Origin of the sequence: Wohlfahrtiimonas chitiniclastica (genome assembly GCF_002252325.1) — a bacterium.
GTDB lineage: Bacteria > Pseudomonadota > Gammaproteobacteria > Cardiobacteriales > Wohlfahrtiimonadaceae > Wohlfahrtiimonas > Wohlfahrtiimonas chitiniclastica.
In genome coordinates this window covers 519043-576713 of sequence record NZ_NEFL01000001.1, presented here as the reverse complement: position 1 = coordinate 576713, position 57671 = coordinate 519043, and the positions used below count along the sequence as shown (strand labels likewise).

The 57671-nt window shown below is 44.8% G+C and carries 51 protein-coding genes (2 of these 51 only partly in view); 36 read left to right on the top strand and 15 right to left on the bottom strand.

Going from position 1 to position 57671, the window contains the following annotated elements; genetic code table 11:
• Together B9T10_RS02730 and B9T10_RS02725 are read left to right on the top strand one after the other, a co-directional pair.
• Positions 1–91, top strand: the final stretch of a protein-coding gene (locus B9T10_RS02730; RefSeq protein WP_008314874.1) for an adenine phosphoribosyltransferase. 422 nt of this gene lie to the left of the window's left edge; 91 of the gene's 513 nt are visible here — the last part of the coding sequence; the start codon falls outside the window, past its left edge; the stop codon is at positions 89–91.
• A 43-nt stretch (positions 92–134) separates the two neighbouring features.
• Positions 135–2579 carry an LPS-assembly protein LptD gene (locus B9T10_RS02725; protein WP_246782141.1) on the top strand — a complete coding sequence of 815 codons (2445 nt, stop codon included), beginning with the start codon at positions 135–137 and terminating at the stop codon, positions 2577–2579.
• A 47-nt stretch (positions 2580–2626) separates the two neighbouring features.
• Here B9T10_RS02725 and hslU read toward each other — a convergent pair whose 3' ends face one another.
• The 3 genes from hslU to B9T10_RS02710 form a co-directional block, all read right to left on the bottom strand.
• Positions 2627–3970 carry an ATP-dependent protease ATPase subunit HslU gene (gene hslU, locus B9T10_RS02720; RefSeq protein ID WP_063454996.1) on the bottom strand — a complete coding sequence of 448 codons (1344 nt, stop codon included), beginning with the start codon at positions 3968–3970 and terminating at the stop codon, positions 2627–2629.
• Positions 3971–3979: 9 nt separating this feature from the next.
• A complete protein-coding gene (gene hslV / locus B9T10_RS02715; protein WP_063454995.1) occupies positions 3980–4519 on the bottom strand; it encodes an ATP-dependent protease subunit HslV in 540 nt (179 codons plus the stop codon).
• Positions 4520–4604: 85 nt separating this feature from the next.
• Positions 4605–5321, bottom strand: coding sequence for an ion channel (locus B9T10_RS02710; protein ID WP_008314870.1), 717 nt, complete (start codon positions 5319–5321; stop codon positions 4605–4607).
• A 114-nt stretch (positions 5322–5435) separates the two neighbouring features.
• Here B9T10_RS02710 and modA point away from each other — a divergent pair, with 114 nt between their 5' ends.
• The 6 genes from modA to B9T10_RS02680 all read left to right on the top strand — a co-directional run bounded on the left by modA (position 5436) and on the right by B9T10_RS02680 (position 13222).
• Positions 5436–6185 carry a molybdate ABC transporter substrate-binding protein gene (gene modA / locus B9T10_RS02705; RefSeq protein WP_094537734.1) on the top strand — a complete coding sequence of 250 codons (750 nt, stop codon included), beginning with the start codon at positions 5436–5438 and terminating at the stop codon, positions 6183–6185.
• Complete coding sequence (locus B9T10_RS02700) at positions 6182–6958, top strand: ABC transporter permease (RefSeq protein WP_094537733.1); 777 nt, start codon at positions 6182–6184, stop codon at positions 6956–6958. Before modA ends, B9T10_RS02700 begins: the two co-directional genes overlap by 4 nt.
• Complete coding sequence (locus tag B9T10_RS02695) at positions 6942–7640, top strand: ABC transporter ATP-binding protein (protein ID WP_094537732.1); 699 nt, start codon at positions 6942–6944, stop codon at positions 7638–7640. Before B9T10_RS02700 ends, B9T10_RS02695 begins: the two co-directional genes overlap by 17 nt.
• Positions 7641–7650: 10 nt before the next feature.
• Positions 7651–8493, top strand: coding sequence for a ModD protein (gene modD / locus B9T10_RS02690; RefSeq protein ID WP_246782140.1), 843 nt, complete (start codon positions 7651–7653; stop codon positions 8491–8493).
• Positions 8494–8602: 109 nt separating this feature from the next.
• On the top strand, positions 8603–10231 hold the full coding sequence (locus B9T10_RS02685; protein ID WP_094537731.1) for a Na/Pi cotransporter family protein: 1629 nt from the start codon (positions 8603–8605) through the stop codon (positions 10229–10231).
• Positions 10232–10300: 69 nt separating this feature from the next.
• Positions 10301–13222, top strand: coding sequence for a xanthine dehydrogenase family protein molybdopterin-binding subunit (locus B9T10_RS02680; protein WP_094537730.1), 2922 nt, complete (start codon positions 10301–10303; stop codon positions 13220–13222).
• On the opposite strand, the gene B9T10_RS02675 is transcribed toward B9T10_RS02680, so the two are convergent.
• The gene (locus B9T10_RS02675) at positions 13208–13825 is read right to left on the bottom strand and encodes a nucleotidyltransferase family protein (protein WP_094537729.1); all 618 of its coding nucleotides are present in this window, start codon (positions 13823–13825) and stop codon (positions 13208–13210) included. The two genes, B9T10_RS02680 and B9T10_RS02675, sit on opposite strands and share 15 nt — an antisense overlap.
• A gap of 348 nt (positions 13826–14173) precedes the next feature.
• Here B9T10_RS02675 and B9T10_RS02670 point away from each other — a divergent pair, with 348 nt between their 5' ends.
• Both B9T10_RS02670 and yddG read left to right on the top strand, forming a co-directional pair.
• Entirely contained in the window at positions 14174–15565 is a 1392-nt protein-coding gene (locus B9T10_RS02670) for an NAD-dependent succinate-semialdehyde dehydrogenase (RefSeq protein WP_094488504.1), read from the top strand.
• A 94-nt stretch (positions 15566–15659) separates the two neighbouring features.
• On the top strand, positions 15660–16541 hold the full coding sequence (gene yddG, locus B9T10_RS02665; RefSeq protein WP_008314857.1) for an aromatic amino acid DMT transporter YddG: 882 nt from the start codon (positions 15660–15662) through the stop codon (positions 16539–16541).
• Between the two features lie 44 nt (positions 16542–16585).
• Here the strand turns inward: yddG and B9T10_RS02660 are convergent, their stop codons facing one another.
• Positions 16586–17602: a cytochrome d ubiquinol oxidase subunit II gene (locus B9T10_RS02660; RefSeq protein WP_008314855.1), complete on the bottom strand. Its 1017-nt coding sequence runs from the start codon at positions 17600–17602 to the stop codon at positions 16586–16588.
• Between the two features lie 2 nt (positions 17603–17604).
• Complete coding sequence (locus B9T10_RS02655; protein WP_008314852.1) at positions 17605–18927, bottom strand: cytochrome ubiquinol oxidase subunit I; 1323 nt, start codon at positions 18925–18927, stop codon at positions 17605–17607.
• 183 nt (positions 18928–19110) lie between these two features.
• Here B9T10_RS02655 and B9T10_RS02650 point away from each other — a divergent pair, with 183 nt between their 5' ends.
• Together B9T10_RS02650 and B9T10_RS02645 are read left to right on the top strand one after the other, a co-directional pair.
• Positions 19111–19368: a YMGG-like glycine zipper-containing protein gene (locus B9T10_RS02650; RefSeq protein ID WP_008314849.1), complete on the top strand. Its 258-nt coding sequence runs from the start codon at positions 19111–19113 to the stop codon at positions 19366–19368.
• A 30-nt stretch (positions 19369–19398) separates the two neighbouring features.
• The gene (locus B9T10_RS02645) at positions 19399–20049 is read left to right on the top strand and encodes a YiaD family glycine zipper/OmpA-like lipoprotein (RefSeq protein WP_008314848.1); all 651 of its coding nucleotides are present in this window, start codon (positions 19399–19401) and stop codon (positions 20047–20049) included.
• Between the two features lie 62 nt (positions 20050–20111).
• Here B9T10_RS02645 and B9T10_RS02640 read toward each other — a convergent pair whose 3' ends face one another.
• A complete protein-coding gene (locus tag B9T10_RS02640) occupies positions 20112–21584 on the bottom strand; it encodes a PucR family transcriptional regulator (RefSeq protein ID WP_094537728.1) in 1473 nt (490 codons plus the stop codon).
• A 276-nt stretch (positions 21585–21860) separates the two neighbouring features.
• Between B9T10_RS02640 and B9T10_RS02635 the strand changes: the two genes are divergently transcribed.
• From B9T10_RS02635 to B9T10_RS02625, 3 genes are read left to right on the top strand one after another with little or no spacing between them, the layout of a single operon-like run.
• Complete coding sequence (locus tag B9T10_RS02635) at positions 21861–23171, top strand: aromatic amino acid transport family protein (protein ID WP_094537727.1); 1311 nt, start codon at positions 21861–21863, stop codon at positions 23169–23171.
• A 57-nt stretch (positions 23172–23228) separates the two neighbouring features.
• Complete coding sequence (gabT, locus tag B9T10_RS02630; RefSeq protein WP_094493485.1) at positions 23229–24521, top strand: 4-aminobutyrate--2-oxoglutarate transaminase; 1293 nt, start codon at positions 23229–23231, stop codon at positions 24519–24521.
• A gap of 15 nt (positions 24522–24536) precedes the next feature.
• Positions 24537–25925, top strand: a complete 1389-nt coding sequence (locus tag B9T10_RS02625) for an NAD-dependent succinate-semialdehyde dehydrogenase (protein WP_094537726.1) — start codon at positions 24537–24539, stop codon at positions 25923–25925.
• A gap of 110 nt (positions 25926–26035) precedes the next feature.
• Here B9T10_RS02625 and B9T10_RS02620 read toward each other — a convergent pair whose 3' ends face one another.
• Positions 26036–27133, bottom strand: coding sequence for a LysM peptidoglycan-binding domain-containing protein (locus tag B9T10_RS02620; protein WP_094537725.1), 1098 nt, complete (start codon positions 27131–27133; stop codon positions 26036–26038).
• Positions 27134–27292: 159 nt separating this feature from the next.
• Between B9T10_RS02620 and def the strand changes: the two genes are divergently transcribed.
• The 6 genes from def to argH are packed head-to-tail and all read left to right on the top strand — an operon-like array spanning position 27293 to position 34375.
• Positions 27293–27811, top strand: coding sequence for a peptide deformylase (gene def / locus B9T10_RS02615; protein WP_008314837.1), 519 nt, complete (start codon positions 27293–27295; stop codon positions 27809–27811).
• On the top strand, positions 27811–28752 hold the full coding sequence (gene fmt, locus B9T10_RS02610; protein WP_094537724.1) for a methionyl-tRNA formyltransferase: 942 nt from the start codon (positions 27811–27813) through the stop codon (positions 28750–28752). The genes def and fmt overlap by 1 nt, the downstream gene beginning before the upstream one ends.
• Complete coding sequence (gene rsmB, locus B9T10_RS02605) at positions 28753–30282, top strand: 16S rRNA (cytosine(967)-C(5))-methyltransferase RsmB (RefSeq protein WP_094491229.1); 1530 nt, start codon at positions 28753–28755, stop codon at positions 30280–30282. It begins immediately after the preceding gene.
• Positions 30275–30835, top strand: a complete 561-nt coding sequence (locus B9T10_RS02600; protein WP_018122007.1) for a DUF4390 domain-containing protein — start codon at positions 30275–30277, stop codon at positions 30833–30835. The genes rsmB and B9T10_RS02600 overlap by 8 nt, the downstream gene beginning before the upstream one ends.
• On the top strand, positions 30829–32973 hold the full coding sequence (locus B9T10_RS02595; protein ID WP_094493482.1) for a sensor histidine kinase: 2145 nt from the start codon (positions 30829–30831) through the stop codon (positions 32971–32973). The genes B9T10_RS02600 and B9T10_RS02595 overlap by 7 nt, the downstream gene beginning before the upstream one ends.
• Before the next feature lie 16 nt (positions 32974–32989).
• Positions 32990–34375, top strand: a complete 1386-nt coding sequence (argH, locus tag B9T10_RS02590) for an argininosuccinate lyase (protein WP_063503554.1) — start codon at positions 32990–32992, stop codon at positions 34373–34375.
• Here the strand turns inward: argH and B9T10_RS02585 are convergent.
• The 3 genes from B9T10_RS02585 to B9T10_RS02575 all read right to left on the bottom strand — a co-directional run bounded on the left by B9T10_RS02585 (position 34359) and on the right by B9T10_RS02575 (position 37986).
• Complete coding sequence (locus B9T10_RS02585; RefSeq protein ID WP_094537723.1) at positions 34359–36515, bottom strand: DNA internalization-related competence protein ComEC/Rec2; 2157 nt, start codon at positions 36513–36515, stop codon at positions 34359–34361. The genes argH and B9T10_RS02585 overlap by 17 nt on opposite strands.
• A gap of 16 nt (positions 36516–36531) precedes the next feature.
• Positions 36532–37125, bottom strand: coding sequence for a hypothetical protein (locus B9T10_RS02580; protein WP_008314823.1), 594 nt, complete (start codon positions 37123–37125; stop codon positions 36532–36534).
• Positions 37126–37197: 72 nt separating this feature from the next.
• Positions 37198–37986: an alpha/beta fold hydrolase gene (locus tag B9T10_RS02575; RefSeq protein WP_094537722.1), complete on the bottom strand. Its 789-nt coding sequence runs from the start codon at positions 37984–37986 to the stop codon at positions 37198–37200.
• Between the two features lie 101 nt (positions 37987–38087).
• Here B9T10_RS02575 and B9T10_RS02570 point away from each other — a divergent pair, with 101 nt between their 5' ends.
• The 13 genes from B9T10_RS02570 (at position 38088) to purD (ending at position 52236) form a co-directional block, all read left to right on the top strand.
• Complete coding sequence (locus tag B9T10_RS02570; protein ID WP_094537721.1) at positions 38088–39251, top strand: aminotransferase class I/II-fold pyridoxal phosphate-dependent enzyme; 1164 nt, start codon at positions 38088–38090, stop codon at positions 39249–39251.
• Positions 39235–40002 (top strand): malonyl-ACP O-methyltransferase BioC, encoded by a 768-nt coding sequence (gene bioC, locus B9T10_RS02565; RefSeq protein WP_094537720.1) that lies wholly within the window; start codon positions 39235–39237, stop codon positions 40000–40002. The genes B9T10_RS02570 and bioC overlap by 17 nt, the downstream gene beginning before the upstream one ends.
• 167 nt (positions 40003–40169) lie before the next feature.
• A complete protein-coding gene (purE, locus tag B9T10_RS02560; protein ID WP_063503549.1) occupies positions 40170–40664 on the top strand; it encodes a 5-(carboxyamino)imidazole ribonucleotide mutase in 495 nt (164 codons plus the stop codon).
• A complete protein-coding gene (purK, locus tag B9T10_RS02555) occupies positions 40665–41792 on the top strand; it encodes a 5-(carboxyamino)imidazole ribonucleotide synthase (RefSeq protein ID WP_063454978.1) in 1128 nt (375 codons plus the stop codon).
• Positions 41792–42505: a phosphoribosylaminoimidazolesuccinocarboxamide synthase gene (gene purC, locus B9T10_RS02550; RefSeq protein ID WP_008314810.1), complete on the top strand. Its 714-nt coding sequence runs from the start codon at positions 41792–41794 to the stop codon at positions 42503–42505. Before purK ends, purC begins: the two co-directional genes overlap by 1 nt.
• On the top strand, positions 42502–43902 hold the full coding sequence (purF, locus tag B9T10_RS02545) for an amidophosphoribosyltransferase (RefSeq protein WP_063454976.1): 1401 nt from the start codon (positions 42502–42504) through the stop codon (positions 43900–43902). The genes purC and purF overlap by 4 nt, the downstream gene beginning before the upstream one ends.
• Positions 43903–44913: a phosphoribosylformylglycinamidine cyclo-ligase gene (gene purM / locus B9T10_RS02540; protein WP_094537719.1), complete on the top strand. Its 1011-nt coding sequence runs from the start codon at positions 43903–43905 to the stop codon at positions 44911–44913.
• 53 nt (positions 44914–44966) lie between these two features.
• Positions 44967–45551, top strand: a complete 585-nt coding sequence (purN, locus tag B9T10_RS02535) for a phosphoribosylglycinamide formyltransferase (RefSeq protein ID WP_008314803.1) — start codon at positions 44967–44969, stop codon at positions 45549–45551.
• A complete protein-coding gene (gene purH / locus B9T10_RS02530; protein WP_008314801.1) occupies positions 45542–47083 on the top strand; it encodes a bifunctional phosphoribosylaminoimidazolecarboxamide formyltransferase/IMP cyclohydrolase in 1542 nt (513 codons plus the stop codon). Before purN ends, purH begins: the two co-directional genes overlap by 10 nt.
• 785 nt (positions 47084–47868) lie before the next feature.
• Positions 47869–49449 (top strand): flavin monoamine oxidase family protein, encoded by a 1581-nt coding sequence (locus B9T10_RS02525; RefSeq protein ID WP_008314797.1) that lies wholly within the window; start codon positions 47869–47871, stop codon positions 49447–49449.
• Between the two features lie 15 nt (positions 49450–49464).
• A complete protein-coding gene (locus B9T10_RS02520) occupies positions 49465–49878 on the top strand; it encodes a c-type cytochrome (protein WP_008314795.1) in 414 nt (137 codons plus the stop codon).
• Between the two features lie 192 nt (positions 49879–50070).
• The gene (locus B9T10_RS02515) at positions 50071–50970 is read left to right on the top strand and encodes a restriction endonuclease (RefSeq protein ID WP_094537718.1); all 900 of its coding nucleotides are present in this window, start codon (positions 50071–50073) and stop codon (positions 50968–50970) included.
• A 3-nt stretch (positions 50971–50973) separates the two neighbouring features.
• Positions 50974–52236, top strand: a complete 1263-nt coding sequence (gene purD / locus B9T10_RS02510) for a phosphoribosylamine--glycine ligase (protein WP_094537717.1) — start codon at positions 50974–50976, stop codon at positions 52234–52236.
• Positions 52237–52284: 48 nt separating this feature from the next.
• Here the strand turns inward: purD and B9T10_RS02505 are convergent, their stop codons facing one another.
• On the bottom strand, positions 52285–53685 hold the full coding sequence (locus B9T10_RS02505) for an O-antigen ligase family protein (protein ID WP_094537716.1): 1401 nt from the start codon (positions 53683–53685) through the stop codon (positions 52285–52287).
• Positions 53686–53759: 74 nt separating this feature from the next.
• Positions 53760–54800: a selenide, water dikinase SelD gene (selD, locus tag B9T10_RS02500; protein ID WP_094537715.1), complete on the bottom strand. Its 1041-nt coding sequence runs from the start codon at positions 54798–54800 to the stop codon at positions 53760–53762.
• Positions 54801–54866: 66 nt separating this feature from the next.
• Between selD and B9T10_RS02495 the strand changes: the two genes are divergently transcribed.
• Entirely contained in the window at positions 54867–55739 is an 873-nt protein-coding gene (locus tag B9T10_RS02495; RefSeq protein ID WP_063454969.1) for an NAD(+)/NADH kinase, read from the top strand.
• A gap of 2 nt (positions 55740–55741) precedes the next feature.
• The gene (locus B9T10_RS02490; protein ID WP_094488523.1) at positions 55742–56179 is read left to right on the top strand and encodes a DUF2262 domain-containing protein; all 438 of its coding nucleotides are present in this window, start codon (positions 55742–55744) and stop codon (positions 56177–56179) included.
• 39 nt (positions 56180–56218) lie between these two features.
• On the opposite strand, the gene B9T10_RS02485 is transcribed toward B9T10_RS02490, so the two are convergent.
• Together B9T10_RS02485 and B9T10_RS02480 are read right to left on the bottom strand one after the other, a co-directional pair.
• The gene (locus B9T10_RS02485) at positions 56219–56815 is read right to left on the bottom strand and encodes an NlpC/P60 family protein (RefSeq protein ID WP_094537714.1); all 597 of its coding nucleotides are present in this window, start codon (positions 56813–56815) and stop codon (positions 56219–56221) included.
• Between the two features lie 93 nt (positions 56816–56908).
• On the bottom strand, positions 56909–57671 hold the 3' portion of the coding sequence (locus B9T10_RS02480) for a homoserine O-succinyltransferase (RefSeq protein WP_008314778.1). Its footprint extends 155 nt past the window's final position; 763 of the gene's 918 nt are visible here — the last part of the coding sequence; the start codon falls outside the window, past its right edge — the gene reads right to left on this strand; its stop codon occupies positions 56909–56911.

Genomic DNA, 57671 nt, shown 5'->3' with positions numbered 1-57671 from the left:
GGTGGGTTGTGCATTTTTAGTGGAACTGACAGAGCTCAATGGTCGCGAGAAGATCAAGCAGTATGATACGTTGACTTTGATGGAATTTTAGTCAGATTTTGGCCAATGGATTGAAGAAGATTTAGGTTACGCCCTTGAAAACAATACGTCAGCGAAATAAATTATACATTGCCCTTGTGATTGGGTTAATGCAAGCGCCTTTGATGGCTCAAACACCGCAAACGGGTGCTTTAGGCGTTTGCCGCATCAGCCCGTTGAAGCAATATTTACAGCCGACTGATCAAGTGATTGAGGATGGCACGGTTTATCTCTCAGGGAATGCTGCTGACAGTGATGAGCGTTATGCCAATGTCGAAGGCGATATTGTGGCGTATTATGGCAACAGCCGTGTTGATGCCAGTCGCATCACGCTAGATCGTACCACCAATGTCTTATCTGGCCGTGATCAAAACATTCGTTATGCCTCTGATTCTGTGGTGCTTGAGTCTAAAAGCTTCACCTCGCGCCTTAATGATAAAGAGTACGAAGGCGATGATGTCACCTATTATTTACACCAAGCCGAAGCGCAAGGGCGCGCGAAATATGCCATCAGCCGTCAGATTGAAAAAACAGCAGATTTCCAAGGGGTAACCTATTCAACGTGCCCAACAGATGAAGAGGTGTGGCAGTTGTCCGCAGCCGATCTTCATTTAGATGAAAACACAGGGCGCGGCACTGCCAAACATGCCAAATTTTCACTCTTTGGCGTCCCGATTTTATACACGCCATATTTTTCATTCCCCATTGATGATCGTCGACAAACGGGCTTTTTATTCCCCACAATCTCTTATGATCGTGATGGTGGTTTAGCCGTCCGTGTACCTTACTATTTAAATTTAGCGCCGAATTATGACGTGACGTTAAATCCCGGATTTTATACGCGCCGCGGTTTGATTTTAGGGGCAGAAGCTCGTTATTTAAACACATGGCAAAATTCAGTGTTCCGTTTTGATTTTTTGCCGGATGATCGCCGGTTTAAAAATCAAGAGCGTGCCCGCATTGCTGCCAATGATCCGAAAGATCCCTATAGCAAAAAACTGCATTCAACACGTTGGTCAGTGTTTTTCAATCAGCAGTTGAATTTGATGCCTAAATTGCGTGGGCGCATCTTATTTCAACAAGTGTCTGATCATCGCTATGTGGAAGACATTCAAGATGCCGTCGGCTTATTGACAGAAACAAACTTAGAGCGCGTGGCAGAACTCACCTATTCAGATCGCAATTGGCAGAGCACATTGCGTGTGCAGCACTATCAAGTGCTTGATAAGGTGATCATTCCTGATGCGCCTTATGCGCGCATGCCACAATGGTTATTAAGTGGCGAATGGGAACAAAATGGCATCATTTATGGTGCGAATGTGGAGGCTGTACAATTTAGAACCCACATTAAGCCAAATGATCGTAATAAAGCGCGCCCAAAATCTGCGACGCGCATTGATTTATTGCCTTATGTGGGCTTTCGTTTAGAAAATTCCTGGGGCTTTTTTGAGCCAAAATTGGCCTATCGCTACACTCATTATGATTTAGATTATCAAGACATCAATGGCGTTGCACCGAATAAACCCCATAATTTGCACCGCGGCACCTCTATTTTCAGTATTGATACAGGAATTGCCTTAGAGCGTGATGTGAGCTTTAGCAGTTTATTTGGTGGCGGGAACTTCATTCAAACATTAGAACCTCGTTTATTTTACTTGAATGTGCCGTATCGTCGTCAATCAGACATTCCAATTTTTGACACCGGCAACATTACGCCAAGTTATGACAATCTATTTGCCACCAACCAATTTACGGGAGCAGATCGTCAAAGCAATGCCAATCAGCTCACAACGGCGCTCACCACACGTTTTATTAATGATGAAACGGGTGTGGAGCACTTTAGATTGTCTTTGGGGCAAATTTATTATTTTGATCAACCACGCATCACCATTAACCAAGATTTATTGCCGAAAAATGAGTGCTTGAAAGATTATGAAAATAACCATCGACCAGGCATTGGGGCAATTAAATGCCAAAGTGGCCGTCATTCAGAATGGTTTGTGGAAAATCACATTGTATTTTCCAGTGACTTCAGTTCTCGCGTCATTTGGCAATGGTCACCGGATGCTAAACGCACCACGCGTTTATCGTATGATTTACGCTATCAACCAGAACCTCGTAAAATCATTAACATTGCACAGCGCTATGATCGCACCTTGACGGGTACGCAAAAAGATTGGGTGACGAACCAAATTGACATCACATCCTTCTGGGAGGTGAATAATAACTGGGCAGTGGTGGGGCGTTATAACTATTCATTAGAAGAGCGCCGCATGAATGATTCTTATATGGGCTTTGAATACAGTGATTGCTGTGTGGCAACACGTGTGGCAGCCCGTTATTATCGCAGTAATTTACTCGATGATAAAAAGAGTTGGAAAGCCTATTTACAATTTGAGTTTAAGGGCTTAGGTAATGTTGGGCAGAGCACAGATTCTTTCTGGGAAGAGAGCATTCCGGGCTATACAGCAAAATATTTAAGCAATACTCGCGGATTTTAGATTAAAAAAAGCCCCCACACTGTGAGGGCTTTTTGATTCTAATGTGATTAGAGAATGAAGCGGCTTAAATCTTCATTGTCAGACAATTCACCAAGAGAATTTTTCACCATCGCTTCATCAATGGTGACGGTTTCGCCACTACGATCAGAGGCTGTGAATGAAATCTCTTCTAACAAGTGCTCTAAAATCGTGTGTAAACGACGCGCACCAATGTTTTCTGTTTTTTCATTGACGTTGTAAGCGATCTTAGCAATCTCAGCAATCGCGCCATCGGTAAAGGCAAGTTCCACTTCTTCAGTTTTCAATAAAGCCGTGTATTGCTTGATGAGGGCAGAGGATGGCTCTTTTAAGATGCGTTCAAAATCTTCTGCCGTCAATGCATTGAGTTCAACGCGAATCGGTAAACGACCTTGCAATTCAGGAATCAAGTCAGAAGGGCGTGCAACATGGAAAGCGCCTGATGCGATGAATAAAATGTGATCAGTTTTCACAGGGCCATATTTAGTGGAGACGGTGCTGCCTTCAATGATGGGCAATAAATCACGTTGCACACCTTCACGAGAGACATCCGTGCCAGAGCTTTCACCGCGGCGGCACACTTTATCGATCTCATCAATGAAAACAATGCCAGTATTTTCAGCAGCAGCAATGGCTTGTTTTTTCACATCTTCTTCATTGACCAAACGGCGGGCTTCTTCATCTTGCGCCGCTTTTAAAGCATCTTTGATTTTCATCTTTTGCTTATGTTTTGGCGTGTTGCCTGTTTGATTGAAGAGGGATTGCAATTGTTCTGCCATCTCTTCCATGCCAGGAGGCGTCATGATGTTCATGCTTGATGCATGTTGCTGCGTCAATTCAATTTCAATCTCTTTATCGTCTAATTCACCGCGAATGATTTTTTCACGGAATTTTTGACGCGTGGCAGAGTTATCTGTGCTTGGGGCGCTTGGCTCATTGTCAAAACCCACAGATTTAGGGCGGGGAATGAGCACATCTAAAATGCGTTCAATGGCGGCGTCTTCAGCTTTCGGGTGCGCGAGTTTCACAGCATCTTCACGGGCTTTCGTGATGGCAGCTTCCACTAAATCACGAATGATGGAATCCACTTCACGACCCACATAACCCACTTCCGTGAATTTTGTGGCTTCCACTTTAATGAATGGCGCGTTTGCTAAATTGGCTAAACGGCGAGCAATTTCAGTTTTACCAACACCCGTTGGCCCAATCATTAAGATGTTTTTCGGTGTGATCTCTTTACGCATGTCGCCGGTGACTTGTTGGCGTCTCCAACGGTTACGTAAAGCAATGGCCACGGCGCGTTTTGCATCGTTTTGTCCCACAATGTAGCGATCGAGTTCTTGAACGATCTCTCTTGGTGTCATTTCACTCATGATGTCTTCCTAAAATGTTAACTTTTCAATCGTTTGATTGTGATTGGTGTAGATACAGATGTCCGCGGCAATGCTCAAGCTTTTGCGTACGATACTTTCTGCATCTAAATCTGTATTGTCTAAAAGGGCAAGGGCTGCACTTTGTGCAAAGGCACCGCCAGAACCGATGGTGGCCATATTGTGTTCAGGCTCGATCACATCGCCATTGCCTGAGATCACTAAAATGGCCGTTTCATCCGCCACAATCAATAGCGCCTCTAGGCGACGAAGTTGCTGATCTGTTCGCCAATCTTTGGCCAATTCCACGGCTGCACGGGTCAATTGGCCATTGTGTTGCTCGAGTTTCGCTTCAAAGCGTTCAAACAAAGTAAAGGCATCGGCTGTACCACCTGCAAATCCGGCAATCACTTTTCCATTGTATAAACGACGCACTTTTCTGGCATTGCCCTTCATGACGGTATTGCCTAACGAGACTTGGCCATCGCCACCGATGACAACTTCATTGCCACGTCTAACTGCGCAGATCGTGGTACCACGATATTGTTCCATTTGAACTCCTTGTTCATGTTTCATTGACGTCTTATTAAAATGAGGATGGATTTTTCAATTTCAAGGTGGTCAATGAAAATGGGCATCATTTAGACGATTCGTCTGTGTGCTTTTTGCTCAAATTTTGGATCATGGTGGTGATGTAAACCGTAAAAATGGGGAAGATCGTGATGCCTGCCACCGCTAAAATGGCGGTGCTGATTTTGCCCGCGGTGGTGACGGGGATGATGTTTGACCCTAAAGTGGTTGCCGTCATCGATGCCCACCAAAGCACATCGCCATAGGTTTTCACTTGTGGATTGACGGAGATCTCAAAGAGATAAAAGAGCAAAGTTTGCAGATAAGCAATGGAGAAAAATAGGGTTAAATAGGAGACAAAGAGCCCAGTAATGCGGTCACTGATGAGGAGTTTAACCAATAAAAAGAGGGCAATGACGCCACGAAAAATCGGTAAAAATTTCAGTAAATAAAAGGCTTGTGTAGAGAGCTCTAAATGAAAATGGTTCAACACATTGATATAAGGAATGGAGACCAAAATCAAAAAGAGATAGCGGCGAAAATACTCTAAGCGATGATCAGAGAGAAAAAAGCCTGATAATAAGTCCAATAAAAAGTAGATGCAGATCCAAAATTGTAGATTGTTATTGCGAATCAATGTGTTGTTTTGGATGTTCGGAATGTCCACAAGCGTGATGTCAATGATCAACACAATGGATGCAAAGATGGCAAAGAGATAGAGGATTTTGCGGGCAATCATTTTAAAGGTTTCTAAGCCCGTTTTTGGCGTTGTATTGGTGGTCATGGTGGGTCTTTATGATCTCAATCAAAACATGATGGGAGTATAGCACTTAATTGGCGGATAAACGTTATGTATTGTGATATACTTCGCGCAATGATTGAGATCAAAGGGGTCAATATGAAGCGTTTTCATAAAACTTTGGCGCTGACAGCATTGTTGGCGACAACATTGAGTGCAGCATTTGCAGAGTCATTATTTGTCTATTCAGGCGCAGGCCTTAAAAAGCCTATGGAAGAGATTGCATCGGTCTTTGAAAAAAATCATGATGCGACGGTGGAATTTAACTTTGCAGGTTCAGGGCAATTGCTTGCGCAGCTTGCCACAACAGGCAAGGGCGATTTATTCATTGTGGGTTCAGAAGTCTCTTATGAAGCCGCTGAGAAAAAAGGTTTAGTTGGGAACGCTTATGGCATTGCCCATCATACGCCTGCCATTGTGGTGTTAAAGGGCAATCCTAAAAACATCCAAAGCCTCGAAGATTTAAGTCGCGAAGGTGTGAAAGTGATTCTAGGTGAGCCAAAAGCCAATGCCATTGGTAAAACGGCACAAGAGATTTTAAAGAAAAATCATTTAGAAAAGATCAATGACAATGTGGTATCGACGGCAAATACAGTCAATGAAATGGCAGTGCAACTCACTTTAGGCACGGCAGATGCCATGATTGCCACCATTGATGCAGTGTATAACAACCCAAAAGTTGAGATCATTGAGATTCCGGCTGAACAAAACATTGATCAAATTGTCACGGGCGGCATTGTGACGTCAACACAATCCCCTGAGTTGTCTAAAGCATTTATGGATTTAACCGATTCCCCTGAAGGCCGTGAGATTTTTGCGCGTCATGGTTTTGCCCCTGTGACGGAATGATTCGGTCACTCTTTTATCTATTTGTCATGTTGGTGGCGCTCTTTATTGTGGCGCCACTTTTGATGTTGATGAAAGAGGGCATGGCACAATTGCCCACAGCGATTCAGTCAAAAGAGGTGCAGTTTGCCATCGCATTGAGTTTAAAAACCTCGATCATCTCCACCATCATTTGCCTCATGTTAGCGGCACCGATTGCCCAATTTTTGCATCATAGTGCCATTAAACATTATGTGATGCCCTTTCTTTATTTGCCATTGGCATTGCCACACATTGTTTCCGGTGTGGCTTTGCTCCTTTTTTTTGGCCACTTGGGCATTGGCGGATTGTTAGAGCGCCATTTTAATCTCTCGTTTGTCTTTACACAGCACGGCATCATCCTTGCACAAGTTTTTGTGAATTTGCCTTTCGCCATTCAGTTGTTAGTGGTGGGGCTTGAACGGCTCAATGGGCGACAAATTTTTGTGGCGCGCACCCTTGGTGCATCAAAATGGCAATGCTTTTATCATGTCACATTACCACTACTCAAAAGTACGTTGATTGCCACGGTGATTTTGACATGGTCACGCGCCCTTGGCGAATTTGGCGCAGTGATTATGGTGGCGGGCGCAACGCGTATGAAAACAGAGATTTTACCCACATCCATCATGCTGAATCTATCAACCGGTGAGCTTGATTTAGCAATGGCGATCGCGGTGATTTTAATGATGATCTCTTTGACATGCTCTTTAACCTTTGAATATATTTTTAGGGGGCACCGTGCTGACGCTCGATAAAATTTGCCTCAATGTCGGGGCATTTACCTTAGACAATATCTCGCTGGCATTAAAACCAGGCGATTATTGCGTCATTTTAGGGCGCACAGGGTCAGGCAAAACATTATTGTTAGAATCGATCGCAGGGCGTTATTCTCAATTGACAGGATCAATCACGCTCAATGATCAATCTTTATCAAAAATGTCCGTGGAAGCACGCAACATTGGCTTTGTGTATCAGCATTTTGAGCTTTTTAACCATTTAACTGTGCAAGAAAACATTGCCTTTCCCTTAAAAATGCGCAAAGTGCCAATGGCACGGCAACAGAATTGCACCCTTAAGATTGCAAATGAATTGGGCATTGCCCATTTGTTAAATTCAGCCATCACACATTTAAGTGGTGGTGAGCGTCAGCGCGTTGCCTTGGCGCGGGCACTGATTTTTGAACCTGAGCTTTTACTGTTAGATGAGCCCACCAGCGCCCTTGATTATGTGACGCGCCATGAAATGCGCCGCGTGTTGCATCACATTCATCGCACAACTTCGCCCATCATTGTGCATGTCACTCATGACATCAGCGAGGCGCTGGCGTTGGCCACACACATTGGCGTGATGAAAAATGGGCGTTTGATCCATTTTTATCCCCTCACCGATGCCTCAAAAGCAGACGGCGAGGCACGATTATTTGAGCAATTGACTTAAAAAAGGAGTGATGATGTTCATGACCACCGAAGAGATGGAGCGCTTCATTCGTGAAGATGTGCCATACATTGATTTAACCTCAACACTACTCGGGATTGAGCAGACCCCAACAGAGATTCAATACATGACACGCAGTGGTGGTGTTGTGGCGGGCACTGAGATTGTGGCAAAACTGTGTGAGCGTTTAGGCATTGAAGTGTTGAGCATGAAATCGTCAGGCACGCGCATTCATGCCTGTGATCAGTTATTGACGGCCAAAGGGCGGGGCGATGCCATTCATACGCTCTGGAAAGTTGGGCAAAACATTTTAGATTACACCTCTGGCGTTGCGAGCACGACGCGTAAAATGGTGGACATTTGCCAACACGCGCCTCAAAAAGTGGCACTGTTGACCACGCGTAAAAGCATTCCCGGGACAAAAGCGCTTGCCATCCATGGCATTGTGGCAGGAGGCGCTGTGCCACATCGTTTGGGTTTATCAGAAACCATTTTGATCTTTAAGCAGCACCGTCAATTTTTTAAAGATGATGCAGCGCTCAGTCAGCGATTGTCGGAGATTCGCCATTTGACCTGCGAGAAAAAGATCGTCATTGAGGCGGATCATTTAGAAGAAGCCATTCGCTTTGCAAAAATGCCCATCGATGCCATTCAGTTTGATAAATTAACACCAGAGCAATTGAGTGCAGCCGTCATGCACATGCGTGCGCACCATCCTCAATTGACATTATTAGGTGCCGGTGGCATTAACTTAAGCAACATTGAAGCTTACGCGCAAACAGGGGTGGATGGCTTGGTGACCACAGCGCCATACTATGCCAAAGCGCTTGACATAAAAGTCAATATTTTGTCCTGATCTGCATAATATTTGATTGAAGTATACGGAATATGTACGCAATTTTTGCATAATAGCTTAGAATAGCGAACTTTCTATTGTACTTAAGCATTCATTTTTGAGGTAATGCATGGATTGGCAACAAATACTCTTCCAATTTCTAGGTGGACTGGGCCTGTTTCTTTTTGCAATCAAATTTATGGGCGATGGGCTTCAAAAGTCAGCGGGTAACCGCCTTCGCACCATTTTAGATCGCTTTACCACAAACCCATTTATGGGGATTTTGGCAGGTATTTTTGTCACAGTACTCATTCAATCAAGCTCTGGCACCACGGTGATTACGGTGGGGCTTGTGAGCGCAGGATTAATGACATTACGTCAAGCGATTGGCGTCATCATGGGGGCAAACATTGGCACCACGGTGACGGCATTCATCATCGGGATCGACATTGGTGAATACGCCTATCCGATTTTATTGATGGGTTCGGTGATGCTCTTTTTCTTCAAAAAAACGAGTGTGCAAAATTTAGGGCAAATCTTTTTTGGCTTTGGTGGATTGTTCATCGGACTTGACCTGATGAGTAGTGGATTGGCGCCACTGCGTGAATTGCCGCTCTTTACGCAACTCATTTTACAGATGAGCCACAGCCCGATTTTAAGCGTTTTTGTGGGCACCGTGTTTACCTTGATTGTGCAATCTTCAAGTGCCACCATCGGGATTTTGCAAGGCTTGTATGCTGAGAACTTGATTTCACTGCAAGGCGCATTGCCTGTGCTCTTTGGGGATAACATTGGGACGACGATTACAGCGGTATTGGCAGCAATTGGCGCGACTGTGATTGCAAAGCGTGCCGCAGCCATTCATGTGTTATTTAATGTGCTTGGCGCCGTGATTTTCCTCATTTTTTTGGGGCCTTACACGCATTTTATCATGTGGGTTACCGGGCAATTGGCGCTTGAACCTAAAATGCAGATCGCCTTTGCACACGGGACATTTAACTTAGTCAATACATTGATTCAATTGCCATTCATTGGCCTTTGGGCTTATTTGGTGACAAAACTTTTGCCAGAGCGCGAAAAACCCCATGAGAAAGTGGCGCTCTATTTAGATGAAACCATCATTGAAAAATCCCCAAGCATTGCCATTGGGCAAGCGAAAAAAGAGCTCATTCATATGGGGAATTTAAGCATCGATGGTTTAAAACGTTCCCTTGAATACCTAAAAACCAACAACATGGATGATGCGGCATTTGGACGCATTTTAGAGAAGAATATCAATATATTGGATGAAGAGATCACCCGCTATTTGGTGAAAATTTTCCCTCATTCAATCACGCCCCAAGATTCAAATGATCTACAAGCGATGCTCAACTTAGTGTGTGACATCGAGCGCATTGGCGATCACTTTGAAAACATCATCGAGCAGATCGATTACATGGGCGAGCACAATATTACCTTGAGTGACGATGCGAAAAATGAGGTCTTTGAGATGTTTGAACTCACCATTCGCTCGGTTGAGCTTGCCATCACGGCGTTAGATAAGACCGATTTATCAAAAGCGCGCTGCGTGTATGAGTTAGAAGATGAGATCGATGATATGGAGCGTTATTTGCGTAAGCAACACATTCGCCGCCTCAATCATGGGGAATGTACGCCAAAATCTGGTTTAACGTATACAGATTTAATCTCAAATCTCGAGCGCATTGGCGATCACGCCCACAACATTGCTGAGATGCTCTTTGAGAAACATCAACATTAACGGAATTATCTAGCAACTCAATCAAGCCTCTTCTATACTGAATGCACATCATTCATTAGGAGGGGCGTTATGGTTTTGGATATTTCTCGGCGTGGCTTCATAAAATTGGGCACCGTCGCCGGCATCACCTTGATGATTGGGCGCTTGCCAACGGCAAATGCCACACAAGTCAATTCAGGACCCTCATCCACCGATTGGATGGGCAAAAATGGTCAAGCAAAATTCAGATGGGATGGCATTCGCAAAGTTACGGGACAAAAGAACTTTGCGCGTGATTATCGTGCCCGTGATTTAGAGGGTTGGCCAGATCAGCAGTGCTATGCATTGATGCTCAAAGTCACCAAAGCAGATCGCACCTTTGAAGGGGTGGATTTATCTGTGCTAGGAGATCTTCAGCCTGATCGTTTGATCCTGCAAGAGGATTTGGTGCGCGATGGCTTTAACATTCCGCAAGACACGAGCATGGGTAAAGGCTTTTATGGGCAAAATATTTTACTGCCAAAAGGCATGACGTCGCCCATTTTAGGCCATCCTGTGGCAATTTTAATTTATAAGGATTTCCCACGCTTCAATGCTGCTGAGCGCCTATTGCAATTTGATGACAGAGTCATTCAATATGGTGAAGTGACGGGCATTCGACCTTTTAATAACTATGGAGCAGCGCGTTATGTGCGCATTGGCGGGGCAACACCGTATGATCCATCAGTGTTTTCGCCGTATCAAGATGCTGCCATTAAAGGCAAATTTAAGGGCAATACCGTGATTTGGCTGCCTGAGGCAAAGCCGGATGATACGATGGTGCCAAGCTTTTTCCATAAGGATCGGGGCGGCGGTTTTTTACATGCCTTGCAACAAGCCCATCAAAAACCTGAGACGCAAAATAAAGGGATGGAGCATGCACAGGAAATTTCGCAAATGGTTAAGGCTGCGAAAAATGATCCGAATAAATTTGTGTTAGAGCGCCACGGTTTTTCTCAATCCATTGATCCTTGTGCGTTAGAGCCCGATAACTGCAATGCTTGGTTTGATGAACAAACAAAAACATTGCACATTTTAACCGCCACGCAATCTCCAGCTGGGGTTGCGAACATGGCTGCCGATTTGGTGAAGCATAATACAACAGTGGATGTGAAAAACATTGTCCTGCTCACTGGTTCAACGGTGGGTTATGGCTCTAAAGATTACTCTGTGTTCCCCATTTATGCGATGGCAGCGAGCTTTTACAGCGACGGGTTGCCGGTTCGCATGGCCAATAATCGCTATGATCAATTTCAAATGGGCATGAAGCGCCACGCAGTGGAGATGGATGTCACCATTGTGGGAGATAAAACCACAGGAAAATTTGAGATTCTCAAAGGCACCTACAGCTGCAATGGCGGCGGGCGCGAGAATTTATCTGTGGCGGTGTCCCATGTGGCGGTGCGCGGAGCGCAGTCCATCTATTATTTTCCAAAATCTGACCTCACTGCGTTAGCGATGGCAACGCCTGCGGTGGAAGCAGGATCGATGCGCGGCTTTGGTTCATTGCAATCGATGGCCATTACAGAAATGATGGTGGATGAATTGTCCGAGATCTTAAAGATCGATTCCATGACGCTGCGTCGCAACAATGCGATGCTCGAAGGGTATCCAAATACGCAAGGGGGCATCATTGCTGGTGATCCACGCAATGTGGAGATGCTCAATTTAGCAGAACAGCATCCAATGTGGCAAAATCGCGTGCGCGATAAAATTCGTTATGAAGCCAATCATCCAGGATTTTTATATGGTGTGGGTTTTGCACAGGTGCAGCAGGTGTATGGCTCAAGTGGTGTGCCTACCATTTTGTCCTTATCATTTGATGCTCAAGGCAACATCACCATGCGCCATTGTATGCAAGAGATTGGGACGGGCGGCACAACTGCTCAACAAGTGATGGTGTGGCAGGCGCTCAGTAAAGCACCTGATGTGGTGGAGTTTGGGGTGACAGAATTCCCTGAATTACCTTTACACACAAGCTGGGCAGATCAAAAGAAACAAGATGAGTTGGCCAAACATGATCCTTATTGGACGCCGGGCCTAATTCCGGACATGAGTTCCTCAAGCGGCGTGTATTACATTGGCTTTGGCACGCGTCAAGCGGGTAAATTCTTATTGGAAAATAGTTTATGGCCAGCCGCGAAAGCCATTTGGAGTCAAGGTGTGGGCGGTGGATCAATGAACAGCTTGAATCTATCGTTATCTGATTTACGTGTCACAGATCTTGGCATTGGCGGTGGCGGCATGAAGCCCATTCCCTTTGAAGTATTGGCGAAAAAAGCCCATGAAATGGGGTTGATTACAGGCGTTGCTGTGCATGCTTATTCAAGTTGGCAATGGGCGCGGGCTGATTTTGACATCCCAACGGTGGGTGCTTGTCATCTACCGTTAGATGCGTTGGCTGTGCAATATGGGGAAGGTGCACCTAAGCATTTACGGGATCAAATGACCACAGGCGGTTTTCATTTCATTGCCCGTAAAGAGGCATTTTTCCCGCCTACAGATCGTGGCGGTGCGGATCCCACAACCGTGACACCTGCAGCATGTTTGGTGGCGCTTGCCATTAATCAAGGCACGGGGGCAGTGCAAATTTTGCGTCATCATATGCTCATGAGTCCTGGGAAGATGATTGTGCCACAGTTGGTTTCTGGGCAGATTCAAGGTGGGACAGCGATGGGCATTGGGCATGCATTGATGGAAGAATTGCCCTTGTATGATGATGGTCCTGGTAATGGCACATGGAACTTTAACCGGTATATTTTACCGCGTGCTAAAGATGTGGCGGTGTGGCAACAAAGCACAGACTTTTTGCCGCCATTGTCAGAAACATCACCACCAAAAGGAATGGCGGAACTTGGCATGATTCCGATTTTGCCCGCCATTGGCAATGCAATTGCCCATGCAACAGGGCATCGCTTTTATGAATTTCCGATCACTGCAGAGAAGATTAAGCGCGTGCTACAAGCAAAGTAGATCGTTAGGGTGGTCGATGTCATAAATGGCGCCAAAATCATCCGTGTCGATCAAATGGCAAGTGTGTGCTTTGACCAACGCACTTGCCCCTTGATCGCCTGTCAGTTGCTTTAATTCAGGAAAAAAACTGTGATCAAACCCCACAGGATGTCCCGCTTGGCCTTGATGGATTGGGCGGGTAATGGGGTATTTAGTCAGGGCATGTTTAACCTTTGTGAGGGTCACGGGCTGAATGTAGGGTAAATCCGCCGGTAAAATCAGGATGCCTGTTGTATTGTTAGGCAAGGCTTGAATGCCTTGGCGAATGCTCTCGCCCATGCCATCGCTTTCGATGATTTGAATGGGGCTGCCCAGCGTTTGTGCCAATGCAATGACATCCGCTTCTTCTTGATTGACCACAATCAAAATGTCATCAGCATTGAAGGATTTTAACGCGGCTTGATGTGTCACAGTTAAAATTGGGCGCTCAAAGGGCGGCAATACATGGCATAATTTATGCCCATTGTGCAGAGCTTTAAAACGGCGACTGTGGCCAGCGGCAAGCAGTAATAGACGGATCATGGGCAATTTTGACTCACGCAAAGGGTTACCTAACGGTAACACAGATCCTTAAATAAAGGGGATGAATCATTGAAATGGATAAAAGTCCTTTGAATTATTTAAAAAAATCATAGCAAAATTTATATAATAAATAATTGATTTATATTAATTAAATGAATAATTGGTATACATCGGGTAACTTGTGGCGCTATAATGACTCGACTCTCTTGTAGGGGGTCGGTAATTTAGCCGATTTCCCCACAGCGTTTTATGAAGAAAGCTTCAATAAAATGGAGGGGGGTCTTAATTTGAAGATTTAATTTACTTCTCGACCTGATTTAAAGATTAACTTTTTAAATCATTCGGCGAAGAAGTATAGTCAAGTATCTTTTCTATTGATAGGAGTCAATCATGGCATTCGCAACAGTTAATCCTTACACCAATGAGCTCGTTAAAGAATTCCCAAGCGCGACAGAAGCAGAGATTGTTTCTGCCATCGACAAAGCGGATGCAGCATTCCAAAGCTGGAAAAACTTACCCGTTGCAGAACGTGTGAGCATTTTAGGCAAAGCGGCTAAACATTTGCGTGACAACATCGATGAACATGCCAAACTCATCACTTTAGAAATGGGTAAAGTGTTTGCTGAGTCTAAAGCAGAAGTGGAATTGTCTGCACAAATTTTAGAATACTACGTAAAACACGCAGAAGAACAATTACAACCGCGTAAACTTCCTGTGATGGATCCTGCGGAAGGCGAAGCCTCTTTAGTGTACGAGCCTTTAGGCGTATTGCTTGCCATCGAACCTTGGAACTTCCCGTATTATCAAGTGGCGCGTATTTTGGCACCACAATTGTCAGCGGGTAACACATTGATTTTAAAACATGCTTCAAACGTACCACAATGTGCTGCGGCGTTTGAAAAAATGATGTTAGAAGTGGGCTTACCTGAAGGCGTGTTCATCAACTTATTTGCTGAGCATCATCATGTGGAAACCATTTTACAAGATCCACGCGTGTGTGGCGTTGCATTGACAGGTTCTGAATTTGCAGGTTCTGCCGTTGCACAAGTTGCGGGTAAACACCTTAAAAAATCCATCATGGAATTAGGCGGTGCGGATGCATTTGTGGTATTAGATGATGCGGACATTGAAAAAACTGCCAAATGGGGCGTGTTTGGCCGTCATTGGAATGGTGGTCAAGTGTGTGTATCTTCTAAACGCATGATTGTGGATGCTAAAGTGTATGATGAATATTTAGAAAAATATACAGCAGGCGTGGCGGCATTGAAAGCGGGTGATCCGATGGATCCTGCCACACAATTGGCACCATTGTCTTCACAACGCGCGAAAGATGGTTTGTTAAAACAGATCGAAGAAGCTGTTAAACACGGCGCAACAGCCATTGAAGTGGGCGAAAAAGTTCCAGCTCAAGGATGCTTTGTTCAACCCACCATTTTAACAAATGTGACGCCAGATAACCCTGCGTACTATCAAGAGTTCTTTGGCCCTGTGTCCATGATCTTTAAAGCGAAAGATGAAGCCGATGCCATTCGCATTGCCAACGACTCACCTTTCGGTTTAGGTGGTTCTGTCTTTACATCTGACAATGAACGTGGTCGTAAAGTGGCACATCAAATCTCAACAGGTATGGTGTTTGTGAATCACCCAACCATGGTGAAAGCAGACTTACCATTTGGCGGTGTACGTCGCTCAGGCTTTGGTCGTGAATTGATCGATTTAGGCTTAAAAGAGTTCGTGAACCAAAAATTAGTGGACATCGTGGACATTGATGCACCGTTCTAAGCATTAAGTTTTTGAGATGATAGAGAGCCTCCTTCGGGAGGCTTTTTTGTGTCTTCTGGCTTTGTGGCTTATATTGATGCCAAGAGGAGGATTTATGAATCGACAAACAGCAACATGGGTTGGGCTCAGCGCGATTGTGCTGTGGAGTGCGAATGTGGGATTGCTTCGCCAAGTGGCGGTGCATTTTGGGGCAGTGGGCGGTGCGGCGTTAACATATTCAGTGGCGACTGTTTTTTTGCTCATCACGCTCGCACGCCCAAGCATCAAAGCCTTTAGTAAAACGTATCTCATTTGGGGCAGCCTCTTATTTGTGGCGTATGAAGTCTGTTTTTCGCTCGCCATTGGTTATGCAAATACGGCAGAGCAAGCCATTGAAGTGGGCATGGTCAATTATCTGTGGCCAACCTTTACCATTGTGGCGGCGATTTTATTCAATCATCAAAAAAGTAATCTTTGGATCATTCCGGGATTCATTGTGTCGTGTGCGGGCATTGTGTGGATTTTAGGGGGTGAAGCTGGCATCAGTGTATCGATGATGTTAGATAACATCAGTGATAATCCCTTAAGTTATGGTTTAGCCTTTGTGGGTGCTGTAATTTGGGCAGCCTATTGCATTGTGACGGCAAGGCTTGCAAAAGGACAAAATGGCATTACGCTCTTTTTCTTATTAGTGGCGATCACCTTATGGTTGCAATATGGATTGACGGGGCAATCAAGCATAGCGTTCAGTTGGATGGGTGCAGGTTATTTATTGATGGCAGGGGCAGCGATGGGATTTGGTTATGCCGCATGGAATGTGGGCATTTTACATGGCAATGTGACACTACTGGCCACCGCATCTTACTTTGTGCCAGTTTTGTCTGCTGTGTTGGCGGCGATTTTATTAAGTGCGCCGTTGTCTTTTTCCTTCTGGATGGGTGTTGTGTTGGTGTGTTTAGGGTCGATCATCTGTTTATGGTCCACACGCCATGCATAAAAAATCCCGCACGAGGCGGGATTTTATTCATCAGGATCAGTTAATTAGTAACCGACGTGATGATCATGCTCAATTTTACCTTTAAAGATGCGATGTACATAGAATGTATATGCAAGGATCATTGGCAATACAATCGCAACACCCCATAAGGTGAATTCTAATGACGCAGGGGCTGCACTTGCTTCCCAGATGGTCAATTTACCTAAGATGATGTCAGGGAAGATGCTGTATGAGAAACCAATGAAGGCACACAATACAATCAATACCGCACATAAGTAAGGCACCCAGTCATATTGGAAGGTATTGTCCACAGCGATTTTAGGCAACATACGGAAGATGATGAAGGCTAAAATCACACAGGCCAATGGCACAGGTGCTAAATAAATGATGTTCGGGAATGTGAACCATTTATTGTACACAGTTGTGCTCACAAGTGGCGTTGCCGCAGAGATCAATACGATCGCTAAGAAGGCTAAGAAAATGCTGTTTCTGACAGTTTTAATCGCCATTTGACGGATGTGATCTTTAGATTTAAAGATCAACCATGCAGAGCCTAACAATGCATAACCAAAGCAAACAGAAATGCCCACTAAAATGGCGAATGCCCAACCACCTAAAGAGGTGTCTAAACCTGTGGCATATAAACCCACCATCACACCTTGTGACAAGGTCGCAACGTATGAACCGATGGAGAACAATGCATCCCATAAACCTCTGTGATGTTCTTTGGCTGTATTACGGAAGTCAAATGCTGCACCGCGTAAAATTAAGCCACCAAGCATCAACACGGTCGGAATGTAAAGGGTCACTAAAATGTCGCCATAAGCTTTAGGGAAAGCAATGAAGATGACGCCAATCCCAAGGACGATCCAAGTTTCGTTCGCATCCCAAAATGGGTCAATCGTTGCCACCATAGAATCGCGATCCGCACGATTTTTCACAAATGGGAACAGTAAGCCCACGCCTAAGTCATAACCATCGAAAATGATGTAAAAGAAGACCGCCGCTGCCATTAAAAAGGCAAATATGACGGGTAGAATTGTTGCTGCATCCATGACCATGATTATGCTCCTTGTTTCGCAGTGTTATTTTTGATTGCTTTGTGTGTCATATAAAACAATACAGATAAGTAGCTCACTAAGATGAAGGCATAAAGTAAGCCGTACATTAACAATGAAGAGATCATCACTGTCATGCCGTGAGGTGCTGCGGCATCTGCTGTTTTAAGCACGCCATACACTAACCAAGGTTGACGACCAATTTCTGTCACATACCAACCGGCAATGACAGCGATCCAGCCTGAGAATGTCATGGCCACTAGGCCTTTTAACATCCAGTTAGACACTTCTTTTTTGCGCCACAATTGGAAAGCTGCAATCCATGAAGCAAAGAGCATTAAGAAGCCAATGCCCACCATGATTCTAAAGCTCCAGAAGACTTTTGCCACAGGTGGATGTTCTGCGAATGTGTTTAAACCACGGATTTCGCCATCCCATGTATGGGTTAAAATCAAGCTGCCTAAATGAGGCACCGCAAGGTCAAATTTATTTGAACGGGTCGCTTCATCAGGGAATGCAATGAGGTTTAATGCAGCGGGTGCTTCTGTTTCCCAGATGGCTTCGATGGCGGCTAATTTATCCGGTTGATGTTTTAACACCAATAAACCAGACATGTCACCCACGAAGATTTGTACAGGGATCAAAATGGCAGCCACAACCACACCTAAATGCATCGCGTGACGAGTGCCCGCAGCGCGGTCGCCTTTAAGCATACGGTATGCAGAGATACCCGCAACGATGAAGGCTGCTGTTAAGCCAGAGGCCAATAACATGTGCGCTAAGCGAGTCAAGAAGCTTGGGTTGAAGATCACTTCCCACCAGCTTGTGACATGGGCAACGCCATCGATCATTTCATAACCGGCTGGGGTTTGCATCCAAGAGTTCAATGCAATGATCCAGAAAGCTGAGAACGATGTACCCACCGCCACTAAAACCGTCGCGATGTTGTGTGTGCGATCAGAGACGCGGTTTTGACCAAAGAGCATCACACCTAAGAATGTGGCCTCTAAGAAGAACGCAGTCAATACTTCATAGCCCAATAACGGCCCTGCAATATTACCCACGGTTTCCATAAAGCCCGGCCAGTTTGTACCAAATTGGAAGCTCATGGTCACGCCTGTCACCACACCAATGGCGAAGCTCAACGCAAAGATTTTAACCCAGAAGTTATACGCATTTAACCAAGACTGATCTTGCGTTTTCTGATAACGTAGTTTAAAAAATAAAAGCATCCATGCCAACGCGATGTTAATGCTTGGGAAGATGATGTGAAATGTAATATTAATGGCAAATTGTATCCGTGCCAGTACGGTTGGATCTAGTTCCATTTTTGAACCTTTAATTTACAGTGGGGGAGGGCCAACATTATAGGATATTTTTATAGAATAGGGGGAGGCTTTCTATAAAAAAACTTTTATTTTGTCGTGTTTTCGAACAATTTTGTAAAAATTGTGTAGATTGTTTAAGGGCTTATCCATAAAAAATGTAAAATTGATCAAGGAGACAGAATCATGAACCATATCAAAAAAGTGTTAATTTCTTTAGGGGTGATGAGCCTTGTGGCTGCGTGTGCATCGAATGATCCTTATCGTGATCGTGGCACCCGTGAAAATGTGGTGTCAGGTGCGTTGATTGGGACGGCGGTGGGTGCTGGCGTTGGCGCATTGTCGAGCAAAAAACATCGTGGTCGCAATGCAGCGATTGGCGCAGGCATTGGGGCAGCGGCAGGGGCGACGACAGGTGCTGTGGCAACACAACGCACTTATTAATTGATTCATCATCATTAGAATGGAAGAACTATGAAAAAAATTGTGATGGCACTTTCGATGTCTGCATTGGTGCTCGCAGGGTGTACAACAAATCCTTACACAGGACAAGAGCAAGCAGCCGACAGTGGCGTAGGTGCCGCCATCGGTGCAATTGTGGGGGCAGGCATTGGAGCTTTATCAGATAAAGGTAAACCAGGACGCGGCGCTTTAATTGGTGCCGCAGGCGGCGCTGCTGTGGGCGGAGGCATTGGTTATTATTTAGATCAGCAGGAAGCGAAATTGCGCCAAAGCTTAGAAGGGACAGGCGTGAGCGTCACGCGTTATCCGGATCGCATTGTATTGAATATGCCGAACAGTTTAACGTTTGACACCAGCAGTTCTGTCCTTAAACCCTTTGGCGTACAAACCCTAAAAAGCGTGGCAGCTGTGCTAAAAGAGTACAACAAAACGGGCGCACGCATTGTGGGTTATACGGATTCTACCGGCACAATGGCCATCAATCAGCGTTTATCAAATGAGCGTGCACAAAGTGTTGCCAATGCGTTGGTATTGCAAGGCATCAGTGCAGCACGTTTAACCACATATGGGGCAGGACCTAGTGATCCGATTGCCTCAAATGCAACGCCAGAAGGGCGCGCTCAAAATCGCCGTGTAGAGATCACGTTGTATCCTTTACAATAGTTAAAAATTAAAAAAAGCAAACGGCGCTGATGTTGAGTGGGCGCCGTTTTTATATGTGTGCTTTAATGACTCTCTTCAATGTAGCCTAAAATCTCGCCAGCTTTAATGGCAATCCAGAGCTCGACAATATCTGCCGTTGAATTGATGGCGCGCGTTGTAATCTCCTGAATCTTTTGCATGCGATACACTAGGGTTTGTTTATGAATGTGCAGCTGCTTAGCGGTTTTCTCCCAAGCGCGATCATTTTCTAAAAAGATCTTTAACGTGTGTACATAGCGCGTATTTTTCTGCAGATCTTGTTGATACAGCGCCCCTAAATTGAGTTCAAAAATGCGCTCAGCATCTTGTAAATTTCTGGGCAATGTATAACGACTGTAATTTTGCTTGGCATAATGCTGCACAGGCAGTGCATCTGTCGTGTTTTTATATGCAAGCTTTGCTTCTGCAAAGGCATCATTGATGCGATGGATGGATTTAATGGGATCACTGATGCCCATGTGCTCAAAAAGATTGGCGAGCTTTTCAACATTGTGCGCTTCTGTCAGTAAAAATACGCGCTGCTTTTGAAAGAGGCACAAACCGCGGATGGCAAATTTAAAAAAGACTTTTTGATAATTAATGTCAGGCTTCGGTTTAGCAATGATGGCAATGCAATTATCAATGCTCACATTGTAATTTGGCAGCTTTTTCTCAATATACGCATCACCGATGCGCTCATTTAAAATGTCGTCTAAAAACTCGCTCGAGAGCAAACTGCGCTGATAGGAGTTCTCTTTACGCATCTCGATGTATAAGCTAAAGAGCAGGGTTAAGCTTTGCAATAATTCGCTGCTGATATTGCTGTCCTCAATCACAAGGCTAATGCCATGGGATTTTAATGGGATGATATTCAGCGTGGGGGCAGTTTTTTGGTAAATCTTTTGTGGCACATCGCTGTGCAGATCAAGGGTGGATAAAAGCTTTAAGCGCGTTTCACTCAATGGCTCAAAGCTGAACAATGTCTCTTTCGGATTGATGCTATTGACCAAATCAATGGGCATGTTTAAAAGGGCAGTGACGCGTGCGGTGAGTTCTTGCACATTGTGCTCACGAATCAATTCTTTGGAGTGCTCATATAATAATTTGACCAACTGATTGTTGATCACCTCTTTTTTGTCTTTATTGGCCTCAATGATGATTTTGGCGATCTCAATAAAGGGCACGTGATAATCAATGAATAGCACAGGGAAATCATATTGATCCGCCACTTCAATCAGCATTTTGAGGTCTTTAGGCGCGCTCATTTCAGTGGAAATCATTAAGCCGGCTAAGTTCGCGTTGATCAATCGCATGATGTAGTCTTTTTGTTTTAAACCATTTTTGGGGATGCCAAGACCGGTGGTCATGATTAAGTGGTTGGGCAAAACCCATTCGCTGGGGTTTTCTAATTCTGAGGTGTGCGCCCAAACAATTTTACGATGTGTGCCCTTGTGACCGCCCATTAATACGATCTTAAGCTCTGGTTTGTCGATTAAATCACGAATGGTGAGTTGCATGTTACGCCTTTAAAGTTGATCATACGATCGTATGAATTTATCATACATTTCATTATTTTTATCTAATTGTTATGAAATGAAGAACACAATACTATCGAATCAGTGATGAGAACTGAGTTTTGAAAGGATGGAATGGCTATAGTGATTTGAAAATATGTAAAATTTTTTATTCATAAATGTATTGTGAGACTTCAGAACAGCTACAAATGGCAAATAATAATCAAGAAGCTCATCAAAGTTACAGGGGAACGAGGAGAAAATATGAGGACTGTGAGTATGGAAGGATTAGCAAAGCCTTCAAGCCGAGAGATCAGCGCAGACAGCGTTGAAGGACAGGAGATGGAGACATTAGTCACCAAAAAATTAACATTGCTAGAAGGCGTGGCCATGATTGTGGGCACGAACATTGGCGCAGGTGTATTGGCCATCCCTTATGCATCGCGCAATTCAGGCTTTTTACCACTCTTTTTGTGGCTCATCATCATTGGCATCATCACCACGATCACGATGCTTTATGTGGCAGAATCTTCGCTTCGCACCAAAGCGCATCATCAGTTGAGTGGACTTGCACGTAAATATGTGGGTAAAGTGGGTTCATGGCTCATTTTTATCTCAATTTTTGCCAATACAACGGGCGCATTGATTGCTTATATGGCGGGCAGTGGCCGATTAATGAATGTGTTGTTTGGCATTCCGAATCAGCTCGGCAGCATTTTGTTTGCCATTCCGGCGGTTGGCATTTTATATGCAGGGCTCAAAGCCATTGGTAAAGGCGAGAAATACATCAGCATTACGATGGTGGCACTCATTTTAGTGCTCTCTTTTTCCACCATTTTTAATGTGAATACAAAAATTGAGCATTTGATGGAAGGGCGCTGGTCTTACATGATCCCCATCATCTATTTAGTGGTGTTCAGCTATTCTGCGCAATACATTGTGCCAGAGATTGCCCGCGGCCTTGCCCATAAGCCGAAGGAGTTGCCAAAAGCCATCATGATCGGCATGGCGTGCACATTCATCTTATTGACAACCGTGGCATTGTCTGTGATTTCATTAGCTGGCATTGAAGGCGTGGATGAAATTGCCACCATCACTTGGGGTAAATATTTAGGGGCATGGGCGGCGCTGATTGCCAACTTCTTTGCACTGTGTGCGATGCTCACCTCCTATTGGGGTTTGGCAGGCAGCTACTTTACCAACATTTTTGATCAATTTAAATTGGGCTCAGAAACGCATAAGCTTCGTCGTTTAACTGTGCTTGCTGTGATCTGTGTGCCACCCTTTATTTTGGCATATCGTGAAATGGTCTCATTTGGTCGTGCGCTTGAATTTGCTGGTGCAGTGGGCGGTGTGATTTTAGCCATTTTACCCATCATTATGTTGAAAAATGCTCGTAAAAATGGAGACATTCAGCCCGATTGGCAGTGCAATCGTTTGATCACAAGCGTGCCTGTGCAAACGATCATCGTGACCCTTTATGTTTTTGCGGCGCTCTACGCCGTCAGTGATTTGCTCTATAACATCAATCTATTGCCAACCCCAGTAGAAGAGATGCTCGTGAGCCTTAATGTGTTCATCCCAAAATAATAACGATCGACACGACAACCATTTTATTGAATTGATTTAAATTTTAAGGAGTTTCAAATGAGTACTTTACCTGAATTGCGCGAAGAATATGTGGCTCGCGGTGTCAGCACTGGTAACTTAAATGTGGCGAAAAGTGCTAAAAATTCAACCATCATCACGAAAGATGGCAAAGAGTTCATTGACTTTGCAGGCGCCATTGGCGTGATGAACGTCGGTCACAGCCATCCTAAAGTGATCGAGGCGATCAAAGCACAAGTGGAACACTTTACGCATCCTGGTTTTAACGTCATCATGTATGAAGGTTATGTGGAAGTGTGCCGCCGTTTGTGTGAAATCACCGCAGGGGATCACAAGAAAAAAGCATTGTTATTAAACTCAGGCGCGGAAGCGGTTGAAAATGCGGTGAAAATTTCTCGTAAATACACAGGCAGAAGCGGCGTTGTGGTCTTTAATCGCGCATTCCACGGTCGCACAAACTTAACGATGGGCATGACGAGTAAGGTGAAGCCTTATAAAGAAGGTTTTGGTCCATTTAACTCTGATGTTTTCCAAGCACCGTTCCCATTTGTCTACGAACGCCCAAGCAGCATGACGGAAGATGAGTACATCGATGAAGTGATCGCACGTTTTAAAGAGTTCTTTAAAGGCACAGTGTGCCCAAGCATGATCGCATGTGTTGTGATGGAACCTGTACAAGGCGAAGGTGGCTTCATCATTCCACCGAAACGCTTTGTGGAGTTCGTGTATAACTTCTGTCAAGAACATGGCATTGTGTTTGTGGCCGATGAAATTCAAGCCGGTTTTTGCCGCACCGGTAAACTCTTTGCGATGGAACACTTTGGCATTGTGCCAGATTTAATGACCACGTCTAAATCCTTAGCGGCAGGCATGCCTTTGAGTGCTGTGGTTGGGCGCGCTGAAATCATCAATGAACCGACAGCGGGTCAATTAGGCGGCACATTTGCCGGTAACCCGATTGCCTGTGCAGCTGCCCTTGCTGTGATGGACATTGTGGAAGAAGAGTCATTGAATGACAAATCAGAAGCATTGGGTGCGAAGCTTGAAGCCTTTTTGGTTGAGATGCAAAAAGATTATTCATTCATTGGGGACATTCGCCGTTTAGGTGCGATGGTTGCGGCAGAGTTAACAGATCCTGCCACAGGTTTAGCGGACTCAAAACGCACGAGCATCATCACAAAATATGCGAACGATAATGGATTATTGTTATTATCAGCAGGCTTACACGGCAATGTCATTCGCTTCTTGTCACCTTTGACCATCACTGATGAAGAATTGGCTAAGGGTTTAGCGATTCTCAAAGATGCATTAGCAGAAGCGAGCAAACAGTAGGAAGGATGAATTTCAATGAATGAATTAAAGGTTTACAATCCCGCAACGGGCGATCTATTGGCGCAATTGGCAATGGACAGCACGGAGCTGATTGAAACAAAACTCAAAGCAGGGCATGATGCCTTAACGGCGTGGCGCAACACTTCGGCCTATGAGCGATCGGCATTATTGACCAAATGGGCAGCGCTCATTGTGGCCAATAAAGCTGAGATTGCCAAAATCATGACGGAAGAGAATGGTAAACCATTGAAAGAATCCCTCGGTGAAGTGGACTACGCTGTGAGCTACTTAACGTGGTATGCAGAAGAGGCCAAACGCATTTATGGTCGCACCATTCCGGCAAGCTCAACGAATAAGCGCTTGATTGTCACACGCCAAGGTTTAGGTTTAGTGGCAGCAATCACGCCTTGGAACTTTCCGGCGGCGATGATGACGCGTAAAGCAGGGCCTGCATTGGCAGCCGGCTGTACGTTTATCGTCAAACCTGCAGAAGATACGCCATTGACCATGATTCGCTTAGTGGAATTAGCGCACGAAGCAGGCATCCCAAAAGATGTATTGCAATGCGTGATCGGTTATGGTCATGAAGTGGGTCCTGTATTTACTGCAAGCCCATATGTGCGCAAAATCACCTTTACAGGCTCAACGCCAGTGGGTAAACGCCTCATCAGTGAGAGCGCGGCAACGGTTAAACATATGTCAATGGAGTTAGGCGGACATGCGCCGTTCATCATCTGTGAAGATGCGGACATCGATTATGTGATTGGTCAAGCGATGGCGTCTAAGTTCAGAAATGCAGGGCAAACATGCGTTTGTGCGAACCGTTTCATTGTGCATCAATCCGTGCTTGCAGAGTTCAGTGAGAAGTTTGCTAAAGCTGCCCGCGCTCTTAAAATGGGTAATGGGATGGATGAAGCCACAGACATTGGCCCGCTCATCAATCAAAAAGGCTTTGATAAAGTGGTCTTTCAAATTGAGGATGCCAAAGCTAAAGGTGCCACAGTTTTAGCGGGCGGCAATACCTTTGCTGATCACGATAAGGGCACGTATTTTGTGGAACCCACTGTGCTGAGCAATGTTACGCTTGATATGAACATCATGTCAGAAGAGACATTTGGCCCAATCGCTCCCATCATTGCTTATGAAAACTTAGAAGATGCCATTGCCATTGCCAATGGTACGCCATTTGGTTTGGCGGCTTATTTCTTCACAGATAATTATAAGCGCGGCATTTATCTACAAGATCAACTCGATTTTGGGATTATAGGCTGGAATGATGGATTGCCAAGTGCTGCTCAAGTGCCATTTGGTGGTTTTAAAGAGAGTGGGCTTGGTCGTGAAGGCGGCATTGAAGGCATCGAGCCTTATTTGGAAACCAAATACCTTTCGATTGGTCAGTTGTAATTTGTTTCATTGAGTCGTACCTAGATTGATCCCACGTTGTGGGATCTTTTTTATGGCCATAAAAAAGCCCCAATTGAGATTGAGGCTCCTAGCATTAACGCATCATCACATTAGTGATTGTTATAATCTGAATAAGGTGTGACAGCCATCATGTCTTGCTGAATGGGTTTAGCCGCTTCAATCACAATGGCTAAGCTCATGCGATCAAACACTTTATACACCATCACCATGCCAGCGGCTTGCCCCGGAATGCGTAAACGCTTGCTGGGATCTAATGGATCATTTTTATAAATGTCAGGTTGTTGCACCAAAAGTAAATCGCCTGGGGATAAACCTGCATCTAATCCTTTGTCTAACACCACATTCCCACCTGCAGCGACGCTTTTGAGCATGCCTGGGGTATTGACCACCTGGGCTTCAGTTTTTTGTGGGGCAGATTTAGGCTCAAAGTATAAGTTGCCAATGTTGCTTGTTTGAGGTTTAGGCACCACATATTGTCCCGGCGTGATGCCACGGTTCACTGTACTTTTGATGTAAACGGTGGAAATGCCATCTTTAACATTTTCCACAACGATTTCACCAGTTTTAATCAATTCCGTACCGATGTCCACATCTTTTTTCTTTTTGCCTTTGCTGATGTCATCAAGCTTTAAGCCTTTATGTGTGATGCCGCGCTCATACACATTGTACGTTTGACCCGGTTGCAAATCACCTTTGATGAAGGCTTTAAGGTTCACATGTCCCGTTAAACGGTTGTCTTCAAACGCCACCACATACGGTAAAGATTTAAGGCTCGCAGCCTCGACAATTTCCATGTCCACAAATTTACCGCGTAAGTAGTCATAAGAGATCACCGGTAAACCTAAATCAATGGGTACTTCGCGCATTTCAGGGGAGAGTTTAACGGTTTTAAGTCCGCCTTGCTGTTTCGCGCTGCCATCTTTGAAGTTGCGCTTATAGACAATCTTGCCATTGTTGATGCTGAATTCATCACCCGGATAGATGCGATTGGGGTTCTTCACTTGCGGATTGTTTTTCCACAATTGACGCCATTCCCATGGGTCATCTGTGTACTTTTTCGCAATGCTCCATAAGGAATCTCCTGGCTGCACCACATAGTGTTGTGGGGCATCAGGTTTGAGCGTTGCCGCCATGGAAAGGGATGCGCACAACAAGCCAGTTGCAATGAGCAGGCGCTTTATATTCATAAATTATCCTTATTAATATTAATGCAAACAAAAATTTGATAAGATTATCTGAATTTTTTGAGCGTTTAGCAAGCCACCTGACCAAATTTAAGGCGTGCGGTGAGCGCTTCAAATCAGCGGTTTTTTTATTTTTTGATATGAATGGGTAGTTTTTAATCAATGTCTAAACTTGATGTAATTTATGTGCCACATGAGACGCTGCGTCAAACCGCAAGCGTTGTTACCACTTTTGATAAGGATTTGTATGAGTTAGCTAACGGAATGTTAGAGACCATGTATGAGAATAATGGCATTGGCTTAGCGGCCAATCAGGTCAATGATCTGCGTCGCATTTTTGTCACCGACTGTACAGAAGAAAAGAACGATCCTATGATCTACATCAATCCTGAGATCATTTGGGAATCTGAGGATGTGGCAGAATCAGAAGAGGGCTGTTTATCCTTGCCAAGCATTTACAGTGGCCCGATTGAGCGTCCATTTGCCGTTAAAATCCGCGCACAAGACATTCACGGCGATTTCTTTGAGCGCGAAGCGGAAGATCTATTAGCCCGCTGCATGCAGCATGAATTAGACCATTTAAATGGCATCTTATTCATTGACTACTTATCTCGCTTGAAACGTGAACGCGCCTTGAAAAAACTCGAAAAATATCTCAAAGATATGGAGAAAAAGCGATAATGACAGCACCGAACGCAACAAGAGTGATCTTTGCGGGCACGCCAGAATTTTCAACCGGTACACTGCAAGCTTTAATCGATGCAGGTTACAATGTGGTTGCGGCATATACACAGCCTGATCGCCCGAAAGGTCGTGGGAAAAAATTGGCAAAAAGCCCGGTTAAAGAGTTGGCAGAAAGCCACAATATTACTGTGTATCAGCCATTGAGCCTTCGTCAAGAAGAGGCGCAAGCAGAACTTGCCGCCCTCAATGCTGATGTGATGATTGTGGTGGCGTATGGTTTGATTTTGCCAGAAGCTGTGTTGTCGACACCTAAAAAGGGCTGCATCAACATTCATGCCTCTTTATTGCCAAGATGGCGCGGTGCTGCGCCCATTCAGCGCTGCATTGAAGCGGGCGATGCTGAAACGGGCATTGCCATCATGCAGATGGATAAAGGCTTAGATACTGGCGCCGTTTGGCGTGAGGCAAAAGTTGCCATCACAGAAACCATGACGGCGGGTCAATTGCACGATGCATTGAAAAGTGTGGGCGCAAATCTTCTCATTGAAACATTGCCAACGATTTTAGCAGGCAATGCTCAACCGGTGGCGCAACCTGAGGCTGGCGTGACTTATGCAGAAAAATTGACGAAAGAAGAGGCGAAAATCATTTGGTCAGAGCCTTCTGAGATCATTGATCGTAAAGTGCGTGCCTTTAATCCTGTGCCTTCTGCCCACACTTCGTGGCAAGGTCAGTTATTAAAAATTTGGCAAACGCGCTTGACAGATCATGCAAGCACTCGTGCACCTGGGACATTAGAAGTGCGTGAGGGCACTTTGTTTGTTCACACGGGCAGCACACAACTAGAAATCATTGAACTACAACTTGCGGGCAAAAAAGCAATGCTTGCACGTGACTTTATCAAAGGCACGTCACTTCATTTAGAGGAACTAATTTAAATGACAACCGATACCACTCTAAATGGCGTAAAAGTTAGCTACAAGCCAAAATCAGAGAAAAAAGCTGAACCTAAAAAGAGTCGTGATTTTTCTCGCGATGGACAAAAGCGTGTGCATTATGGCAAAGGGCAATCAAAGCCTTCTCGTCCATCGCGCACTCATAAGTCACGCACGCAATCTGCAACGCCAGATAAAAATTACAGCCCCATGAGCCATTTGCTTAAAGATCCGCGTTATTGCGCCATTGATATTTTGCACAAAGTGGAAAAAGGGCAATCGTTGTCTGAATTGCTCGCCACAGAAATGCGTGAGCTCAATGACAGCAATCAGCGTTTTGTACAACATTTGGTGTACGGCGCATTGCGTCACTTTGATGTGTTGAGTTTTCAATTGACGCACTATTTACAAAAGCCCATTAAATCCACAGAGCGCCAAGTTTACTTAGCGTTATTGTTAGCCATGTATGAAATCACAGAGATGAATACTGCTGAATACGCAGCTGTGAACAACTGGGTGGCATTGATCCGCGCGATGAATAAAGAGTGGGCAGTGGGTTTAACGAATGGTATTTTGCGTAAAGTGTTGCGTGAAGGTTTGCAACCATTGCCGAAAAATACTGCAAAAGTCTCGTTGCCAAAATGGTTGTCTGAAAGTTTGATCAGCCATTGGGGCGTTGAGAAAGCATGTGCGATTGCAGAGCAATTCATGCAGCATCCACCGATGACCATTCGCGTCAATCCTTTACAATCGACGCGTGATGCTTATTCAGCATTGTTAGACGATGCTGGCGTTGATCATCAAGTGCATGCCCATTCTGATTCTGCGATTGTCTTGACAGAAGCGGTGCCGGTGTCTGTGTTGCCACATTTTGATGAAGGCATGAGCTCTGTGCAAGATGCAAGTGCGCAACTTGCAGCGGTATTGATCAATCCGCAAAATGATGATGTGATTGTCGATGCTTGTGCAGCGCCCGGCGGTAAAACGGTGGCAATGCTTGAACGTAATCCTGAATTGACGAAAATTTACGCCATTGACAGCGTGAGCAACCGTTTAAAACGTGTGCAAGAAAACGTTACGCGCGTGTTTCAAGATGAATTGGCAGATAAAGTGGTGTTATCCGCGAACCATTTTGAAAACTTCACAGCCGATGAAGCCGTGGATGCCATCTTATTAGATGTGCCATGTTCAGCAACGGGCATCATTCACCGTCATCCGGACATTAAACGTTTACGTCAGCCGACAGACATTGCTGTGCTTGCTCAAACACAAGCGGATTTATTAGATCATGCTTGGTCAATGCTTAAAGTGGGTGGTCGTTTGTTGTATTCCACATGTTCGATTTTAAAAGAAGAGAACGAAGGGCAGATGCAAGCCTTTTTTGCTGCCCACAAGGATGCCAAAGAGTGTGAATTGTCCTTACCTTTTGCAGAGCGTGAAGCGTATGGCTATCAGATTTTGCCAGTGTTCTCTGAGCAAGCGGAAAAAATGGATGGCTTTTATTACTGTTTAATCGAAAAGATTGATGGCTAAACGCATCGGATGGTTGATCGTATTGTTAAGCTCATGGTTATCCATGAGCTTTGCGAATGAGTTTATGATTTCTTCGGTGTTCGTGAAAAACGGGCGCGAGGAGAACAGTTATAAAATCGCCATCGATGCCACCATCGAAATGAGTAAAGACCAAATACAGATGCTCGAAAATGGCATTCCCCTCACGTTTACCTACACTTTTGTGGTGGAGGAAAAAGTGGGGCTTGTTTGGTTAGAAGGGGACAATCCGCCCAAAAATTACAGCTTTGTCATCGCCTATAACGCATTAACGCGGCAATATGTGGTGCATGCAGAGCAGAGTAAAAAATATGAGAATTTCCCCACATTAACATTAGCGCTCGCATACATTGCTGAGCCTAAAAATTTTCGCATTAAAATTGCCCATCGAAAGGCAGACAAGATTTATCGTGGTGGCGTGCGCTTAAAACTCAACATTGATGAGTTGCCAACGCCGCTACGCATCCCGGCATATTTGTCGAGTGATTGGAATTTAGATACAGGTTGGAAGTATTGGGAGTTTGCTAAATGGTAAGAAGAACAAAAAAAGAGAGCATCATCCCTCTATTCATCTTATCGATGTTGTTGGTGATCATCTTAGGGATGATGAGCCAATCGTTAGAGTCTGTGTCAAAGTACTCAGATAACTTTATTTGGTTATTGGCAGCCGGCGGCATCTGCTTTTTGCTCCTGATTTTCTTTGTGGGGCATTATTTGGTGAAACTGGTGCGCATTTATCGCAAAGGTTACATCGGTTCGCGCTTAAATGTGCGCATGATGCTGTTTTTCTCTGGGATTTCGTTGTTGCCCTTGGCGATTTTGCTCTATTTCTCCATTACGATGGTGTATAAGGGCATTGACAGCTGGTTCGATGCCTCGCTAGACAAAGGCTTTGAGGATGCTTTGGCGTTGTCGCGCTCCTCGTTAGACATTCGCCGTGTGGATGCTTTAAATTTGACGCAGTCCACAGGTGAGCGCTTGATGACATTGCCCTTTACGGATTTGAGCTTTTACATTGAAAATGTGCGCGAAAACATCAACGCGATGGAGCTTTCCGTCTTTGATGGTCATGGCAATGTGGTGGCCTTTGCCTCCAGTGACTTTGATAAAGTGATGCCAGAGCGCCCGAATGATGTGATTCTCATGAGTGTGGCGCAAGGCATGGAATATGTGGTGCTAGAGCAAGTCTCTGACTCGCAATTGCGCGTGCGCGTGGTGACTAAAATTGCAGAAAATTTACCCTATATTTTGCAAGCCTTTTATGAGATTCCGGATAAATACACAGAGCTGGCAAACTCCACAAAAAACTCTGTGGAATATTATAAACAGTTTAAATCCTTAAGGGCGCCCTTAAAAATGAACCTATTGGTGATTTTAGGGCTCGTGGCGTTGTTGTCGATTTTATTGGCGCTTGGGGGTTCATTTTTTGCCTCTCGCCGTTTGGTCAATCCGATTCGTGATCTCTCCATTGCCACTAAAGCGGTGGCAGAAGGTGATTTAGAACGCAAAATTAAAGTCAAATCTCGTGATGAAATTGGCTTTTTAACGTCATCTTTTAATGAAATGACGCAAAAACTCAAGCATGCCCATGAAGTGGCGCAAAAGTCCCAAGGTTTATTAGAAGCTGAGCGTGCTCATTTAGCCTCCCTGTTAGAAAAGCTATCAAGCGGTGTTTTAGTGATCGATGAGCTTGGTAAAGTGCGCGTGTTTAATAATGCGGCATTGACCATTTTAGGGGTGATGGAAGAGGATTTAGACCAGTTAACCCTAGCATCGTTAAAAGATGCGCCAGAAGCATTGAGAAGCTTCATTGTGCCGCTCTTTGAACATCTAAAAAACACCACTGAAAAAGAGTGGCGCACGGAGATCAGTCGTTATCACAATGGTTCGCAGCAGATTTTATCGGTGCGCGGCTCAGAAGAGAATGATCAAATTGGTTTAAAAGGCGGTAAAATTGTGGTGTTTGATGACATCACCCAACTCATCAGCGGTGAACGTGAATCGGCTTGGAGTGAAGTGGCGCGCCGTTTAGCCCATGAGATCAAAAACCCATTGACGCCCATTCAGCTCTCGGCTGAGCGCATGAAGCTGCGTTTTTCTGAAAAAATGGTGGATAAAGATAAAGAGATCATCGATAAATCCACCGAAACCATCATCGCACAAGTGAAAGCGCTCAAAACCATGGTGGATGATTTCAGTCAGTATGCGAAAAGCTCACAGCAGCAGTTGGTGGAGCTTGATTTGAAAAAGCTCGTCAAAGAGGTGATGTATCTTTATCAGGATTATCCGGCGGCGCTTGAGATTCGCACGATGCTGACGGACGCGCCTGCTTATATTCTTGGCGACAGCTTGCGTTTGCGTCAGTTATTGCATAACTTAGTGAAAAATGCCATTGAAGCCTGCCCGGATCAAACGGGGGAGATTGATGTCTCCTTAACGAGTGATGATGATTGGGTGGTGCTGAAAATTAAAGATACCGGCATTGGTTTTGATCAGGATCAGATGGCGAAGATTTTTGAGCCATATGTCACCACAAAATCAAAAGGAACAGGATTGGGGCTTGCCATTGTCAAAAAGATCATTGAAGAGCATCATGGTAAGATCGCCATCTATTCAGAAGGTAAAATGATGGGGGCTGAAGTTGTGATTCAGCTGCCGAAAATAGTGAAATAGTCAAAAAGGATTTAGGATGTCTGAACAAAAAGTCAATCAACAGTGGGGCGGTCGTTTTTCAGAAAGCACAGATGCATTTGTGCAAGCATTTACGGCATCGGTACAATTTGATCAACGCATGTATAAAGAAGACATTGCCGGCTCAAAAGCCCATGCAGAGATGTTGCATCGCCAAAACATCTTATCAAAAGAAGATTTTGATTTGATCATCAAAGGCTTAAATGAAGTGCAAGCCGCGATTGAAGCAGGTACATTTGAATGGTCAGTTGCCCTTGAAGATGTGCACATGAACATTGAATCTGCATTGACTGGCAAAATTGGCATTGCGGGCAAACGTTTGCACACAGGGCGTTCGCGCAATGATCAGGTGGCGACGGACATTCGCTTATGGCTTCGCAACACGTTAGATTTAATCGATGCAGAGTTAAAGCGCTTGCAGTTGGGCATTTTAGATTTAGCGGCGCGTGAATATGACACCATCATGCCGGGCTTTACCCATTTACAAGTGGCGCAACCGATCACTTTTGGTCATCATTTGATGGCGTGGTTTGAAATGATCAAGCGCGACCGTTCACGTTTTGCCGATTGCCGCGCACGCATGAACTATTCACCGCTTGGTGCTGCGGCATTAGCGGGCACAACGTATCCGATTGATCGCCACATTTCCGCTGAGTTATTGGGCTTTGATGCACCGACAGAAAACTCATTAGACTCCGTGTCTGATCGTGACTTTGCCATTGAGTTTGCAAGTAGCGCAAGCATCATGATGATGCATTTATCGCGTTTTTCTGAGGAATTGGTGCTGTGGTCAACGCCAGCGTTTGATTTCATTGATTTACCCGATCGCTTCTGTACCGGCTCATCAATCATGCCGCAAAAGAAAAACCCGGATGTGCCTGAATTGGTGCGCGGTAAATCAGGTCGCGTGTTTGGTCATTTGATGGGTTTACTCACATTGATGAAAAGTCAGCCATTGGCATACAACAAAGACAATCAAGAGGATAAAGAGCCCATTTTTGACATTGCAGATACTGTATTGGGTTCTGTGCGTGCATTTGCGGATATGGTGCCTGCCATCATCGCGAAAAAAGAGAACATGTATTTGCGCACAAAATTGGGTTTCTCAACGGCCACCGATTTAGCTGATTACTTAGTGCGTAAAGGCATGCCCTTTAGAGATGCGCATGAAGTGGTGGGTAAAGCTGTGAAATTAGGTGTGGACACGGCGCGTGATCTCTCTGAAATGAGTTTAGATGAGTTGCGCGGTTTTTCTGACTTAATCGATGCGGATGTGTTTGAGTGTTTAACCCTTGAAGGCTCTGTCAATGCACGCAATCACTTTGGCGGCACCGCGCCAAATCAAGTGAAAGCGGCCATTGAGCGCGCTAAGGCTGTGATTTAGTCATCCACCAATAGTGATGTGAGGCTGCCGTCTTGACATGATGGCGGCCTTTTTTAATGTTGATCATAATTGCGCCATCATAGGCATTGTGGATATTGAAATGTGAATGATTCGGGTGTACTGTTTTTGTGGAAGTAATGAGCGTCGCATCCCACGTGTTCGGAATGATCAATTGACCGGATCGCCCTTTATTGGGCATCAATAAAATATCCGGCGCGGGCAGTTTTGTTAAGGCTTGCCATTCGCGCGGCGTCATATTTGACAATAACCAAATGCGCTGATCATCGAGCGTCACCTCAAATGCGCAACTTGTGTGAACGGGTAAGGGCATAATGGAGAGATGATTGCCATGATAATGATAATCCTGACAGGTTGTGGCATCCGCCATGAGCGGCATTAAACTTTGATGGGCAATGACAGGCGCATCAGGAAATTGCCGGCGAATGGTTTTTGTGCCACCAATGTGTTGCTGATTGCGTAGGCTTAAAATGATGCCATCTAAGTGTTCAATGCCAAAAGAATTGAGGGTGGGCAATATGGTGCTTTTTGCGGCTTCAAAACCTCTAAAATAAGGGCCCGTATCATAAAGCAGCGTTTGTTCATCGCTCTCTAATAAGACCGATAAGCCTTCACCCACAGGAAAAATATAGAGCCGATTGTGATGGCTTGAGAAGTTGATCCCACAGAGGCAACTCACAGCGATCAGCCCTGCGATTCCTTTAATTTTCCAATCATGACGTGTGAGTAACATTAAAGCACACACGGTGAGGATAATTGCCCACACCATCGGAATGTGTGGCACGGTGATGTGGCTGTAGGGAATGTCATTCATCACTTTTAAAAATTGTAGTAAATGGGTTAGACCCCAATCGCTTAAATGTAAGAATAAGTTGGCAATGCTTGGGAAGATGGGCAGCAGCACAACGCCCATCAATAAGGGCGGTAAAATAAACAGCGTCGTCCATGGGATGGCCAATAAATTGGTCAGTGGACTGATGAGGGAAACTTCATTGAAAAAGCTTGCCACAATTGGCATGGCCAATAGACTGATGATCAATTGTGTGAGCAATAACATCACAATAAAGGGCAACTTAAAGCGGCTGAGTAACATTAAAATGAGTACGGCAGTAAACGAAAGCCAAAGCCCAACTGTCAATACGGAAAATGGCGCGAGGATTAAGACAATCAGTAATGCAGTCGCGAGGCTTGATAGGTTAAAGATGGGGTAGCGCCATAAAAGTGTGAGCATAAAGATCGCAAACATAATGAGGGCACGCTCTGTCGGTAAGCTCATGCCAGCTAATAAGGCATAGCCAAAAGCGATGATGAGGCTGAATACCGCAGCGATTTGATAAGGGGCAGGACGCGCAATCATGCAAAGGCCAAAAAGTGTTCTGAGCATCACAAAACACCACAGCGCCACAAATGTTAAGTGTAATCCTGAAATGGAGACCAAATGAATGGTACCTGTTTGCCGAAGGAGTGACCATGTGGCTTGTGGGATCTTTTGCGTCATCCCAACGGTGAGCGCTGCCATTAAATCCCCATTTTGATAATGGTGCGCCGTGAGTTCATCCGCAATGTGTGCACGCAATGTCGTGATGGCATCACTGGGCTGAATTTCTATCAGTTGTGCATGATTCGCTAAATTTGCAGTGGCAATGCGGTTTTTTGACAAATGTTGTAAGCGCTGCGGCAGGGTGTGAAAGGATGCTTTGGCGCGATTGGGTTTGAGCGTCAATTGTGCTTCGTAAATGGCAGAGAGTGCAATCGGTTGCGCTTTTGGTACATTGTATAAACGAAACGCGAGATTTTTAAAGGCAGCGGGTTCAATAATGCGTGCTTCTAACGCATGGCTTTCAGGATAATATGCCGTGACTTGAAATTGATAAGTGTCTTGATGAGGGAGGCTAGAAAAGGCCGATTGATAATGAAGCAGTTTGGGGATGGCAAGGAGGCTTGCAAGCAGTAAACCTATGAGGATGAGGCATACAGTCAAACGATATTTGGCAAGAAAAACCGCAAGGATGGCCAATAGAATGGTGAGGCAAAGCAGAGAGAGGATCAGTATTGTGAAGCTTAAAGGAAAGAAGATGATGGCGACTAAACTGAACAAGGTGGTTAAGGATAGTGCAATCATCTTCAAGCCTCTTGAGTTATTGCGCCGCCTTGTTGATGGCGCGAATGGTGCGTAAAATCGCTAGGCGCTCTGGTTTAGAGAGCAAACAGCGGGACAAGCGTTTGTCCATCAAATAAGGTTTGAGTGGACCTTTGTCTTTTTTATCCACACATAATGCCAATGCGTATTGACGGGCAGGGTCATCGGTTTTAACGATGAGGGGACCTGTTTCACCCGGGAATTCTGCATTGATCACTTGCGTGGTGCCCACAGGCCAACGATAACTGACTTTTGTCATCACACTGCCACGTAAACTCTTGCCTGAATAGATGTTTTGAATGGGCACAAGCACCGGCACCACTTTTTTATCTTTAATGGAATAAAGATATTTGAGTTTTTTGAGGTTAAACAGTGCAAAGACGATTAAAAACGCCACCGCTAAAACAGAGAGCGCCACAAAGCGCACGGCAATTGCACCGCTGAACATAAACACGCCGATGATGCCAAGCATCAACGCCACTAAACAGACCAAGCTATAAAAGCGTACTGAACGACCAATGCTGATGTGTAAGCGGCGGTCTGGAAAGCTCGCTTTGATCATTTCATTACATTTACCGATATCATAAGCCATATTTTATCCTTTGTTAGACTATTATACTTTAACTTAGTACCGTCATATTTTAACCTATTTATTGGCAATTTTTTATGCCCCTTGCAAAATATATTGTATAAAGCGCTCTGGCTGTTCTTCGGGCATGAGATGGTCGCACTCTGGCAATGAACCTGAGCCTGTCAGGAGGCATGCTTTAGGGAGATGATCCATCAAGGCTTTTGAGGCTAAACGAAAAATGACTCGGGAATCTTCCCCCCAACAGATGCGCACTGGTACAGGGAATGTACTTAATGTTGTTTTATGAATCGGTTCAGGTTCTGCTTGCGTCAATAAACGCGAGACGGTATGAGCATTGTCTAATTTAATGGCTTGAATGCGCGGTGATTGATCCTGTAGCCCGAGATGATGCGCACTGCATGATTGCACAAAGGCATCGACAGCATCTGTCGGATTTTGACTGCGCAGTGCTTTGATGACTGGCGACATCATTTTGTGTAGATCACGGCTGAAAGCTTTAAGGGCAGCTGCATCCTCTTCTAAGCCATAACTTGGCACAATGCAATCATATAAATAGAGAGCTTTAAATAGATGCGGCGCTTTCAGGGCGGCAAGGAGGGCGACATGACAACTGTATGACCACGCCACAAGGGTGACAGGTTGCGTAAAGTTCTGCGTGCAATGTTCAATCAATTGATCACTATGGATGCGGGTATTGAAATGCGCAGCGTCAATGTTTGCGCCATCTATGCCGGCGCCAGACAATGTATGGGTGAATACAGACCCATCAGGATAGGCATTTTGTATAGGCTCAAAGGTGCGCTCATCACCTAAAATGCCATGGAGCAGTAAAAAGGGTGAATCCATAGATGGTAAAGGCATAATCAACTCTCTTTTTGTGAACTTGAAAATTATATATGGGTTTACATCACAATGCCAATTGACCTATGATAGCCGTTCTTTGAGCATTGAAAAGTAATCTTATGAACAAATGGGCAACACGAATCGCGCAAACGCTTGCTGAGCGCACCACCCTAGATGCATATCGAAGACGGCGCAGCATGCAGAGTTTGCCAAACAATCAATTGGTAGTGGAAGGGCGTCGTTATCTCAATTTTGCAGCGAATGATTATTTAGGGCTCAGTCACTCATTGCCGCTCATTGCTGCATGGCAAGAGGGTGCGGCATTGTATGGTGTGGGCAGTGGCGGATCAGGCTTGGTGACAGGTTACCAAACGCCATTAGAGAATTTAGAAGCAAAATTAGCCGATTGGTTGGGTTATGAGCGCGCGATTGTGTATCCCTCTGGGTTTTCTGTCAATCAAGCAGTGATTAAGGCGCTCATTGATAAAGATGATTGGATCATTGCTGATAAATTGAGTCATGCCTCTTTACTAGAAGCGGCGATGTTGGCAAAAGGCACCTTAAAGCGTTTTGTCCACAACGATGTGTCTGCCTTGATTCAGCAATTAGACAAAGCGCATGAACATGAAGCGGCGAGCCTTGTGATCACAGAAGGTGTCTTTAGCATGGATGGCGATGAGGCGCCGCTTAAAGATATGGCAACTGTGGCGGAAGTGACGCCAGATTGCTTATGGATGGTGGATGATGCCCATGGCATTGGCGTCAATGGACGAGAAGGGCGCGGCACGTGTGATGCTCAAGGCGTGAAACCTGATCTATTGATCGTAACCTTTGGGAAAGCGTTTGGTTTAAACGGTGCAGCATTGTTGTGCTCAGATGCAATGGCGGAGTATTTTACGCAAGTGTCTCGTCCATTGATTTATAGCACCGCCATTTCACCGGCGCATGCGCATGCGTTATTCAAAGCGGTGGATTTGATCCGTAAAATGGATGCAGAACGCGCCCATTTACAAGCCTTGATTGCCCACTTTAAAAAAGAGATGGCAGCGCTTGGCATTGAAAATGCGTCCAACAGCCCCATTCAGCCGGTGATCATTGGCAGCAACGAGGCAAGTTTGCGTGTATCAGATGCCTTGAAAAGTCGCAACATTTGGGCAACGGCCATTCGTCCGCCCACTGTACCGCCAAACAGCGCCCGCATTCGCATCACTTTAAATGCTGCGCACAGCTTTGAACAAGTCGATCAACTCATTGAGGCCATGCACCATGCGCTTAGCCGATAAATCCCAAGTGGCCACCGCATTTGGGCGCGCTGCACACTCTTATGACACGGCGGCAACTGTACAAAAAACAGTGGCGGATGCCTTAATGGCACAATTAACTGCGCAAGTGCCGCTTGATCAAGCGTGTGTGTTAGATGCTGGCTGCGGCACCGGTTACATCAGTCATGCCTTGAAAAATCGGGGCGCAGCACATGTGACGGCGCTTGATCTGTCTGATGCCATGCTCACACAAGCGATGCTCAAAGCATCTGCTCACGACTATGTGCAGGGGGACATTGAATCTCTTCCTTTGCCAAGTGATGCATTTGATGCGGTCATCAGCAGTTTAGCAGTGCAGTGGTGCCATGATTTACCGCGTGCGCTCTCTGAGTTGGTGCGTGTGTTAAAGCCGGGCGGCCGATTGTATGTGGCAACATTGGCGGATCCGACATTGCATGAATTGAAACAAGCATGGCAAGCGGTGGATGATGCGCAGCATGTGGTGGATTTTTTGCCCGTAGCCAATATTGAATTGGCGGCAGAGGGTTTAGGCCGCACCGTCCGATGTCATCATTATTGTGAAGTTTTGACATTTTCTGGCATTTTTCCGCTCTTAAAAAGTTTACAAGGCATTGGCGCGACCGCCATTGACCGCACACATAAAGGTTTGATGGGTAAAGCACAGCTGCAAACCTTAGCCCGTGCTTATCCCCAGCACGCCACAGGCTTGCCATTGAGTTATTATGTGACTGAAATTGTTATCATAAAATGATCAAATGCCCATTTTATCGTCAGTGAAATGGGCTTTTGAGCGGCTGTCTGTAAAGATAATTAAATTATTTTATTTTACAAATAAAGACAAATTTGTATTTACATTTTTCAGTCGAACCCCTATAATCTAGCGCTTCCGATAGACTTGCATTATTTAAAGTTTGTGAGATGAAAAATCCAAAAGTTGCAGTAATTATGGGCAGTCAAAGCGACTTGCCAACCATGCAGTTTGCGATCGACATATTAGTCGAGTTTGATATCCCTCACCACGTGCAAGTAGTATCCGCACATCGTACCCCTGAGTTAATGTTTGAATTTGCCACATCTGCGGTTGATCAAGGTTTTTCTGTGATCATAGCGGGCGCGGGCGGTGCTGCACATTTACCGGGCATGGTGGCGGCATTGACAACACTACCTGTGATTGGCGTCCCTGTTGAGAGTAAAGCCCTCAAAGGGATGGACTCCTTATTATCCATCGTACAAATGCCTGGCGGCGTACCCGTGGCCACTGTTGCCATCGGCACAGCCGGCGCGAAAAATGCGGGCTTATTGGCCGCACAAATGTTAGCGATCGCTGATCCGACATTGCGAGATCGTTTACAGAAGTACAGAAATGATCAGCGTGATTCTGTACTCCAACAAAAAATTAATATTGGAGAATAGATGATGAGATGCATTTTACCTAATCAAACAATCGGCATTATAGGAGGCGGTCAGTTAGGTAAGATGCTTGCAGCAGCAGCTAACCGTATGGGTTACCTCACGGCTGTCTATGATCCATCACTACACGCACCAGCGTTTTCCATTGCTCACCAATACACCATTGGTCATTTTGACGACTATGAAGCCCTCAGTCAGTTTGTGGCTAAGTGTGATGTGGTGACCTATGAGTTTGAAAACATCAATGCCGACCTCGTCAAACGCCTTAATGAACAATACAACAACATTCCCCAAGGACATTTTCCCCTTTGGATGACGCAAAATCGTATGCGTGAAAAAGAGCACATCGTCAATGCAGGTTTGCCTGTGCCACCCATTGTTATGGTGGACAGCTTAGGGGATGAATGGCTTGGGCTGCCAGAGAAATTAGGCTTCCCATTTGTGGTGAAAACCTCAGAAGGCGGTTATGACGGCAAAGGTCAAGCCGTAGTGCGCTCGCGCGAAGATTTACCGAATAAACTCTTTGCATTGATGGATTCATCCGTCATTGCTGAAGCCTTTGTGGATTATGATTTTGAAGCCTCCATTATTGGCGTTCGCGGGCAAGATGGTGAGTTTGTCACTTTCCCTGTGGCGCGCAATGAACACATCAATAATATCTTACACTGTTCCATTGCCTCGATGGATGAATCGGAAGATTTAACAGAACGCTTACACACAATGCTCAAAAACCTCATGGAAAAATATGATGTGGTGGGCATTTTAGCGATGGAAGTGTTTGTGAAGGGTGATGAGATTTATGTCAATGAATTGGCACCGCGCCCACATAACTCAGGGCATTACACCATTGAAGGCTGTACGACGAGCCAATTTGAGCAAGCAATCCGTGCTGTGTGTGGATTGCCTTTAGGCTGCACCACGCTTCGTCAAACCACGATCATGTATAACTTGCTTGGCCAACACATCGAACCCTTGATGACCTATTTACCCCATTTATCGCGCAATGGCCACGTCCATTTGTACGGTAAAAAAGAGAACAAATTTAATCGCAAAGTCGGTCATGTGACCTTTACGTGCGATCAACAGACGCAGGAATTTTCTCACGCTGTTTTTACTCATCAGGAGGAGTAATGAAAAACGCATTGTTGTACGAAGGAAAAGCAAAACAAATCTATTCAACGAACAACCCAGATGAAGTGATCATCTATTATAAAGATGATGCAACGGCAGGTAATGGCGCGAAAAAGGCGCAGTTTGAAGATAAAGGTCGCTTGAATTCTGAGATTTCTCGCATGATTTTTGCTCAATTGATGAAAGATGGCATCAAAACTCACCTCATCAAAGCTGTCAATGAGCGTGAACAGTTGTGCCATAAAGTGGATATTATTTTATTGGAAGCGATTGTGCGTAACATTGCGGCGGGCTCGCTGGTTAAACGCATTGGTTTAACCGAAGGCGAGACACTCAATCCACCGATTTTAGAGTTCTGCTATAAAAATGATGCGTTCAATGATCCATTAATCAATGATGATCACGCCATTGCCCTTGGTTTAGCCACGCAAGAAGAGTTGAATCACATGCGCAGCGAAATGCTCAAAATCAATGAGTTTTTAAAAGCCTTGTGGTTAGAAGTGGGCATTGATTTGGTGGACTTTAAAATCGAATTTGGCCGCATGAAAGATGGCACCATCGTCTTAGCCGATGAGATCAGCCCAGACACTTGCCGCTTATGGGACAGCAAAACCCATGAGAAATTGGATAAAGATCGCTTTCGTCAAGACATGGGCGGGGTGATCGAAGCGTATCAAGAAATTCATCGTCGTTTAGAGGAACGCTCCGAATGAGCATGAAACAACTGAATGAAGAATGCGGCGTTTTTGCTGTTTCAGGGAATCCTGAAGCGGCAACGTTGACATATTATGGCTTGCACGCCTTACAACATCGCGGGCAAGAGAGTGCAGGGATCGCAACATTGACAGAGGATGGCAAAATCATCTGCGTGAAAGGGGAAGGCTTATTAACTGAAGTCTTTGCAGATCCCAAAAAATTACAAAGTTTAGTGGGTGCAACAGCCATTGGCCATGTGCGTTATCCCACGAATAGCTCACGCGGTGTGATCAATGCGCATCCAATCGTTTTGAGCACCACAGATGAAACCATTGCCATTGCCTTTAATGGCGCATTGACGAATTCTGATGAGTTAAAAGTGCGCCTAGAAAAAGAGGGCAGCGTGTTTCATTCCTCCGGGGAAACAGAGCTTTTAGGACATTTATTGCGCCGTTGTTCGGGCACATTTTTAGAGCGCTTAAAGCAAAGTTTATTGCAGATTGAAGGCGCGTATAGCTACACAGTGTTGCATGACAGTGGGTTATATGTGGCGCGTGATCCACACGGCATCCGTCCATTGTCGATGGGGAAAATGCCAAGCGGTGGTTATGTGTTTGCTTCAGAAACCTGTGCATTTGACATTGTCGGTGCAGCGTTTGTGCGTGATGTAGAACCGGGTGAAGTGATCACGATTGACAATGGCGAAGTGATCTCAAGCTTTTTAGAAACAGAGCGCACTCATGCCCTTTGCATGATGGAATATGTCTATTTCTCGCGCCCTGACAGTGATTTAGAAGGTAAAAATGTGCATGCTGTTCGTAAACGCAGCGGCATTGAGCTCTTCAAAGAGGCGCACATTGATGCAGACATCGTCATTGGCGTGCCAGATTCAAGCATCTCTGCCGCCATTGGTTATGCAGAAGCGTCAGGCTTGCCGAATGAAATGGGGCTCATTAAGAACCGTTACATTGGGCGCACATTCATTCAGCCCACCCAAGAACTGCGTGAGCGCGGTGTGCGCATGAAGATCTCTGCCATCAGCAGCATTGTGAAGGATAAGCGCGTCATTTTGATCGATGATTCAATTGTGCGTGGTACGACAAGTAAACGCATTGCATCTTTACTTCGCACTGCGGGCGCAAAAGAGATTCACATGCGTGTGTCTTCCCCGATTTTTAAATATCCATGTTATTACGGCGTCGATGCCACAAATCCGCGTGAGTTATTGGCACAGCACCAAAAAACGGTGGAAGATATGCGCCGTTACATTGATGTGGATTCCTTGGCATTTTTAAGTCCTGAAGGTTTAATCAAAGCGACAGGGCACTCTGCGGATCGCGGTGAAAATTGCGGTTTGTGCATGGGTTGTTTCACCAACCATTATCCCACGAATATTCAGTTTAATGAGGCATAAATGAGTCAAGCATATAAAGAAGCAGGCGTAAACTTAGAAGCAGGCTATGAGTCTGTTGAGCGCATCAAAAAACATGTGATGAGCACCATGCGTTTTGGCGCGATGAATCTCTTTGGCGATTTTGGTGGGGCGTTTGACTTATCTGAATTGGGATATCAAAAGCCAGTATTAGTCTCAGGCACCGATGGGGTTGGCACCAAATTAAAATTGGCCTTTGAGATGAACATTCATGACACCATCGGCATTGATGCTGTTGCAATGTGTGTGAATGACATCTTAACGCAAGGCGCGGAGCCTCTATTCTTTTTAGATTACATTGCGTGCGGCGCAAACAATCCGGCACAAATTGAAGCGATTGTTGCGGGTGTGGCAGAAGGTTGTCGACAATCAAATGCCACATTGCTTGGCGGTGAAACTGCAGAGATGCCAGGTTTTTACCAAGATGGTGAATATGACATTGCAGGCTTTGCAGTGGGCGCGGTTGAAAAAGATGAGCGCATCACAAAAGAGAACGTGAAAGTGGGCGATGTGATCATTGGCTTGCCATCAAGCGGCGTGCATAGCAATGGTTTCTCATTGGTGCGCCACATCATTAAAAATCATGGTTTATCTTTGCATGAAACGTATCCAGGCTTTGATCGCCCACTTGGGGAAGTGTTATTGACCCCAACGATGCTGTATGTGCGTCCTGTTTTAGAGTTATTGAAAGCAGCTAAAGTCCACGCAATGGTGCACATCACCGGTGGTGGTTTTTATGAAAACGTACCGCGTGCATTGCCTGAAGGCATGGGCGCTGAGTTTGTCAAAGGCTCATGGGACATGCCGGCCATTTTCCCATTTTTACAAGAAACAGCCAACATCCCTGAAGAAGAGATGTACAGCGTCTTTAACATGGGGATCGGCTTTATGTTAATGGTGGCTAAAGAGGATGCGGAACGCATTCTTGCCCATAATGCAGATGCGAAAATCATCGGTAAAGTGACAGATTCCGGGCAAATCACCTTCCAATAATTCAATCACCCCAAATCCTCTGAATTTGGGGTTTTCATTTAAATGGATGAATCATGACGAAAATTGCAGTGTTTGGTTCAGGCAGCGGAACCAACTTTGATGCCATTATGAAATGGATCAACAATGGCAAATTACAAGCTGAAGTTGTTTTGGTGGTGTGTGATCAAAAAGGTGCGGGCATCATTGAAAAAGCTGAACGTGAAGGGTTAGAAACTTTTGTTTTTAGCGCAAAAGATTATGCCTCTAAAGCTGAATATGAAGCTGTATTGGTTGAAAAAATGCGCTTGCTTGGCGTTCAATGGGTGGTGCTTGCAGGTTTTATGCGTTTGGTGGGGGAGACTTTATTAAATGCTTATCCGCACCATATCATCAATATCCATCCTTCATTATTGCCAGCGTACAAAGGCAAAGATGCCATTGGTCAAGCGTACCGTGCAAAGGCAACAAAGATTGGTGTCACCATTCATTATGTGGATGAAGGCATGGACACCGGAGAAATCATTGCCCAAAAAGCCATTGAATTAACAGGAAATGAGTCACTTGAGGAAGTGGCGTACATGATCCATGCCGTCGAGCATGGATTGTATCCCGCCACTTTAGAAATGTTGTTTACAAAGGAGAAGTCGTTGTGTCTATAAAGCGTGCATTATTAAGCGTCAGTGATAAAGCTGGTATTGTTGAATTTGCTCAATCGTTGGCGAATTTGGGCTATGAACTCATCTCAACAGGTGGGACAAAAAAAGCCATTTTTGATGCAGGCATTGCCGTCAAAGACATTTCAGAGATCACAGAATTCCCTGAAATGATGGATGGCCGTGTGAAAACCTTACACCCAAAAGTGCACGGTGGTTTATTGTCCATTCGCGGCAATGCAGACCATACAAAAGCGATGGCGGACAATGGCATTGAGTACATCGATTTGGTGTGTGTGAATTTGTATCCTTTTAAAGAGACCATTTCTAAACCGGGCGTGACGTATCAAGACGCGATTGAAAACATCGACATTGGCGGTCCTTCCATGTTGCGATCTGCGGCTAAAAACCATGCATTTGTGACAGTGGTGACAGATCCTGCCGATTATGCAGTGGTGATCGAAGAGATCAAAGCAAGCGGTGACACCACCTTTGAAACCCGTCAGCGTTTAGCCCTCAAAGTGTTTCAAACCACAGCAGCGTATGATGCCTTGATTGCCGATTACTTTGCGCGCACATTAGGCGATGCATTCCCTGAAAAATTGACATTGACGTTTGAAAAACAGCAAGCGCTTCGTTATGGGGAAAACCCACATCAAGCTGCGGCGTTTTATCGCACGCCCTTAGCAGAAAGCAATGCCCTTGCATACGCCAAACAATTGCATGGTAAAGAACTCTCTTACAACAACATCCAAGATGGCAATGCGGCTGTGAACATCATGCTCGAATATAAAGAGCCTGTGGTGGTTGCTGTCAAACACATGAATCCATGTGGCGTTGGCACCGGTTCAACCTTATTTGAAGCATGGACAAAAGCTTTTGAAGCCGATTCCACCTCCATTTTTGGTGGCATCATTGCCACGAATCAGGTGATTGATGCACAAACAGCGACAGAAATGAGCAAGATTTTCTTAGAAATCATCATTGCGCCTGCATTCACATCCGAAGCGCGTGAGATTTTAGAAGCGAAGAAAAACATTCGTTTATTGGAAAATCCTGCGATGGTCTCTGAGCTTGATGGTGAATACACCACAACAGCGGTCAATGGCGGTTTATTGGTGCAAACGAAAGATCGTGGCGCCATTAATTTTGATGACTTTGAAATTGTCACAGAACGCGCGCCAACGAATGAAGAGAAAGAAGCTTTGCTCTTTGCTTGGAAAGTGGTGAAACATGTGAAATCAAACGCCATTGTCGTCGCTAAGGCAGGGCAAACTTTAGGCATTGGCGCCGGTCAAATGAATCGTGTGGGCGCTGCTAAAATCGCTTTAGAGCAAGCAGGCAGTGAAGCCGAAGGCAATGTATTGGCATCGGATGCCTTCTTTCCAATGGCAGACACATTAGAGATCGCGGCCAAAGCAGGCATTAAAGCCATCATTCAACCGGGCGGTTCCATTAAGGATCAAGATTCGATTGATGTGGCCAATCAATACGGCATTGCCATGGTCTTTACGAAAAAGCGTCACTTTAAACACTAATACGATTTAAAACGGTCACCGAGGATGATGGTAATTCCCTCAAGCAAAGGCGCTATCATCCTCGGTTGGCAGTGCAATGCTGCCGAACGCCGATTGTATCATCCCTCTTTAGCATCATCTTCCACGATTTTTATATGATCATTTCTCTTTATGAGGCTCATAGACAAGCTTTATTGCGCTTGTTATTCGCGCCAAATCCTTGTCATATAAAGATATATATAGCGAAAATGTGGTTAAAATCTATACAAACTGCCATTTTTATGGGGCAATGGCCAATTTATTGATGCATTCAGTATTTTATGGAATCAATCAATTATTGAAACATTAAAAGCCATGGGTAAAAGCTCTTTATTACATTGTTGTTACAAACTAGTCGATTGAAAAATGATGATTTTTTATAAATTTTGTGCGCTTTATGTGCGATTTTGCTGACTAATTATCAAACAATAATGATTGCTGTTTAATAAAAAAATGCCAGAAATATGACAATTATTCTTTGTTTAATTAAAGATTTTTTTGATCTGAAGAATTTAGATTTAGTCAATGATATAAGTCAAAAAACTACTGTTTTTTATCAACTATTTTAAAGTCAAGTTTTTAAGTAATTGAAAAGTAATGATAAAATGCGTATAAAAATTTAGCAGGTCTTTCAAAATCACTGTGCTATGATCCGCTGCCTGTGCTCTTGGTGGCACAGTTAGAATTTATTGTTTTGATGCTTGTCATGAAAATGAACTGTTTTTAGTGATAAATGTCAAGCAAATGTCAGAGTAGTGAGGAAAATTATGGCTGAACAGGCTACAGAAATGAAGCGTCGCGACCTTTTAAAAATGATCGGTGCGACGGCCGGTGGATTTGCACTTTACAATTCCATGATGGCGTTTGGATTCATGAACAACAGTGATTTCAAAGGCACACCAGATTTAAGCAATGCACCTAAAGGCGCAACTGTCCTCGTATTAGGGGCAGGCCTTGCAGGTTTAGTGTCTGCTTATGAGCTTAAAAAAGCGGGTTACAATGTTAAGATCTTAGACTTTAATGACCGAGTTGGTGGTCGTGCGTGGTCTTTACGTGGTGGCGACGTTTACACTGAGTTAGGTGGTCATACACAAAAATGTGAATTTGACGAAGGTTTATATTTAAATCCTGGTCCTTGGCGCATTCCTTACCATCACCAAGGTTATTTACATTATGCGCGTGAGTTTGGCGTAGAAATGCAACCGTTCCAACAAGTGAACCAAAATGCATACTTACATAATTCTCAAGCATTTGGTGGCAAACCACAAAGATACCGTGAAATCTTCTCTGATTTCCGTGGTTACACCAATGAATTATTGGCCAAATCCATCAACCAAAATCAATTGGATGAAGTGGTCACTAAAGAAAACAAAGAGATGTTGTTAGAGTCCATTAAAGAGTGGGGCGGTTTAGATAAAAACTATCGCTACACAGGACCAAGCGGTTCACCATTCCGTGGTTGGGCACAAGATGCGAACGCAACACATGACAACATTCCATCCACACCATTAGATTTCAATGACGTATTGTCTTCACGTTTATGGTCAGCATTGAACATGCATTTCGATTATGAATATGCATCCACAATCTTCCAACCAAAAGGCGGTATGGATCAATTACCTAAAGCGATTGCTAAAGGTTTGATGTCCAACATTCGTTTGAACTCTAAAGTGACTAAATTGATCCAAGACGATAAAGGCGTAACTGTTACGTACTTAGATCGTGCCAATGGTGATAAAGAAATGGTGGAAACAGCAGATTACTGTGTGTGTACCATTCCATTCTCAATTTTAGCGCAGATTCCAAACAACTTAAGCGCGCCAGTGAAAAGCGGTATTGCAGCGGTGCATTATGCCACAAGTTTTAAAGCCGGTATCCAATTTAAGCGTCGCTTCTGGGAAGAAGATGAACAAATCTATGGTGGCGTAACATTCACTGATTTACCGATTGGTCAGATCTCTTACCCAAGCACAGATTACCTCTCAAAAGGTAAAGGTGTGGTGTTAGGTTCTTACTTGTTCGGCATCAACTCTTTTGAATTCTCTGCAAAAACACCTGAAGAGCGCATGAAAAAAGTGATGGAAAACTTCCAAAAAATCCATCCTCAAGCAGTTAAAGAGTTTGACAATGGTATTTCTGTGGCATGGCATCGTCAGCCATCAACATTAGGTTGTTATGGTTTATGGACAGAAGATACACGTGCTAAGCATTTCAAAAATGTCTCCACGATGGACAACCGCGTAGTATTGGCAGGTGAGCATGTTTCTTATATCCCTGCATGGCAAGAAGGTGCGATTTTATCTGCACTTGAAGCCATTGGCCAATTACACGCAAGAGCATCAAAATAATCTGAGGACGATGAAATGAAAAAACTTCTTTTAGGCACGGCTTTATTCAGCTTAATGAGCAGTCTTGTATTTGCTGATGGTGCAGGCGGTGTGAACGATAAAACTGTGATCACAAAACGTGATGGCGCAGAAATCTATGCAGTTTCTTGTGCAGGTTGCCACATGCCAGATGGTAAAGGTGCAGTCGGCGCAGGTTTCTACCCAAGCCTTGTGAACAACCCTAAATTACAACAACCTGCTTACCCAAGCATTGTTGTATTGTACGGCTTGCATGGCATGCCAGCATTAGGTGGCATTTTAGATGATGAACAAATCGCAAACGTTGTGAACTATGTGCGTTCAAACTTCAACGGCATCGATAAAGGCATCACAGCGAAAGATGTGACACCAATGCGTGTGAAAGATTATCAATATAACGACTTGAACTAATCCTTTAAGCGATTAAGATAGGCAATCTCTGATGAGGTTGCCTTTTTTTACGTCATCACGTAATTATTCATCAAATAAATGGTATGATGTTCACCTTTGATGAACCTGATTGTTGTCAATAGGATGAATATGCCGCAACCGCCGAATTCTCTTGTATTCGATGACCCTGTGATGAATGGGGGCATTTAAGGCATGCTGCCGAGTTATCAAGATTTAATGTTACCAATCTTGCAATGCGTCGCTCAGCACACATCCATCAGTACGCGCGCGCTCAGCGATGTACTTGTCGAACAACTTAATATTTCTGAAAAAGCCCGCCAACAAAAATTAAAAAGTGGGCAACTTGTCCTCACCAATCGCATCAGCTGGGCATCGATTTATTTAAGAAAAAGTGGCTTATTAGAATCGAAAGCTCGCGGCATGCTGAGTATCACCAAAGCGGGTCGACGCATCGCTAAAGATGCAGACATTGACGCCATCAATAACCAGTTTTTGATGCAATTCCCATCCTTTGCAGCTTTTATGCAAGCCTCGCGTGCGCCACAAATCCCAAAAGAAAAAGAGATCGAACGCACCAGTTTAGAGCGCTTAGAGGCCGCGCATCATGAAATCAATACGCAATTGGCTTTAAGCTTAAAAGAGAAAATTCTTTCCGCATCGCCTGCATTTTTTGAAAAACTGGTGATTGAATTGCTATTGGCCATGGGTTATGGCGGTTCAATGGAGGATGCAGGCGCTGTGATTGGACAAACGGGTGATGGCGGCATTGATGGCATCATCAAAGCCGATCGCTTGGGGTTAGACAATATCTATGTGCAAGCCAAACGTTGGCAAGGCACTGTGGGCGAACCTGCCATTCGTGACTTTGTGGGGGCATTGACAGGTTATCATGGCGCAAATAAAGGGGTGTTCATCACCACCGGTAAGTTTTCTAAAAATGCTCAAAAGTTCTTCCCAAAAAATGGTGCAAAAGTGGTGCTCGTGGATGGGGAACTTTTAACGAAATTGATGATTGAGTACAACATAGGTGTCAGCGATCAGCAAGCATACGTAGTAAAAACAATTGATATTGACTTTTTTGACAGTGAGTAGTGAATGATGAAAATTTTAATCGTGGGTAAGGGCGGGCGTGAGCACGCATTGGCATGGAAAGTGAAACAAAGCGCTCAAGTATCAGAAGTGTATGTGGCGCCTGGCAATGTGGGCATGAAAAATGTGGCGCACCTTGTGAACATCAATGAAACGGCAAGCGATGAGCTGGCAAACTGGGCAGAAGCCAATCAGATTGATTTGGTGATCATTGGTCCTGAATCAAGTTTAGTGGCGGGTGTGGCCGATCAAATGCAAGCGCGCGGCATTAAAGTATGGGGGCCAACACAGGCAGCCGCACAAATTGAGGGTAGTAAAGATTTTGCCAAAGTGATCATGAATCGCTATGGCGTGCCAACCGCTGCACACCAAACCTTTACACAAGTGGATGAGGCGCTTTCGTACCTTGAAAAAGTGGGTGTACCAATTGTGATCAAAGCCGATGGTTTAGCCGCGGGTAAAGGTGTTGTGTTGCCACAAACGATGGATGAAGCCAAAGCGTGTGTGGTGGATATGTTGGAAGACAATCGCTTTGGGGACGCTGGCGCACGCATCGTGATTGAAGAGTTTTTAGAGGGCAATGAATATTCCCTCATGTGCTTTGTGCATGGCAATAAAGTGGTGCCGATGATGATGGCGCAAGATCACAAACGTGCATATGACAATGATGAAGGCCCGAACACAGGTGGGATGGGGGCGTATGCGCCATGCTTTACAGCAGAGAGCGAAGAGACCGCGATTGCCGTCAAAACCATCATGCAGCCGGTGGCCGATGGCTTAGTGAAGGAAGGCATGCCATTTACAGGATTTTTGTATGGTGGCTTGATTTTAACGAAAGAGGGTTTTAAAACCATCGAATTCAATGCGCGCTTTGGTGACCCTGAAGCTGAAGTAATTTTACCGCTCTTAGAAAGCGATTTGGTTGATGTGATTTTGACGATGTTAAGTGACAATCCCGTGCCAAGCGTTGCGTGGAAATCAGGTTATTGCGTGGGTGTTGTGCTCGCATCAAAAGGTTATCCTGAGCAGCCTGAAACAGGGCATCCGTTGAAAACTGTGGCGGTGGATGAATCCATTAATATGATTTTCAATGCAGGCGTTGCGGAAAAAGCAGGGCAATTAGTATCAAATGGTGGGCGCATTTTGGTGGCGACAGGTTTAGGCGAAACCTTTGATGAAGCCAAAGCTCATGCTTATGCCTTGATGAAAGCGATTGAAACCGAGGGCACATTCTACCGTACAGACATTGGTCATCGTTTTAAGGGTTAATATTAATATGCAATCAAGCCGATACGATTGTATCGGCTTTTTTATGTGCTATTTTGATTCACTTGGCCAAGCGATGATGGGATTGTGCTGCCAAGTTGCGGGGCCAAAGGCTCTATTGATGAGCATCGGATCATCTGTGGCATCAGTTTCTCGTGAGAGCATTTCATGGCGGATGTATGGCCATGCATAATATGTACTGAGCATGATGAGAATGCTGGCAATGATGGCCAAGCCTTTATGGCCATAAACATAAATTACAGGGGCAAGAGGCTGAGCGGTTGATGTGCTCGGCAGTGCGGCATAAGCATAGGCCATCAACATTAAAGTCAGCCATTGACTGATGGGGTAAATTAAGGAGCCAGACAACGCACCATTGCTCATCAATACAAAGACACTGACCCAACGCCAGGCCGGCAGTTGATCAGCATATGACAGCAAGCGCACCAATAAATAAAGGCACAATAAATTGAGCATCAGCCCCATTAAGCCCATCTCAGCCAGCCAATAGAGCATGAAATTATGGGGGTGAGCCAATTGATTGCCATCTTCAAAGATAAAATGACCTGTACCCATGCCAATGTACACATTGTCCATGAAGGTTTGTAAGGAGAAAAGATACAAATCCATCCGACCTGATGAGCTTGTGCGGGCTAAACCATGCATTTGTGCATCTTGCAGCATCAAAATATTAAAGACCACATATAAAGTGAATGCGCAGATGACTGTCATTAAGGGCAATGTTAACGCAGCGCGTTTATGTTGTCCTAAGACTGTAATGAGGAGTATTCCGATGGTGAGAGACAGTAAAACGGCGCGAGCACCATCATAGAAAAACACGAAGAGGTATAAGGTGCTTAAAATAAAGATCCATGGTGTGAAGCGTTGATTGGCGAGAAAGCCCGGGCGCAACCATAAAATCATGAGTAACGGCAACAGTGCATCATTAAAATAACGAATGTTGCCAAAGGTATTGTGCCCAACGCTTGTATAATTTGGATCTGTGATTTGAATCATAACGCTAGTGAGGAGATAGACAATGCTGGGAATGGGCGTTAATGAAATGACCGCAAGGGCATGATTGAACCAAAGTTGATCTTTTTTGAATGCCATTGCAAAGTAGAGAAACGCCATCACCAATAGAATATTGAGGCTTAAGGTTAAATATGCCGTCACATTATGAATGCCAAAGATCAGCAACAGCACATAACAACCATTGATCAGCGCGGCGATTTTTAGGGCATGGCGATGGTGACGCAGTTCAGTACTCGGTAACAGGATGAGCCCGACGGCACTGAACAGCAATAAAATGATCTCACCCATGCGCCATTCATTGTAATAATCATCAATCCAAGGATTGAGGTCAATCCCTGCAAACGAACCAAAGAGCCAAATGAGCGTGAGATAAATGATGATGCGATGCAATACTAAATGTGTCCGATCCTTTGTCATGGTGTGCCTTGTTATCTTTTTTGTTTAGGCATGTAGTATAAGCCATAGCTTCATCAGAGACTATGGCGCCACCATTATTTTAGGATGATTTTATGGGCTTGTGGGGCAATGATGTGGCCAATGGGCTCTAAATGGCCAAGCCCTTCCTCTTTGCATAACGTTTGGAAGTCATCAATATGATCGCCGCTCACAGACACTAATAAACCGCCACTTGTTTGCGGATCACCCAGAAGATGTTGATAAGCGTCAAATTGATCATTATGCGTCACTAAATGCTCATAACTTGCCAAGTTTTTAAAGGTACCGCCCGGCATTGATCCTAAAGCCTCATAATGGCGCACAGAATCAATGAGCGGAATGTTTGCACAATTGAGCTCAATGCTGACATTGCTGCCTTCGGTCATCTCAGAGAGATGGCCAATCAATCCAAAACCTGTGACATCCGTCATGGCGTGCACATACGGCTCAAGGGCAAAGCGTGCACCGGCTTGATTGAGCTCTACCATAATGTCACGGGCAGTGAATTGATCTTCACTGCGCAGTAAACCACGTTTTTCTGCGGTGGTTAAGATGCCAATGCCAATGGGTTTGGTTAAAAAGATGGCATCGCCCACTTGTGCGGTGTCATTGCGTTGTAAATGCGTTTTGTCCACAATGCCTGTCACCGCTAAACCAAAAATCGGTTCAGGTGCATCGATGGAATGACCGCCTGCTAAAATGATGCCAGCGGCTTCACAGGTGGCGCGTCCGCCTGCAATGACGGTGCGCGCAACTTCTGGGGGGAGTTTTTGAGATGGCCAGCCTAAAATCGCAATCGCCATGATGGGTTTACCGCCCATCGCATAGACATCACTGATGGCATTTGTGGCTGCAATGCGCCCAAAATCAAAGGGATCGTCCACAATCGGCATGAAAAAGTCCGTGGTTGAGATAATCCCCGTCGTTGCATCGATGCCATAAACTGCAGCATCATCGCGTGACTGGTTGCCCACCCATAAATTCGGATCAGAGGTTTGTATGCCACTGCCTGTCAATATCTCCCCAAGAACCTTGGGATCTAATTTACAGCCTCATCCGGCGCCGTGGCTATATTGCGTTAATTTTATCTCAGACATTACCTTTTCAATCCCATAAGAATAGGTTAAAGTTTAGCACTTTAACCACTGATATACGAAGCCGATATGAACAATTTTAACAAAATTGCTTTGGTGAGCCGAAACAACGTGAGCAATCCATCGTTTGCTAAAGTGATGAAAACGGCTGAGGCCATCTTTGAGCGCAATGGTTGTGCAACGGTCACCTTGGCCTTGCCCCCGAATGATAGCGCTGAATCTAAGCAATTGCTAGAAGATCGCGTGAAAGATTGTGATTTGATCATCATCTTTGGCGGCGATGGGACATTTTTAGGCATTGCCCGTAAGGCGTGCCATTTAGACATTCCATTTTTAGGCATCAATTTAGGGCGCTTAGGCTTTTTGACGGACATTCGTGAAACAGAGCTTGAAGAGAGTTTGATTCACATTTTAAAAGGTGAATATAAAACGGAGGATCGTGAACTCATTCGTGTGAAAATCCCCGGTAAATTTGACTCTTTTGCCTTAAATGATGTGGTGATACATCAGCGCAGCATTTCCCGCATGATTGAGCTTGATGTGTTTGTGGATGATAAGTATTTAACCAGCTATTGGGCCGATGGCGTAATTTTTGCAACGCCCACAGGCTCAACGGCTTATGCATTGTCATCGGGCGGACCTTTGGTTTATCCATCTTTATCTGCGGTGCTTGTGGTGCCCATTTCGCCGCACACCTTTAGCCATCGCCCGATTGTATTGCCCACGAATTTAAAAATCAAAGTGGCATTGAAAGAGAGCGTGCGCCATGCGGTGAGCGTCAGTTGCGATGGGCAAGTGGTGTTTGATTTTGATAAGGGTGATGAGCTTGAACTCATCAGTAATGCCTCAAAAATCACGTTGGTGCATCCTGAAAACTACAACTATTTTGAAATTTTACGTGCAAAATTAAACTGGGGTCATCACCCTGAGAGAGAACGATAATTATGGACCATTCCACATTTGTGCACCCTGTGTTGGGTGAATTGACCTATGAAGCCGCTTTGCAAGGCTATGCAGGCAGCATTGAATTGTCAGACATGCCCCTTAAAATTAACTTAGTGGGCGATGCGTTAGAAGCCAAGGTTTTAGGTGATCGCTTATTGGCATTCCTAGAAAGTGAAGCCTTTGAAGATGCTTTCATTGCAGGATTAGAGGCATTGTTGACCCTTAAAAACCGCGATTGGCTCAGTGAAGGGGAAGCAGAATACACATTAGAGGAGTTTTTTGACTTTGTCTCCCTCGATGCGATTGTGATGCATTCAGATAAAATTGAGTTATATACTGATGATTTAGAGCTTTTATGGCGCAACCGTGCGATTTTGAGTTTTGATTATGATTATCAGCTCATTAATGTGCACATTGAAGAGCACATCAGTTTTTAAGCATTAAAAAAAGCAGCGTTTGCTGCTTTTTTATTGTGACTAGGTATTGAGTGCCACTTGCGTGCTTTTGTTTTGTTGCACGCGGCGTGCTTGATAAAAACGCTGTTTCCAATATTTGTCATTCAATGAAGAGGTCATCACGCCTTTAGAAGTTGAGGCGTGGATGAATTGATTGTTCCCATTGTAAATGCCCACATGAAGACCAGTGCGATTTCGTCCCCAATTGGTTTTAAAGAAGATGAGATCGCCGGGTTTAAGTTCTTCTTTAGGAATCTGAATGCCCACAGATTTTTGTGCGATCGTTGTGCGTGGCATGGCGATGGCAAATTTATCTGTAAAGGTGCGCTGTACAAAGGCAGAGCAATCGATGCCATTTAAAGAGTTACCGCCTAATTTATAGGGCGTGCCTTTCCATTGTTTTAATTGATTTTGCAGTGCCGTGGTGACAACGTGGCTGTCTCTTAAGGCTGCGGGTGCGCTGACCGTCACATTTGTTCTCGCGACAGGTTTTGCTTTAGGTTGAGCGCTTGTGGCAACGCTTGCTTGAGCAACAATTGGGGCGCTTTTTTGTGTCTGTGTACTTGCGCAACCCACCGTTAAAAGGGATACCAGGGCAACCGAAAAAATCTTATTCATAATCATTCATTCTGCATTGTCTCAAAAGGGATGAATGATTATAGATCAGAAAATGATTTCTGATCCATAATTTATACATTTAATCAGGATGATTTACGATTTTTTTGACGTAAAGTCATAATCTGTCTCTTGATAGACAAAATAATTGAGCCAATTTTGGAAGAAAATGCTCGATGCACTCATCCATCGTGTTTGAATGGCTTGAGTGGGATCATCATTTTTAAAGTAGTTGCTCGGAATGGTCATCATGCCTAGGGCAGAGTCACGCTGATACTCTTTTAAGAGCGTCTCTTTACCATATTCAGGATGACCACTCATAAAGACTTGGCGACCCGTTTTTGATGCCACTAAATGAATGCCAGAGACTTCAGAGCTTGCGATCACCTCTAATTCAGGGTGATTGCGCGTGGCAATTGGATCACTCTCCGTGTTGCGTGATTGAGGCACATAAAACAGATCATCCATGCCAATGAGCAATTTAGAGTCGGGTTTTTCTTTGATGTGTTCAAACACACCTGTTAATTTCTCTTTGAAAATGTTCTTCTCGATGCCATAAAAATATTTAAGTGCCGCTTGGCTGCCCCAGCAGATAAAGAGGGAGGCAAACACATGGGTTTTGCTCCATTCAAAGATTTTGGTCAATTCATCCCAATAGGTCACTTCCTCAAAGTCTAAGAGCTCAATGGGTGCACCTGTGATGATCATGCCATCGAAATACTCATCTTCAATGTCGCTAAAAAAACGGTAAAATTCATCTAAATGCACTTGCTTGGTGTTTTTAGAGGTGTGGTTTTCAATGGCCAGTAGCGTGATGTCCACTTGCAAAATGCCATTACTGAGCTTACTGAGCAATTGG

What these genes read in the sequence shown, in the direction of transcription:
- hslU (WP_063454996.1), bottom strand. Translation starts at nt 3,970, where the DNA reads ATGAGTGAAATGACACCAAGAGAGATCGTTCAAGAACTCGATCGCTAC.
- hslV (WP_063454995.1), bottom strand. Translation starts at nt 4,519, where the DNA reads ATGGAACAATATCGTGGTACCACGATCTGCGCAGTTAGACGTGGCAAT.
- B9T10_RS02710 (WP_008314870.1), bottom strand. Translation starts at nt 5,321, where the DNA reads ATGACCACCAATACAACGCCAAAAACGGGCTTAGAAACCTTTAAAATG.
- modA (WP_094537734.1), top strand. Translation starts at nt 5,436, where the DNA reads ATGAAGCGTTTTCATAAAACTTTGGCGCTGACAGCATTGTTGGCGACA.
- B9T10_RS02700 (WP_094537733.1), top strand. Translation starts at nt 6,182, where the DNA reads ATGATTCGGTCACTCTTTTATCTATTTGTCATGTTGGTGGCGCTCTTT.
- modD (WP_246782140.1), top strand. Translation starts at nt 7,651, where the DNA reads ATGATGTTCATGACCACCGAAGAGATGGAGCGCTTCATTCGTGAAGAT.
- B9T10_RS02685 (WP_094537731.1), top strand. Translation starts at nt 8,603, where the DNA reads ATGGATTGGCAACAAATACTCTTCCAATTTCTAGGTGGACTGGGCCTG.
- B9T10_RS02680 (WP_094537730.1), top strand. Translation starts at nt 10,301, where the DNA reads ATGGTTTTGGATATTTCTCGGCGTGGCTTCATAAAATTGGGCACCGTC.
- B9T10_RS02670 (WP_094488504.1), top strand. Translation starts at nt 14,174, where the DNA reads ATGGCATTCGCAACAGTTAATCCTTACACCAATGAGCTCGTTAAAGAA.
- yddG (WP_008314857.1), top strand. Translation starts at nt 15,660, where the DNA reads ATGAATCGACAAACAGCAACATGGGTTGGGCTCAGCGCGATTGTGCTG.
- B9T10_RS02660 (WP_008314855.1), bottom strand. Translation starts at nt 17,602, where the DNA reads ATGGTCATGGATGCAGCAACAATTCTACCCGTCATATTTGCCTTTTTA.
- B9T10_RS02655 (WP_008314852.1), bottom strand. Translation starts at nt 18,927, where the DNA reads ATGGAACTAGATCCAACCGTACTGGCACGGATACAATTTGCCATTAAT.
- B9T10_RS02650 (WP_008314849.1), top strand. Translation starts at nt 19,111, where the DNA reads ATGAACCATATCAAAAAAGTGTTAATTTCTTTAGGGGTGATGAGCCTT.
- B9T10_RS02645 (WP_008314848.1), top strand. Translation starts at nt 19,399, where the DNA reads ATGAAAAAAATTGTGATGGCACTTTCGATGTCTGCATTGGTGCTCGCA.
- B9T10_RS02640 (WP_094537728.1), bottom strand. Translation starts at nt 21,584, where the DNA reads ATGCAACTCACCATTCGTGATTTAATCGACAAACCAGAGCTTAAGATC.
- B9T10_RS02635 (WP_094537727.1), top strand. Translation starts at nt 21,861, where the DNA reads ATGGAAGGATTAGCAAAGCCTTCAAGCCGAGAGATCAGCGCAGACAGC.
- gabT (WP_094493485.1), top strand. Translation starts at nt 23,229, where the DNA reads ATGAGTACTTTACCTGAATTGCGCGAAGAATATGTGGCTCGCGGTGTC.
- B9T10_RS02625 (WP_094537726.1), top strand. Translation starts at nt 24,537, where the DNA reads ATGAATGAATTAAAGGTTTACAATCCCGCAACGGGCGATCTATTGGCG.
- B9T10_RS02620 (WP_094537725.1), bottom strand. Translation starts at nt 27,133, where the DNA reads ATGAATATAAAGCGCCTGCTCATTGCAACTGGCTTGTTGTGCGCATCC.
- def (WP_008314837.1), top strand. Translation starts at nt 27,293, where the DNA reads ATGTCTAAACTTGATGTAATTTATGTGCCACATGAGACGCTGCGTCAA.
- fmt (WP_094537724.1), top strand. Translation starts at nt 27,811, where the DNA reads ATGACAGCACCGAACGCAACAAGAGTGATCTTTGCGGGCACGCCAGAA.
- rsmB (WP_094491229.1), top strand. Translation starts at nt 28,753, where the DNA reads ATGACAACCGATACCACTCTAAATGGCGTAAAAGTTAGCTACAAGCCA.
- B9T10_RS02600 (WP_018122007.1), top strand. Translation starts at nt 30,275, where the DNA reads ATGGCTAAACGCATCGGATGGTTGATCGTATTGTTAAGCTCATGGTTA.
- B9T10_RS02595 (WP_094493482.1), top strand. Translation starts at nt 30,829, where the DNA reads ATGGTAAGAAGAACAAAAAAAGAGAGCATCATCCCTCTATTCATCTTA.
- argH (WP_063503554.1), top strand. Translation starts at nt 32,990, where the DNA reads ATGTCTGAACAAAAAGTCAATCAACAGTGGGGCGGTCGTTTTTCAGAA.
- B9T10_RS02585 (WP_094537723.1), bottom strand. Translation starts at nt 36,515, where the DNA reads ATGATTGCACTATCCTTAACCACCTTGTTCAGTTTAGTCGCCATCATC.
- B9T10_RS02580 (WP_008314823.1), bottom strand. Translation starts at nt 37,125, where the DNA reads ATGGCTTATGATATCGGTAAATGTAATGAAATGATCAAAGCGAGCTTT.
- B9T10_RS02575 (WP_094537722.1), bottom strand. Translation starts at nt 37,986, where the DNA reads ATGCCTTTACCATCTATGGATTCACCCTTTTTACTGCTCCATGGCATT.
- B9T10_RS02570 (WP_094537721.1), top strand. Translation starts at nt 38,088, where the DNA reads ATGAACAAATGGGCAACACGAATCGCGCAAACGCTTGCTGAGCGCACC.
- bioC (WP_094537720.1), top strand. Translation starts at nt 39,235, where the DNA reads ATGCGCTTAGCCGATAAATCCCAAGTGGCCACCGCATTTGGGCGCGCT.
- purE (WP_063503549.1), top strand. Translation starts at nt 40,170, where the DNA reads ATGAAAAATCCAAAAGTTGCAGTAATTATGGGCAGTCAAAGCGACTTG.
- purK (WP_063454978.1), top strand. Translation starts at nt 40,665, where the DNA reads ATGATGAGATGCATTTTACCTAATCAAACAATCGGCATTATAGGAGGC.
- purC (WP_008314810.1), top strand. Translation starts at nt 41,792, where the DNA reads ATGAAAAACGCATTGTTGTACGAAGGAAAAGCAAAACAAATCTATTCA.
- purF (WP_063454976.1), top strand. Translation starts at nt 42,502, where the DNA reads ATGAGCATGAAACAACTGAATGAAGAATGCGGCGTTTTTGCTGTTTCA.
- purM (WP_094537719.1), top strand. Translation starts at nt 43,903, where the DNA reads ATGAGTCAAGCATATAAAGAAGCAGGCGTAAACTTAGAAGCAGGCTAT.
- purN (WP_008314803.1), top strand. Translation starts at nt 44,967, where the DNA reads ATGACGAAAATTGCAGTGTTTGGTTCAGGCAGCGGAACCAACTTTGAT.
- B9T10_RS02525 (WP_008314797.1), top strand. Translation starts at nt 47,869, where the DNA reads ATGGCTGAACAGGCTACAGAAATGAAGCGTCGCGACCTTTTAAAAATG.
- B9T10_RS02520 (WP_008314795.1), top strand. Translation starts at nt 49,465, where the DNA reads ATGAAAAAACTTCTTTTAGGCACGGCTTTATTCAGCTTAATGAGCAGT.
- B9T10_RS02515 (WP_094537718.1), top strand. Translation starts at nt 50,071, where the DNA reads ATGCTGCCGAGTTATCAAGATTTAATGTTACCAATCTTGCAATGCGTC.
- purD (WP_094537717.1), top strand. Translation starts at nt 50,974, where the DNA reads ATGATGAAAATTTTAATCGTGGGTAAGGGCGGGCGTGAGCACGCATTG.
- B9T10_RS02505 (WP_094537716.1), bottom strand. Translation starts at nt 53,685, where the DNA reads ATGACAAAGGATCGGACACATTTAGTATTGCATCGCATCATCATTTAT.
- B9T10_RS02495 (WP_063454969.1), top strand. Translation starts at nt 54,867, where the DNA reads ATGAACAATTTTAACAAAATTGCTTTGGTGAGCCGAAACAACGTGAGC.
- B9T10_RS02490 (WP_094488523.1), top strand. Translation starts at nt 55,742, where the DNA reads ATGGACCATTCCACATTTGTGCACCCTGTGTTGGGTGAATTGACCTAT.
- B9T10_RS02485 (WP_094537714.1), bottom strand. Translation starts at nt 56,815, where the DNA reads ATGAATAAGATTTTTTCGGTTGCCCTGGTATCCCTTTTAACGGTGGGT.